The sequence below is a fragment of the Herpetosiphon llansteffanensis genome (genome assembly GCF_003205875.1).
GTDB lineage: Bacteria > Chloroflexota > Chloroflexia > Chloroflexales > Herpetosiphonaceae > Herpetosiphon > Herpetosiphon llansteffanensis.
Map to the genome: position 1 here is coordinate 1 of NZ_PUBZ01000110.1, position 41,120 is coordinate 41,120.

The 41,120-nt window shown below is 50.3% G+C and carries 32 protein-coding genes; 8 read left to right on the top strand and 24 right to left on the bottom strand.

The window, feature by feature from the left end:
• Nucleotides 1-308: 308 nt before the first annotated feature.
• The 3 genes from asnS to C5S61_RS16960 all read right to left on the bottom strand — a co-directional run bounded on the left by asnS (nucleotide 309) and on the right by C5S61_RS16960 (nucleotide 3,717).
• Nucleotides 309-1,652 carry an asparagine--tRNA ligase gene (asnS, locus tag C5S61_RS16950; protein ID WP_110516733.1) on the bottom strand — a complete coding sequence of 448 codons (1,344 nt, stop codon included), beginning with the start codon at nucleotides 1,650-1,652 and terminating at the stop codon, nucleotides 309-311.
• A 101-nt stretch (nucleotides 1,653-1,753) separates the two neighbouring features.
• Nucleotides 1,754-2,485 (bottom strand): hypothetical protein, encoded by a 732-nt coding sequence (locus tag C5S61_RS16955; protein WP_110516735.1) that lies wholly within the window; start codon nucleotides 2,483-2,485, stop codon nucleotides 1,754-1,756.
• A gap of 182 nt (nucleotides 2,486-2,667) precedes the next feature.
• On the bottom strand, nucleotides 2,668-3,717 hold the full coding sequence (locus tag C5S61_RS16960; protein ID WP_110516737.1) for a phosphotransferase enzyme family protein: 1,050 nt from the start codon (nucleotides 3,715-3,717) through the stop codon (nucleotides 2,668-2,670).
• Nucleotides 3,718-3,867: 150 nt separating this feature from the next.
• On the opposite strand from C5S61_RS16960, the gene C5S61_RS16965 reads away from it, so the two are divergent.
• Nucleotides 3,868-4,737 carry an SDR family oxidoreductase gene (locus tag C5S61_RS16965; protein ID WP_110516739.1) on the top strand — a complete coding sequence of 290 codons (870 nt, stop codon included), beginning with the start codon at nucleotides 3,868-3,870 and terminating at the stop codon, nucleotides 4,735-4,737.
• Here the strand turns inward: C5S61_RS16965 and C5S61_RS16970 are convergent.
• Both C5S61_RS16970 and C5S61_RS16975 read right to left on the bottom strand, forming a co-directional pair.
• The gene (locus tag C5S61_RS16970; RefSeq protein WP_110516741.1) at nucleotides 4,734-5,891 is read right to left on the bottom strand and encodes a sigma-54-dependent transcriptional regulator; all 1,158 of its coding nucleotides are present in this window, start codon (nucleotides 5,889-5,891) and stop codon (nucleotides 4,734-4,736) included. The genes C5S61_RS16965 and C5S61_RS16970 overlap by 4 nt on opposite strands.
• Nucleotides 5,888-7,207 (bottom strand): sensor histidine kinase, encoded by a 1,320-nt coding sequence (locus C5S61_RS16975; RefSeq protein WP_164689573.1) that lies wholly within the window; start codon nucleotides 7,205-7,207, stop codon nucleotides 5,888-5,890. The genes C5S61_RS16970 and C5S61_RS16975 overlap by 4 nt, the downstream gene beginning before the upstream one ends.
• 239 nt (nucleotides 7,208-7,446) lie before the next feature.
• Between C5S61_RS16975 and C5S61_RS16980 the strand changes: the two genes are divergently transcribed.
• Nucleotides 7,447-7,992, top strand: coding sequence for a DUF305 domain-containing protein (locus tag C5S61_RS16980; protein ID WP_110516745.1), 546 nt, complete (start codon nucleotides 7,447-7,449; stop codon nucleotides 7,990-7,992).
• 254 nt (nucleotides 7,993-8,246) lie between these two features.
• On the top strand, nucleotides 8,247-9,515 hold the full coding sequence (fabF, locus tag C5S61_RS16985; RefSeq protein WP_110516747.1) for a beta-ketoacyl-ACP synthase II: 1,269 nt from the start codon (nucleotides 8,247-8,249) through the stop codon (nucleotides 9,513-9,515).
• Between the two features lie 551 nt (nucleotides 9,516-10,066).
• Here the strand turns inward: fabF and C5S61_RS16990 are convergent.
• From C5S61_RS16990 to C5S61_RS17025, 8 genes are all read right to left on the bottom strand, one after another.
• Nucleotides 10,067-11,086: an ABC transporter ATP-binding protein gene (locus tag C5S61_RS16990; protein WP_110516749.1), complete on the bottom strand. Its 1,020-nt coding sequence runs from the start codon at nucleotides 11,084-11,086 to the stop codon at nucleotides 10,067-10,069.
• A gap of 17 nt (nucleotides 11,087-11,103) precedes the next feature.
• Nucleotides 11,104-12,177 (bottom strand): ABC transporter ATP-binding protein, encoded by a 1,074-nt coding sequence (locus C5S61_RS16995; RefSeq protein ID WP_110516751.1) that lies wholly within the window; start codon nucleotides 12,175-12,177, stop codon nucleotides 11,104-11,106.
• 36 nt (nucleotides 12,178-12,213) lie between these two features.
• The gene (locus C5S61_RS17000; protein WP_110516753.1) at nucleotides 12,214-13,212 is read right to left on the bottom strand and encodes an ABC transporter permease; all 999 of its coding nucleotides are present in this window, start codon (nucleotides 13,210-13,212) and stop codon (nucleotides 12,214-12,216) included.
• 12 nt (nucleotides 13,213-13,224) lie between these two features.
• Nucleotides 13,225-14,229 (bottom strand): ABC transporter permease, encoded by a 1,005-nt coding sequence (locus tag C5S61_RS17005; RefSeq protein ID WP_110516754.1) that lies wholly within the window; start codon nucleotides 14,227-14,229, stop codon nucleotides 13,225-13,227.
• A gap of 155 nt (nucleotides 14,230-14,384) precedes the next feature.
• Entirely contained in the window at nucleotides 14,385-16,157 is a 1,773-nt protein-coding gene (locus C5S61_RS17010; RefSeq protein ID WP_110516756.1) for a peptide ABC transporter substrate-binding protein, read from the bottom strand.
• A 104-nt stretch (nucleotides 16,158-16,261) separates the two neighbouring features.
• Nucleotides 16,262-16,501: a hypothetical protein gene (locus C5S61_RS17015; protein WP_110516758.1), complete on the bottom strand. Its 240-nt coding sequence runs from the start codon at nucleotides 16,499-16,501 to the stop codon at nucleotides 16,262-16,264.
• Nucleotides 16,502-16,516: 15 nt separating this feature from the next.
• Nucleotides 16,517-17,581 carry an AAA family ATPase gene (locus C5S61_RS17020; protein WP_164689575.1) on the bottom strand — a complete coding sequence of 355 codons (1,065 nt, stop codon included), beginning with the start codon at nucleotides 17,579-17,581 and terminating at the stop codon, nucleotides 16,517-16,519.
• Between the two features lie 24 nt (nucleotides 17,582-17,605).
• A complete protein-coding gene (locus C5S61_RS17025) occupies nucleotides 17,606-18,595 on the bottom strand; it encodes a sugar phosphate nucleotidyltransferase (RefSeq protein ID WP_054533758.1) in 990 nt (329 codons plus the stop codon).
• A gap of 531 nt (nucleotides 18,596-19,126) precedes the next feature.
• Between C5S61_RS17025 and C5S61_RS17030 the strand changes: the two genes are divergently transcribed.
• The gene (locus C5S61_RS17030; protein WP_054533757.1) at nucleotides 19,127-19,519 is read left to right on the top strand and encodes a response regulator; all 393 of its coding nucleotides are present in this window, start codon (nucleotides 19,127-19,129) and stop codon (nucleotides 19,517-19,519) included.
• 78 nt (nucleotides 19,520-19,597) lie between these two features.
• On the opposite strand, the gene C5S61_RS17035 is transcribed toward C5S61_RS17030, so the two are convergent.
• The 6 genes from C5S61_RS17035 to C5S61_RS17060 all read right to left on the bottom strand — a co-directional run bounded on the left by C5S61_RS17035 (nucleotide 19,598) and on the right by C5S61_RS17060 (nucleotide 32,288).
• On the bottom strand, nucleotides 19,598-19,978 hold the full coding sequence (locus tag C5S61_RS17035; protein WP_110516761.1) for a response regulator: 381 nt from the start codon (nucleotides 19,976-19,978) through the stop codon (nucleotides 19,598-19,600).
• Nucleotides 19,975-21,612 (bottom strand): threonine synthase, encoded by a 1,638-nt coding sequence (gene thrC, locus C5S61_RS17040; protein WP_110516763.1) that lies wholly within the window; start codon nucleotides 21,610-21,612, stop codon nucleotides 19,975-19,977. The genes C5S61_RS17035 and thrC overlap by 4 nt, the downstream gene beginning before the upstream one ends.
• 48 nt (nucleotides 21,613-21,660) lie before the next feature.
• The gene (locus C5S61_RS17045) at nucleotides 21,661-27,294 is read right to left on the bottom strand and encodes a PAS domain S-box protein (protein WP_110516765.1); all 5,634 of its coding nucleotides are present in this window, start codon (nucleotides 27,292-27,294) and stop codon (nucleotides 21,661-21,663) included.
• A gap of 188 nt (nucleotides 27,295-27,482) precedes the next feature.
• Nucleotides 27,483-28,349, bottom strand: coding sequence for a GNAT family N-acetyltransferase (locus tag C5S61_RS17050; protein ID WP_110516768.1), 867 nt, complete (start codon nucleotides 28,347-28,349; stop codon nucleotides 27,483-27,485).
• A gap of 26 nt (nucleotides 28,350-28,375) precedes the next feature.
• Complete coding sequence (locus C5S61_RS17055; RefSeq protein ID WP_110516769.1) at nucleotides 28,376-28,738, bottom strand: response regulator; 363 nt, start codon at nucleotides 28,736-28,738, stop codon at nucleotides 28,376-28,378.
• 154 nt (nucleotides 28,739-28,892) lie between these two features.
• Nucleotides 28,893-32,288, bottom strand: a complete 3,396-nt coding sequence (locus C5S61_RS17060; protein ID WP_110516771.1) for an adenylate/guanylate cyclase domain-containing protein — start codon at nucleotides 32,286-32,288, stop codon at nucleotides 28,893-28,895.
• 121 nt (nucleotides 32,289-32,409) lie between these two features.
• Between C5S61_RS17060 and C5S61_RS17065 the strand changes: the two genes are divergently transcribed.
• Nucleotides 32,410-33,204: a carotenoid biosynthesis protein gene (locus tag C5S61_RS17065; RefSeq protein ID WP_110516774.1), complete on the top strand. Its 795-nt coding sequence runs from the start codon at nucleotides 32,410-32,412 to the stop codon at nucleotides 33,202-33,204.
• Between the two features lie 2 nt (nucleotides 33,205-33,206).
• Here the strand turns inward: C5S61_RS17065 and C5S61_RS17070 are convergent, their stop codons facing one another.
• Genes C5S61_RS17070 through C5S61_RS17080 form a run of 3 tightly spaced genes read right to left on the bottom strand, consistent with a single transcriptional unit; the run spans nucleotide 33,207 to nucleotide 36,718 of the window.
• Entirely contained in the window at nucleotides 33,207-34,562 is a 1,356-nt protein-coding gene (locus C5S61_RS17070) for a glycosyltransferase family 4 protein (RefSeq protein ID WP_110516776.1), read from the bottom strand.
• Between the two features lie 24 nt (nucleotides 34,563-34,586).
• Nucleotides 34,587-35,198, bottom strand: coding sequence for a molybdenum cofactor guanylyltransferase (gene mobA / locus C5S61_RS17075; protein WP_110516778.1), 612 nt, complete (start codon nucleotides 35,196-35,198; stop codon nucleotides 34,587-34,589).
• Entirely contained in the window at nucleotides 35,198-36,718 is a 1,521-nt protein-coding gene (locus C5S61_RS17080) for a CHAT domain-containing protein (protein WP_164689576.1), read from the bottom strand. The genes mobA and C5S61_RS17080 overlap by 1 nt, the downstream gene beginning before the upstream one ends.
• A 498-nt stretch (nucleotides 36,719-37,216) precedes the next feature.
• Between C5S61_RS17080 and C5S61_RS17085 the strand changes: the two genes are divergently transcribed.
• The gene (locus tag C5S61_RS17085; protein ID WP_110516782.1) at nucleotides 37,217-38,242 is read left to right on the top strand and encodes a fumarylacetoacetate hydrolase family protein; all 1,026 of its coding nucleotides are present in this window, start codon (nucleotides 37,217-37,219) and stop codon (nucleotides 38,240-38,242) included.
• Nucleotides 38,243-38,292: 50 nt separating this feature from the next.
• Here C5S61_RS17085 and C5S61_RS17090 read toward each other — a convergent pair whose 3' ends face one another.
• Nucleotides 38,293-39,312 (bottom strand): NAD-dependent epimerase/dehydratase family protein, encoded by a 1,020-nt coding sequence (locus tag C5S61_RS17090; protein WP_205701421.1) that lies wholly within the window; start codon nucleotides 39,310-39,312, stop codon nucleotides 38,293-38,295.
• Nucleotides 39,313-39,427: 115 nt separating this feature from the next.
• Nucleotides 39,428-39,847 carry an RrF2 family transcriptional regulator gene (locus tag C5S61_RS17095; protein WP_110516784.1) on the bottom strand — a complete coding sequence of 140 codons (420 nt, stop codon included), beginning with the start codon at nucleotides 39,845-39,847 and terminating at the stop codon, nucleotides 39,428-39,430.
• A gap of 212 nt (nucleotides 39,848-40,059) precedes the next feature.
• Between C5S61_RS17095 and C5S61_RS17100 the strand changes: the two genes are divergently transcribed.
• Nucleotides 40,060-40,461, top strand: a complete 402-nt coding sequence (locus C5S61_RS17100) for a nuclear transport factor 2 family protein (RefSeq protein WP_110516786.1) — start codon at nucleotides 40,060-40,062, stop codon at nucleotides 40,459-40,461.
• Nucleotides 40,443-41,117 (top strand): SDR family oxidoreductase, encoded by a 675-nt coding sequence (locus C5S61_RS17105; protein WP_110516787.1) that lies wholly within the window; start codon nucleotides 40,443-40,445, stop codon nucleotides 41,115-41,117. The genes C5S61_RS17100 and C5S61_RS17105 overlap by 19 nt, the downstream gene beginning before the upstream one ends.
• The last annotated feature ends 3 nt before the right edge of the window (nucleotides 41,118-41,120 follow it).

Here is a 41,120-nt window from a genome sequence, read left to right on the forward strand (position 1 = left end):
CTCCCGTGCGCAGGTGAGGGGCTTTAATCGTGCGGTTCTGTCACGATGTGTGATACACCATGGTCGGCTCCCCCTCGCCCGCGTTCAGTGGGAGCGGGGGTTGGGGGGTGAGGGACCATGATTACCAATCCAATGAACCATTACACCTATAGCCTATAGCCCTCGTTCTCTGCGCCTCTGCGTTAAATCAATTAATCCACAAAGTAAGGCTATCGGCTATGGACTTTTGGCTAGGGAATGATGTGGTTTAGCCCACACTGTTCCGCTAGCCTATAGCCTGTAGCCAATAGCCCTCTGTTTTATGCTCTTTATGGGTAAATACGGTAGAGTTGGCGTGGGAATGGAATCGCTTCGCGGATATGGCGCGTGCCAGCCAGCCAAGCGACACAGCGCTCGATGCCCATGCCAAAGCCAGAGTGCGGCACACTGCCATACCGTCGCAGATCCAAATACCATTGGTAATCGGCGACATCAAGGCCGTGTTCGCGAATACGGGCTTCGAGCAACTCTGCATCGTGGATGCGCTGCGAGCCGCCGATAATTTCGCCATAGCCTTCAGGCGCAATCATGTCGGCGCAGCGCACCACTTCTGGGCGACCATCGGCTGGTTGCATATAGAAGGCTTTAACCTTAGTTGGATAGTTGTAGATAAACAAGGGCTTATCAAACAGGCTTGCCAAGTAGGTTTCGTGCGGTGCGCCAAAATCATCGCCCCATTCTAAGGGCGCTAATGGTGCATTATCGGGAGCGACGGTTGCGCCAGCAGCTACGCCTTCTTTGATCTTTTCGATCGCTTCGTCGTAGCTGATGCGTGGGAATGGTGGCACAATATTCTCAAGCTTCGAGGTATCGCGCTCTAAAATGATGAGATCATCTTCGCAGCGATCAAGCACTCGCTGAACGATATAGGAAACAAAATTTTCTTGTAGTTCCATATTATCGTCTTGGTCGGCGAAGGCAAATTCTGGCTCGATCATCCAAAATTCGGTGAGGTGGCGACGAGTTTTTGATTTTTCAGCCCGAAAGGTTGGGCCAAAACAATAGACCCGCCCAAAGGTTGCCATGCCCGATTCAACATAGAGCTGGCCGGTTTGCGCCAAATAGGCATTGCCCAAATCGAAATATTCGGTTGCAAACAAATCGCTCGTGCCTTCGGCGGCAGTTGCCGTCAAAATTGGCGAATCGTAGCGCACAAAATGCTCGCTGTTCAAATATTCTTGGGCAGCAGCAATTACTTGAGCGCGAATGCGCAGCAAGGCATGTTGTTTGGCCGAGCGCACCCACAAGTGGCGATGCTCCATCAAAAATTGGGTGCCATGCTCTTTGGGCGTAATTGGGTAATTTTGGGTTAGATGCACAATTTCAATATCAGTCACATCTAATTCAAAACCCAAACTTGAGCGTTCATCGGCGCGCAACGTGCCATGGATATAGCACGACGATTCTTGGGTTAATTCCTTGGCGCGGGCAAACACTTCTTCGCTAACGTTCTTTTTAAACACCACACATTGAATGGTGGCGGTACCATCGCGTAATTGAATAAAAACCAACTTGCCTTTTTCGGTTTTGTGATAGACCCAACCAGCAAGTTTTACCGCTTCGCCAACGTGGTCGGCGCTATCGCGGATATACATCGAGGGCAGCAGTGCCATAGATGCTCCTTCCAACAAAACAACACGATGGCGATGCACCAAGGCACCGCCATGTTTCTCGCAATAATACCATGTACTGCCGCAAGCCAATACGTGATGGGTTATGTCGATAGTTCGTCATGATCAAGTATTGCCAACTCTTCGGCGCTGGGGGTTTGCGAAACAACTTTGCCGAAAATTTCGCGCTCTTTGTTATCGCGAATCATAAACGCTCGTTTGCGCGCTTCTTCTTCGCCATACTTGCGCACCGACACCGAAGTTCGATGGATTTCATTTGGGCGCGGACACCAGGTGATTTCATAAACATCACGCAGATAGACCTCGCCTTTGCGATTGCGATCCTTGCGGCGCACTCTGGTCACGCCAATTTTGCCAGTCGCATTGCGGCGACTAACCGTAACCACCGGGCGATCAGTCCGTGGCTTGCCCAACTCGCGTTCGGCCTCGTCACGGAAATCCAAAGCAGCAGCCAAAGCGCCTTCGCGACCATCGTAGAGCATATCACTGAAGAATTTAACTCGTTGTTGGCCTTTGTAGAACACCCGCACATACCAGCCATGTGTCCGTTTGATCTCACGATCAATCCGGCTGATACCTTTGTAATGCACCTCAGGATCAACCGTATCAATGTGGGGTCGCCCTCGTTCGCGCTTAATTGAATCGCGATACTCTAAAGCATTGCGCAGCGCATTACCAGAGCCATTGAACGCATTGTCGCTGAAAAACTTGCTGAACAATTCACCATCGATCCTCACCCGCACCCACCAACCATACGAATTGGCCTCGACGTTCTCAATCCGTCGGATGTTTTTGTACTTTTGTTGTGTTGCCATATGCATCCTTGTCCGTTGGTGTTTAAACCTCCTAAATAAACATCTCTCGCGATTTATGAAGGCTTATATAGCACGATTATAACCCGAAAATCGCTTATTGAATCTATGCACTTGGCCCTATCTACATGGGTAGCTTTTGGATAACCGCAGTTGGTATATGCCTGCCTAGCAACTATGGGCAGTTAGCGGGCGAGTGGGGGATGGAGATAAATTGTTCTAATCCTTGTGGTGAATGTTTCGATCACCTCATGAACATCACTCGCAAAAAGCGGGTCGTAGGTTGCATGGCCTACATACCATTGTAGCACGTTGGTACAGCGCGCTGAGATTATTACGTCAAGCAGCTGTGAAGCTGCTTGATCCCACGTTTGAAGCTGGCGATACCCCTTTAAAAAGTTCTGCCAAACGCCATCCCACTGGGGGGTGATCCGCCAGCGGCCAACCGCAATCGCCAAATCATACAGCCAATAGCCAAAGCCACAATCATCAAAGTCGATCGCACGCGCCGCGCCATCGGCAAATAAAATATTGCCCCAATGTGGATCAGCATGAATCAAGCCATAAACATCGCGACCTTTGCCAAGCATGCGCTCAACTTCGGCAAAATCATCCATGGTTTGTTGCAAAAGTTGATGATGTTCCGCCGGAATCGCCGCCCAAACCGTGGCATGATCAGCACCGTTGCTTACATTGGCCCCAAATTGGCCTTCCCAATCCCAACTGCGGCGCTGAAAATTGCTCGGCAAAACCCAGGCTTGAGCATGCTGATGCAATTGGCCGACGAGCAGCCCAAGTTGTTGGCAATGTGCTGGCGTAGGATTGTTAATCTGCAAGCGGCCATCAAGCCATTCCATCAACGAGCAATTGTAGCGATGAGGAATTTCGTCAATCTGCACGCTTTGCACATAGCGCCCATCTAAGCCAGCAACCGGCAAGGGCACTGGCAATTTGGCTTCTTCAGCCAAGGCTTTGAGCCATTGCAATTCCGAATTAATTTCGGCGGCGCTGTTGTAGTTGATGCCATGCAAGCGCAGCAAATAATAGCCAGTGCGATAAAACCCAGTCTGCGAGCCATCTGCCGCAGCGGTTTTGACGCGATAAGTGGTATTTTCGCCATGATTAATAAACGTTAGTTGTTCGGCTTTGATGCCAAACGCAGCCAGTGCTGCCTCTGCCAAGCGTCGCCGCCGTTGGTGCTGACCACGCTCGGTCAATTGATCAAATGCTTTCATTGCCAAAAGCTCCCGTCTAGCATAACCGAGCAAGTCTAGCCGATTGCCAGGGCGCTGCACTCCATCGCAAGCCTGAAGCTGCTTCAGCAATTGGTATGTTTCTTGCTTCGCTAAGCAGTGAAGTGTGGTTCTGTGTCAAGGAGATATATTATGTCAAATAACAAAGAAAAGAAACAGCAATTTCCACCCCAAACCCAAGATCAACAGCCTGGCATCGAAGCGGAAATGCAGCCCAAGCCAAAAGCCCAAGATCGCCGCTATCAGGGCAGCGATAAACTCAAAGATAAAGTTGCCTTAATTACTGGGGGCGATAGTGGGATTGGGCGGGCAGTTGCGATTGTCTATGCCAAAGAAGGCGCTGATGTTGTAATTAATTATTTGAATGAACATGACGATGCGCAAGAAACCAAGCGCTTAGTTGAAGCAGAAGGCCGTCGCTGCTTGCTCTCAGCGGGCGATATTGGCGATGAAGCCTATTGCCAAAGCCTTGTCGAGCAAACAGTAGCTAAATTCGGCCAGCTTGATATTTTAATCAACAATGCTGCTGAGCAACATCCGCAAGAATCGATTACTGATATTAGCGCCGAGCAATTGGAGCGCACCTTCCGCACCAATATTTTTGCCATGTTCTACCTAACCAAAGCAGCCTTGCCACAGCTCAAAAAAGGCAGCAGCATTATCAACACAACCTCGGTCACAGCCTATCGTGGCAGCCCGCAATTGCTCGATTATTCAGCAACCAAGGGCGCAATCGTGGCCTTTACGCGCTCGCTCTCGCAATCCTTAATCGAAAAAGGCATTCGGGTTAATGGCGTAGCACCAGGCCCAATTTGGACACCGCTGATTCCCGCAACCTTCGATGCAGAAAAAGTGGCGACGTTTGGCAGCGATGTGCCGATGAAACGCGCAGGCCAGCCAGAAGAAGTTGCCAATTGCTATGTATTTTTGGCCAGCGATGATGCCTCGTATATGGCAGGGCAAATCTTACACCCCAATGGCGGCGAAGTGATCAACGGCTAACTGAGTCCATGCTTTTCTAGTCGATAGAGTAATTGATGGCGCGACAAGCCCAACAATTCGGCGGCGCGGGTTTTATTGCCATTGGCTTGCTGCAAGGCTTGCTGCAATAAACTGCGCTCAACCAACTCGATTTGTAGGCCTGCTGCGGGCAACGCGATTGGCTCGGCAGTAGCCAAGGCCAGATCATGCGGCAAATGCTCAGGCTGAATCGTTTGGCCATTTGCTGCCACAGCCGCCCGCTCCAACACATGGCGCAACTCTGGCAGATTGGCGCTCCAATGGCTTTGCTCTAGCTGTTGGAGCGCTGCTGCGCTTAACGATTGCGTCTCAAGCCAAGCCCTGGCAAACAAGCCAATATCGCTGCGGCGTTGATTCAGATTCGGAACCTGAATCGTTGGTACTGGTTGTTCAGGCAAGGCAAGGCTGGTCACGATGATTCTCGCTTGGAATGATTGGGCCAAAAGCCAATCGAGCCAATTGAGGCCATGGCGCAGCACCAGACTGCCTTGACCTGCCTCGTAAAGCGCGGCTTCGAGCATCGGCTCAGTCAATAACGCTCCATCAAGCTCAATCAGAGGAGCGTTGTGGCGTTGGCTCGTTGCATGGCCATAACGGGCCAATTGGGCTTTACCAACGCCTGCTTCGCCAACCAACACCAGCAATGGCAAGCGATCGATCATACGCTCAAGTTGCGCGCGACAGGCCAACCAAGCAGGATGGCTGCCAACCAAACCAGCAATCGTTGCTTGCTGCTGGCTTTGGCGCAAATAGCGAATCTCTTGCTGGAGCGCGGCGCGCTCCAACGCCCGTTGCAATTTAAAACCAATTTCTTCCAAATCAAAGGGCTTGCGCAAATAATCGGCAGCACCGCGTTGCATCGCCTCAACCGCACTTGCAACCGTGCCATACGCAGTCAGCATCAGCACCACCACATCAGGCCAGCGTTCACGCAAGCGAGCCAAGGTTGCCAGCCCATCCATGCCTTTTAATTTCAAATCGAGAATCACCACATCTGCTGGCTGGCGGCTCATCGCTGCTAAACCATCGTTGGCATTGGCCGCGACCTGCACCTCGTAGCCTTGGTCGCTCAAGGCTTCGCTCAGCACCCAACGCAAATTGGCCTCATCGTCAATCACCAAAACCCGCTTGCTCATGATTGTGCTCCTTGCCGCACCAGTGGTAGCCGCAAACGGGCCAAGGTGCCTTGGGTTGGTGCAGCTTCCAGGCTAATTGTGCCGCCATGTTCGGCGACACTGCGCGCAACTAAGGCCAAACCCATGCCCGTGCCATCGTCTCGCGTCGTAAAAAATGGATCAAAAATCCGCTCGCGAATCGCCGCGCCAATGCCCACTCCTTGATCTTGCACCAAAATTTCAAGCTGTTGGCCCGCAACAAGGCTCTTGATAACAATCAGTTGCCCTGCTTGGCTGGCTTGCAGCGCATTCAAACTCAGGTTTAACAACATTTGCCAGATTGCATCGCGATCAGCTTCAATCCATGGTTCATTAGGATCGAGGCTTAGCTGCAAGGCAACGCCATGTTCTGCGGCCAGCGGCTGACAGGTAGCTACAAATTCGGCTACGAGCTGGTTGATGGCCAATGGCTGGCGTTGCAACGCTTGGGGCTGGGCATAGTTTAATAGCGAGCTAATCAAGCGATCCAAACGATCCACCTCGCTATTAATCACGCTTGTATAGTGGGCCAAATGTGGTTGTTGCGCCAATTTATGGCCCAACAGTTGGCTGGTGGCGCGCACAATGCCCAACGGATTACGGGCCTCGTGGGCTAGGCCTCCGGCCAATTGGCCCAAGGCAGCCATGCGTTCAGCTTGGCGAATCCGTTCGGCGATTACTTGCTGCTCGCGAATATCCTCAAACACCAAAACTGCCCCAATTGGCTGGCCCTGTACATTATGTAAGTCTGAGCGGCGCACGGCCAAGGCAAGCTGTTCGATTTGCATTTCGCTGTAGCCATTGGTTTGGGGCAATTGAGCCAAACTAGGGCTTGGCTGCAATAAATGTATCGCCGTTGGATTTTGCAATTTCAACTGCTGCTGCTCAATCGTGGCAACCCCCACCGGCAGGCTCGCCAGCACATCGTGAATGTACACCCGCAAGGCTTCGGCTCGGCTATGCGCCTGTTGTTCGCGCTCGGCTAAGCTACCAAGCAACGCTGCCACCACAATTAGGGTCGCCATTTCCAAGGTATTATCCAACAAGCTATTAGCGGCATGGGCATCGAGCCAATGGGCATGCGGCAAATAAACCAACGCCGTGAAAAGCGCCAGCCCAAGCCCAAATTTACGGCCCCACATCACCGCCGCCACGCCAATCGGCAGATAATATAAACTGCGATAAATTGAATGATAGGGCAAAAGATGGGCACTGGTCAGATAATGCAGCGCCGTAATGATTAACTCGCTGCTGAGCACAAACCACAACCAATGCCGTTGACGAGAAGCTTGAAGCATAGCAGAGCCTCGGAATAGTACACCAATCATTATTAGTATTGTAAATTTATTCTGTTCAGCAAACAATTTTTTATAAAATTATTATTGCAAGGCTATGCAAACTGTGGCATTTGCTACAGAGTGTGGCATTTGCCACAGCCGAATCCTGTTAAAACGCTGCAAATTGCCCAAAACTAGCTGCTGCTGCCAAATTTGGATAGGCTAAGGCTAGGGTTATTTGATTTGAAAGGAATTTAACAATGCGGCGATGGATGAGTTTATTAAGCATTTTGTTGATATTAGTTGGCTGTAGCGCGAGCAACGATGATCATGGCGCTGAGCATCCAACCACCGCTTCAGGCGACCATGGCGCAATGAGTATGGACGATCTCCAATTTCTTGATGGCATGATCGAGCATCATCGGGGCGCAATTGCCATGGCCAAGGATGCCCAAACGCAAGCCAGCGATCCCCGCGTGCAAGAACTGGCTAAGCAAATTATCGCAGCCCAAGAGGCAGAAATTACCCAGCTTGAAGCATGGCGCAAAACCTGGTTTGGCGATGCTCCAGCCAGCGACCTTAGCGCCCTGCACATGGGTTCGATGGATGTTCCTGCTGGCAGCGAAAGCTACGATCGGCGCTTTTTAACCGCGATGATTAGCCATCACGATGGTGCAATCGCCATGGCCCAAAGCATCAAAGCTAGCACCCAACGCAGCGAACTCAAAAGCTTTGCCGAGGCCGTGATCACTGACCAAACTGCCGAAAACCAACAAATGAATAGCTGGTTACAGGAAATCAAATAGCGGCAGGGCCAGAGGTAAGGGCGAGATTTTAACATAACGGCATAGTTTTCTAGGCACTGGGCTTTTGGCAATTGGCTATCGGAGATTGGTCTCAAATACCAATAATTGTTCCGATAGCCTACAGCCTATAGCCTATTCCCCTTCCATGTCCTTCGTGGATCAACAAAACAGCAATCGCCCAAAGCCTAAAAAACTGCGGTATAGTGGTGACTGTGATTGCTCCGCTTCGAAGCAACATCTGTTAAGGAAGCACTATGCGTCGTGTTGTGATTACAGGAATGGGAATCGTTTCGCCGTTGGGTTGCGGAGTTGAGGTTGTTTGGCAGCGCTTATTAGCTGGTCAATCGGGAATTGGCCCCTTGCCTGAGCAGATTAGCGCAGGCTTGGCCAGCACCATTGGCGGTGTCGTGCCAAGTCTGGCCGTTGATCCAGCTGCTGGCTTTGAGCCAAGCGCCGTTGCCAATAGCAAAGAGCTACGCAAAATGGATCGCTTTATTGTCTTGGGTTTGGCGGCAGCCGCTGAGGCCTTGAAGCAAGCGCAATGGCAGCCAGAAACCGAAGCAGCCCAAGAGCGCACAGCAACCTTGATTGCGTCTTGCGTTGGCGGCTTTTCGACCATTACCCAAGCAGTGCGCACTTTAGATAGCAAAGGCCCACAGCGACTCTCACCATTTACCGTCCCAGCCTTTTTGATTAATCTAGCAGCAGGCCATATTTCAATTCGCTATGGCTTTCGCGGCCCAATCGCTGCCCCAGTTACCGCATGCGCTGCCAGTTTGCAGGCAATTGGCGATGGCGCACGCTTAATTCATAGCGGCGAGGCCGATGTTGCGGTGTGTGGTGGCACCGAAGCAGCGCTTGATCCGGTCAGTTTGGGCGGGTTTGCTGCTGCTCGCGCCTTGGCAACCGAATTCAACGCCAATCCAACTAGCGCCTCACGTCCGTTCGATCAAGCCCGCGATGGCTTTGTGATGAGCGAAGGTGCAGGCGTATTGGTCTTGGAAGATTTAGAGCATGCCTTAGCCCGTGGCGCAACGCCGTTGGTCGAAGTGGTTGGCTATGGCACAACCGCCGATGCCTATCACATCACCTCTGGCCCAGAAGATGGCTCAGGCGCAGCGCGAGCGATGCGTTTGGCGTTACGGCAAGCTCAAATCTCGCCCGATCAAATTCAACATCTGAATGCCCATGCCACCTCAACCCAAGTTGGCGATCGCGGCGAGCTGGCAGCAATCAAGCAGGTATTTGGCGAAAACTCAGGTTTAGCCGTAAGCGCCACCAAATCATCAACTGGTCACTTATTGGGTGCTGCTGGCGCGGTCGAAGCAATTTTCACTGCACTGGCGATTCGCGACCAAATTGCTCCCGCCACGCTCAACTTGGAAAATCCCGACCCAGCCAGCGCAGGCATTGATCTGGTTGCAAAAGAGCCACGGCCAATGCCAATCGAATACGCCCTATCCAACGGCTTCGGCTTTGGTGGAGTCAACGCCAGCGTCATCTTCAAACGTTGGCAAGGCTAAAATCAAAGGATGAAGGATGAGGGATGAAGTAAGAACAGAGAGCAGAGAACAAGGATGAAGGATGAGGGATGAAGTAAGAACAGAGAGCAGAGAACATAGAGCATAGGGATTGGGCTATAGGCTGATGGCTAATGGCTATCGGAGATTTGTTGAAATGGCAACAATTGTTCCGATAGCCTCCTGCCTATAGCCATGAGCCTTACTTTGCGCTCTTCGCGTGCTTCGTGGTTTCCGTCCTTCGTAGATCAATTGATTTAACGCAGAGGCGCAGAGAACGATGGCTATGGGCTTTTGGCTTTTGGCACATTCTTCGTGCAATTCGTGGAATTCGTGGCTAAAAAACATTCGCGTTCTTCGCGTTCTTAGTGGTTTAATTTCTTCGTGCTCTTCGTGCTCTTCGTGGATCAATCGATTAGCCAAAAGCCATCAAATAAACCCAAAAGCCCCACTCAGCTAAACCGAGTGGAGCTTCTGAATACGTTAATCGTTGATCAGCAGCAAGCTTAGGCAGCATTGCTGACCCCTGGCAACTGATCCCTGCCCCCTCGTTGCTACTGCAACTTCTTTTCCATTTGCTCTTGCGATTCGGTTGCGCGCCAGCAAGCCACAAAATGGCCGCCACCATAATCTTGGAATGGTGGGTCTTCGACTTTACACTTGTCGATCACAATTGGGCAACGAGTGTGAAAGTGACAGCCAGAAGGTGGATTGAGTGGGCTTGGCACATCGCCTTGCAAAATAATCCGCTGGCGTTGCTTCTCGACCTCAGGATCGGGAATAGGCACTGCTGAGAGCAAGGCTTGGGTATACGGGTGCATTGGGTTGGCATAGAGCTGCTTCGAAGGAGCCAACTCGACCATTTTACCCAAATACATCACCGCCACCCGATCGCTGATGTGCTTAACCACGCTCAAGTTGTGGGCGATAAACAGATAGGTCAAGCCAAATTGGCCTTGCAAATCTTGCAACAGGTTGATAATTTGGGCTTGAATCGACACGTCGAGCGCTGAAACAGGCTCGTCGCAGACAATAAAATCTGGTTCAACCGCCAAAGCGCGTGCAATCCCGATCCGTTGGCGCTGACCGCCAGAGAATTCGTGCGGGTAACGGTTGATAAAGTAAGGGTTGAGACCCACGACGCGCAGCAATTCCTCGACTCGCGTGCGCACCTCTTTGCCAGTACGCAAGTTGTGCACCCGAATTGGCTCACCCACAATATCGCCCACAGTCATCCGTGGATTGAGCGAAGCATACGGGTCTTGGAAAATAATCTGCACTTTGCGCCGCATTTGGCGCATTGCTTCGCCATTGAGTTTGGTCAACTCTTTGCCATCAAAATTGACCGTGCCAGCGGTTGGGCGATGCAATTGCAAAATTGCCCGCCCAGTCGTCGATTTACCACAGCCTGATTCACCCACCAAGCCGAGGGTTTCACCGCGTTTAACTGAAAAGCTCAAGCCATCAACTGCTTTAACTGCCCCAACCGTGCGGCGTAATAAACCGTTGGATTTCACTGGGAAGTGCATTTTTAAGCCGTTAATATCGAGCAGATTCTCATTTTGTACTGCCATGTGGCCTTCCTCTGGTTCTACGATGCTTGTTCGTGGGCTAAAACATCCTCAAGTGCTGCATCCAAGGCCGCTTCTTCTTCGGCAATTTTCTTTTCAGCCATCACTTGGCGCTGATCACGATCAATATCGAATAAGCAGGCCGCCGTGTGATCGGGTGCAACTTGGCGTAAACTTGGGGTTTCGATCCAGCATTGCTCTTGCACAAAATCGCAGCGTGGCGCAAATGGGCAGCGATTGGTCTTTTCCAACAAATCCGGTGGAAGCCCCGGGATTGGCGTGAGCCGCGTTTGAATCCCATCAAGCCGTGGAATTGAATCGAGCAAGCCAATGGTATAGGGCATTCGCGGATTGCGGAACAGCTCATTGGTCGAAGCTTGTTCAACCACACGTCCAGCATACATCACAATCACGCGGTCGGTCATGCCAGCTACAACCCCAAGATCGTGGGTAATGAAAATAATCGCTGTCCCCGTCTCGTTCTTGAGACGGTTAAGTAATTCTAAGATTTGCGCTTGAATAGTTACATCAAGGGCGGTCGTTGGTTCGTCGGCAATCAACAGCTCAGGGTTACAGGCCAAACCCATAGCGATCATCACCCGTTGGCGCATCCCGCCAGAAAATTGATGTGGAAAATCGTCAAGTCGTTTGTCGGGCGCTGGAATCCCAACCATTGAGAGCAAGTCAATGGCTCGGTTGCGTGCCTGTTTGGGAGTCATCCCCATGTGCAATTGCAGCGATTCAGTCATCTGCCTGCCAATCCGTAGCACCGGATTGAGCGAAGTCATGGGGTCTTGGAAGATCATCGAAATCCGATTACCGCGGATTTTACGCATCTCCGACTCGCTAAAATCGACCAGATTATCGCCATCGAACAAAATCTGGCCGCCGGCAATTTTGCCTGGTGGCGAGGGAATCAAGCGCATAATCGAAAGTGATGTAACGCTTTTACCCGAGCCAGATTCGCCGACGATCCCGAGCGTTTCGCCCCGATTGACCGAAAATGAAACATTATTGACAGCATTGACCACGCCATCAGCGGTTTTAAATTGAACTTGTAGGTTTTTGACCTCAAGCAAAGGTGCTTCAGCCATATGTGCTCCTCATGATGTCGAGCAATTTGCCTTGATCTATTGACGGGGATCAAGTGCGTCGCGTAACCCATCGCCCAATGCCACAAAGGCAATCGTAATTGAAGCAATCGCAATCGCCGAGGCGATCAAAATCCATGGTTGTGAATCAATCGCCGACTTACCTTCCAAAATCATCTGGCCCCAGCTGGTAGGAAATGGATTATTTGGGTTGGTATCAGGTTGGATGCCAATCCCCAAAAAGCTGAGGGTTGCTTCGGTGACAATCGCGCTTGGCACAATAAACGCGCCTGCCACAATAATTGGGGCCAGCGTGTTGGGCAAAATGTGGCGGAATAAAATTGAGCCACGGCGGACCCCAACTGCCTCTGCTGCCTCAACAAATTCTTTTTCTTTTAATGAAAGCACTTGGCCACGCACCAAGCGCGAAACGCTGGCCCAGTTAACCGCTGAGAACGATAAGAAAATCAGCAACAAGCCATTAAATGTCTTGCCGAATGCGGTCTGGCTGAAGGCCGTTTGCACAATAATAAAGAACAAGATGTCGGGCAACGAAAAGATAATATCAGTGAAGCGCATCAGCAAACTATCGAGTTTGCCGCCAGCAAAGCCTGAAATCAAGCCAATCGTAATCCCAATACTCAAGGTAAAGATCATGGGAATAAAGCCCACAACCATCGAAACCCGTGTTCCATAAATCAAGCGACTAAGCACATCACCGCCAGCAGAATCGGTGCCGAGCGGAAACTTCCAAATGCCACTGCGTTTCGGATTTTTCTCATCAACAACCCACGCTGCTTGGCGATAAACACCCCGTTCGCGTAATTCGGTTGTGGTTGGGCGGCTAGGTGAATGGGGCGCGATGACTGGTGCGAAAATTGCTACCAACGCCAGCAAAAACAAATAAATAATACTTGCCATTGCTAAACGATTACGCCGCAAGCGCATCCATGCATCGCTCCAAAGACTCCGAACAGGCCGCGTAAATTCTTGGGCTTGGGCAGGATTCGTCCCTGCCACATTCGATGCGGTTGCCATAGTTCGGGTCTCCTAGCTGTTACGAATCCGTGGATCAATCAAGCCATACGAAAGGTCGACCATAATATTGCCCAAAGCAACCAGCAATGAAAAAAAGAGGGTCGAACCCATAATCATTGAATAATCGCGGCTCCCAATTGCCCCAATAAATTCACTGCCGATTCCTGGTACGCGGAAGACCGATTCGATAATAAACGAACCAGTGACCAAGCCAGCAACCGCCGGCCCCAAAATTGTGATCACAGGAATCAGACTGTTGCGCAGGATGTGACGCAAAATCACCACCCGATCACCAAGCCCTTTGGCTTTGGCGGTACGAATATAATCTTGGCGTTTAACTTCGAGCACACTACTACGGGTCAGACGCGTAATATAGGCCATTGTGCCAAGCCCCAAGATAATTGCTGGGGGGAAATACGACATACTAAAGCCTTCCCAGACCGAAGGATCTTTAATCGGAGCAACCCCAAAGACTTTGCTCATGACCAGCAGCAAGACCAAACCAGTTACAAAGGTTGGCACCGAAAAGCCAATTGTCGAGATAATCAAGCTAAAGTAATCGAAGATCGTATTTTGGCGTAAGGCACCGAGAATGCCTAAGGGAAAACCCACCACTAAGGCAAAAGTAAGCGAGATTAAGCCAAGCCGCAATGAAATTGGAAAGGTTTGTTTAATTTTATCTTGAACCGTTTCTGTCCCTTTTGAGGCATAGGTTGGCCCCAAATCACCTTGGACTGCATTCAGCATATAGTTGCCAAATTGGCTATCGAACAAGCCACGAACTGCCGCGAACGGGCCATCAGCACTCATACGATTATTAAATTCAGCAGTATTGAGCCAAGCTGGTTTATCTAAGCCAAATTTACGATTAAGTAGGGCAATCGTTGACGGGGCAACTTCTTTCTCTTGATCGAATGGCCCACCTTTGGCCTGTTTCATCAGAAAAAAAGTGATTAATGCCACGAGAAACAACACCGGAATCATCGCCAAGACGCGACGAATTATAAAGCCAATCATGCCATGCCTCCATTGGCGCGAGAGCGAGCCGGGGTGTTGCCTCGCGAGCCTTGATTGCAATTTAACAGGGTGCTTGCAAAAAATTTAAAGAGTGGGAGCTAGGTTTGGGTGGGGAACAGCGCAGGCCAGCGCTGCTCCCCAGAAGGTTAAATCAATTACTTGATTTCGATGCTGTATGAAGTCCATTGGCCAGGGAATTGATCATCAGCAGCGGTCTTTGAGAAGCCGCTTACGCGTGGGTTGATCACGTATTTATTCACCCGGTTGTACATCATAGCGGTTGGCAAGTCGCCAACGATCAACTTTTGGGCAGCGGTGTAGGCTTCCAAGCGGGTTGCATCGTCGGTGCTGGTGTCGGCCTTGGTCAAGAATTCGTCAACCGCTGGGTTGCCGTAGCCTTGGCGTTGGGCAAAGGTGGCGTTGCTGTTCCAGAACACGCTCAACCAGTTTTGAGCATCGGGATAGTCTTGAATCCAACCACCCAATGACAATTGAGGATAGGTCGAGTTATCTTTCTTAGCAGCGGTCAAATCTTTGCTTGGCAATGGCAACAACTTAACTTCAACACCCAAGACTTCGCGGAAGGTGTTGGCCAAGAACTCGTGGCGAGCTTGGTTGGCGGTGTCGTTGCTGCTGTAGGCCATGGTGATTTCTGGCAATTTTTCAGCTGAGCCATAGCTTGATTCAGCCAAAGCTGCTTTAGCTTTTTCTGGGTCGAACGCAAAGCGATCTTCGGTTGCATCGTAGCCAGGAATCCCTTGCGGAATCCAGGTCAAGGTTGGCAAACAGTCGCCGTTGCGAATCACTTCACAGTAGGTATCGCGATCGATCGCATACGCAAATGCTTCACGCACCTTAAGATCGTTGAATGGTTCCGTGGTGGTGTTGAATTGCAAACCGGTCGTGTTGGCACCTGGGTATGAAATGTACAATGGGCCAAGGTCAGCGTCGCTTTGGACAGCTGGAATTTGGCTTGGATCTGGAGCGAAGATATCAAGTTGGCCGGTGCGATATGCTTCCAAGGCAACTGATGAATCGTCGATGTAGATCATGCTAATGCCATCAAGCTTGGCTTTGTTCCAGTAGTTTTCGTTGCGAACAAAGTCAATTTGTTGGTCTTCAGCAATCCGGCTGAATTGGAAAGGCCCGTTGCCAACTTGCGCAGCAGGATCTTTCCACCAGTTTTCGCCACCTTTTTCGATCAACTCTTGCTTGGCTGGGTACATAACCCACAAGCCAGCAATCGTTGGCAAGTAAGGAGCAGCTTGAACGGTTGAAATAACGATCGTGCTATCGTCTGGGGTGCTAACACCCAAAGCAGCTTTAGCAGCATCGTACTTGGCGGTATCGGTGATGGTGGTACCAGCGAAATCAGCACAACCGGTAATATCAAACAAAATTGATTGATATTCGCCAGCGGTCACTGGGTCACAGGTGCGTTGGATCGAATAAGCGAAGGCTTTCGAGGTCAATGGCGAGCCATCGCTGTATTTGAGGTCAGGGCGCAAGGTGAAGGTAAATACGGTACCATCAGCGTTTGCTTCCCATTTCTCGGCAGCACCAGGTACGGTTTCCAGTTTGTCATTGAGGCGGGTTAGGCCTTCGTAGTTTTGCGACAGCAACACGATTTCGGCGCTGTACGAGCTTTTCTGTGGATCAAAGACATCTGGATAGGCAACTTGGTGAACGCGAAGAATGTTTCCGTCAGTTGCGGCTGGTTCGGTGGTTGCTTCTGCAGTTGCATCTGCGGTGGTTGCGGTTGCTTCAGCAACAGGCGCAGTTGTAGCAGTGGCTTCTGCACCAGTAGCAGTTGTAGCGGTTGCAGCGGCTGGTGCAGTCGTTGGGGTTGCATCACCACCACAAGCGGCCAAGGTTGGTATGGTCAATACCATTAAGGCCAATAAGCGGGTCAAACGACGTTTGAGCATGAAGGCTATCTCCTTAATTCAAAGAGTACGAAAACCAACACAACGCTAATCCCTGATGTGTCACCCATCACCCCCTTTCAATGGTTTTGGTATCCAAGCACAGCCTAGGCTGGCAAAATGCTCCATGATGCACGTGATGAATTCATCACATAAAATAGCAAGTAAAAGCTTGAGCATGGTTGGCCACCAGGCCCACCACCGCGTACGCGACGCTCATAACTTGGGGTTGATTTAAGTCGTTGCAGTAAGCTGACTTTTGGTGCTGCATGGGTTAATTCTTGCTGCAATACATCACGAAACAGCATGTCCACGGTAGTATCATCAAGATCGTTGTGAACTGGCATACGTAGCTTCCTAGCCTAATAGAGCAAAGAGTCGGTTAGGCCTACCAAGGTAGTGCTTGGTAGTTGGGCAAGTTGACGATGCAACAAGGCCTCAATTGCGGCGCTATGTTGCGGTTGCCCCCACAGCCTTAACAACAACTGGCGTGCCATGACAAATGAATAGGCAAACTGGGCGTTGTTAAGCACATCGTATGGAATGAATAATCCGTGTCCCTCTATGGTAAAGCTATTTGCCACAGCCCGCAACATGGTACTCCGCCATGTTTGGGTATAGGTCAGGTTACTTTGCCACAGAATCGCCATCAATTCGCTTGGTGGCTGCAAAATATCATCTAAATGAGGGCCAAGCAGCGCATGTAAACGATCACTTGCCGCCTCATCACTGCGATATTGTTGGTCAAGCAACAAGCGTTGCATGCCCACCGGAGCCATGCGTTGTTGGCGTTTAACTGTGCGAATGTTGCTTTGGAGCCATTGAGGCTGCATATAGACACAGTTAATTTGCGCCAACAACGAGCTTTGATCGCGATCAACGGGATGTTCAGCATCGAGCGTGCCAGTAATAATCACATTACTGGGCAAGGCTGGCCATTTATGCGGCGGATAGCCGCGCATGACCAAACGGGTAATCCCATCAGGATCACGACTAACATTCGCAAAGTAGGTATAAATATCGTGAGGCCGTAGGTTATCGAGACAGAGGAAGAATAAACGGCCAGCGTTGGCTGGTGCAGCAGCATTCTCCAATGTCTCGACAAACTTCATCCACCCAAACCGATCTTGTATTTCGCTTGCTTGCAGGCTGCTGCCAAGATTCACATAGGTATATTGATCATCAAAGGGCAGCACCAAAGCCTGGGCAAACAAGCGCGCCAATTCAGTTTTGCCCTGCCCGCTTGGCCCAAACAACAAGACAAAGGGGCTGGTTTTAATCGCAATCACATAATCAATCACCAACAAGGGCGGAATCGCATATCCGGCGGCATGACAATAGGTCAACACCTGTGCTATCAACCGATGTTCGTCGGCGATAAGATGGTGAAAGCCGGTGCCACGCTGCAAGCTGGTTGGTGGGGACATCCAATCCCCTGATTGATCATGCATTTACTGAATCGTACTACCAAATGTAATCACTGATGAATCGCCGACGTTCAGGTGTTGGAATTCGCCTCTGATATGCGCACCTTCACCGATGAGTGAGCCTTCTAAGGTTGATGATTGAATGCTGGCTCCTTGGTTGATAATCGAATCGCGGACAATCGAATCGACAATCACGCTATGGTCGGCAACCGAGACAAACGGCCCAATAATCGAGTTGCGAATCTCCACATGTTCGCCGATGAACACTGGTGGAACGATAATCGCGCCGTCGCGTTGTTCAACATTGCCTGTTTCATGTTGCAACAAATAGCGATTGGTGCGTAACAAGGCTGGAGCCGTGCCACAATCTTCCCACATGGTCGCAGTTTCAGCGCTGAATTTGGTGCCATTGCTAATCATCAATTGCAAGGCATCGGCCAGATAAAACTCACCTTTGGTTTGAATGTTCTTTTCAATCAAGACATCGATTGCTGCAAACAGGTCTTTTACTTCACGCACATAGTATGCGCCGATCAAAGCCAAGTTGGAGACGGGGGTGCTTGGTTTTTCCACCAGCTTGGTAATCACCCCATCTTCGAGTAATGCCACCCCGAACCGCGAGGGATCATCAACTTCGCTTACATAGATCACGCCGTCTGCATCGGTTTGGTTCAAAACATTCAGGTTTGCTTCAAAAATCGTATCAACAAACAAAATCAAGGTTGGGCCAGAAACCATATCTTGGGCCAAAGCAATGGCATGCGCTTGGCCTTTAAGCTCAGTTTGCTCAACAAAATGGCTCTTGAAGTTATAGTTCTTGCGAACATATTCCTCAATTTGTGTACCCAAATACCCAGTAATAAACACCACATCATCGATTGGTAGAACTTTGAGTTTGTCGAGCAAGTGGCCAATGACGGCCTTGCCTGCCACGGGAACCAACGGCTTTGGACGGGTATGTGTATGTGGTCGCAGGCGGGTTCCAAGACCAGCGGTAGGAATAATTACATTCATACTGCATTTTACGGTGATAAGCAGACGTTAAACGCCGCTAGCCAACCGTACTCCCTTTCATTGATTTGCAGAATTTAGCGTTTGTTTTGGAATGTAAGCACGCAGCTTGTTGCAGCGTGGAGTACAAACCCACGGTACACTGAGGACGCATTGAGTATATCAGGCAGCCTGATGATTGGCAAATATCCCAATCGCGCTAATCGGGCCTAGGCCATAAGCCAACGCCCAGCGCCAACCCCATCAAGGCCTATGTCACCCGCTCGAGTGAGATCGCACGCCGCAAAACTAGCCCTTTCCTTCCACAGCGGCTACGGACTATTGAACCATGGCATGTATGCAAAAAATTGCATATACTTTTACTCATTAAAGGTCTATCACTGATTACTCAACGCAACCGTTGCCAGGATTAAATGCCCAACGAATCATGCAATCGCCCACTAGTCCTATTTGTAAATTACCTAGTAAGGTTGCAGTGCTACAGTACATTTGGATACGAGCAGATCAGAAGGTACAATTTTAGGAGATACCCATATGCCAACCATCTTAGTTGTTGATGATATGCCTGACAACCGTCAGCTTTTAGGAATAATGCTCCAACGGTCTGGTTATACAACCGAGATGGCTCGTGATGGGGTCGAAGCGCTGGAAGCCATTCAAAAGAGCCAACCAGACCTTGTATTGCTTGATTTGAATTTGCCACGCATGGATGGCTGGACGGTCTGCAGGACGGTCAAAGCTAGCCCACACTTGGCCCATATCCCGATTGTAGCGTTAACTGCGAGTTGCAGCCCTGGCGAAGTCAAGCAATTGATGACCCCCGACTGGACTGATTATGTCAGCAAGCCCTTCGACGTTATGTCATTAATGGAGAAGGTCAAGCTCTGGCTCGCCGGTTCCAATCAATCCAAGCCATGGTATAGCTAAACCTCAAGCGTCGATTAAATAGATAGCGGTAGTTGAAGCAATTCAACTACCGCTTTTTTTGTATGAGCGCTGGTTGCTTTAGGCCGACGGCGCTTGAATAAACTGCAACATGGCATTCCACAAATCGCGCAGGTTGATTGGCTTGGAAACATAGCCATCACAGCCAGCAGCCAAAGCTTTTTCAGCGTCGCCCTTGAGCGCGTTGGCGGTTACAGCCACAATCGGAATCGTAGCTGTCAGCGGGTTATCGCGCAAGCGGCGAGCCACCTCATAGCCATCAATATCCGGCAAGTTAATATCCAATAAAATGATGTGGGGCGTGTGTTCCAACGCCAGTTCAATCCCCGTCGAGCCATTGATCGCTTTGACCATCTGGCAGCCACGGGCAATTAACAGACGCTCCACCAACAACATATTATCAGGGTTATCTTCGATATATAAGACAACGGTTGTACTCATTGGTCCTCACTATCACGCTCTTTGTGTTCAATGACACTCACAACCTGTTCGACAAAGGCAACCGGTGAAAGTGAGCCCTTTTGATACACAGCACGGGTATGGGTGGCTAAATGATGGCGTTCATCGGGCGTAATATCCTTAGCGCTCACCACAATAATCGGAATATCACGGGTTTTGGGGTGCTGACGCAAGGTGCTCATCACCTGAAACCCATCCATGTTGGGCATCATTAAATCCATTACGATTGCATCGGGCAAGCGCTCAATTGCTTGGCGCACGCCATCAGCACCATCGTTGGCCCGATAGACCCGATAGGCTTTGCGGCGTTCAAGAATCCGTTGCACAAGCTGCGCATCGTCAGGATTATCATCAATCAACAACACCGTTGTTGCTTTTTCGTTCAATTGCTCAAGCGCCACTTGCAAGCCTTCTTGGGGCGCTGATTGCTGCGTATCGCTTACATGCACATCGATGTGCCATTGATCGTTCAGCACATGCTTATCGACCGGAAAGGTGTGTCCGGTACAATTTACCACAATTAGTTCTTCTGGGTTAACTTGGCCTTGGGCGACCATTTTTTGCAGGCCAGCAAACGCCACCGCCGTAGCAGGCTCGACCGAAATGCCTTCGGTGCGAGCCAACAAGCGCATAGCACTAAACGCTTCTTCATCGGTCACGGCTTCCATTGTACCGCCAGAACTTTGGATGCGATGCCAGAGCCGCGTATAGATCTTGCCAGGGTCGCCAGTCGAAAGAATCGCGATTCTGGTGTTTGGCACAACTTTTTCGGCTACCGATTTGCCAGCATGAAACGCTTGCACCATGGGCGAGCAGCCATCAGCTTGAATGATGGCGGTTTGCGGCACACGCTGGGTCAAGCCCATGGCATGCAATTCTGCAAAGCCATGATACACGCCCAATGGCCCTAAGCCGCCGCTCACTGCCTGAATATACCAATCGGGCGCTTGCCATTCCAGTTGCTCGCAAATTTCATAGCTAATCGTTTTCATGGCTTCGCGCGCAGGAATGCTATTGGCCCCACGGTCGTAGATAATGTTGCGGTTTTGGGCAAAATCAGCGGCAATCTGCTTGGTTTGATCATAATTGCCACTAACTTTGATCACCTCGGCCCCAAACAAGGCCGCCTCGCGCAATTTGGCTTCTGGCACAACGCTGGTCATAAAGACCCACAATTTGATGCCTGCCGCTGCACAGGCCGCTGCATAGGCCACCGCCGCATTGCCAGTCGAGGCAATGACGCATTCACGAATATTGTTGGTAACTAAAGCCGCCACTGCCAGCGCAGCTTGACGATCTTTAAACGAGTTGGTTGGGCTATAGCGCTCATCTTTGATATACAAGCGGGGCAAGCCCAACAAGCCGCCAAAACGTTGGGCGTGCAACAAGGGCGTGCCGCCAACATGGGTTGGCGAGCTTGGCGCAGGCACTGGCAAGACGCTGGCATAGCGCCATAACGTCTGGCCAGTCAATTGTTGATTGCTCACCAACTCGCGAAAATTCGCATAATCGTAATGGGTTTCAAGCCAATCGTTCGCGCATTGGGCACAACTATTCGAGCTACGAAAGGTGTATGGCTGAATATGGCCACAGTTTTGGCAAACTAAATCTGTCATAACGCCCTTACCACCACGCGCTTATGCCTTGGCACATGCGCATAACCATTACTCTACAGACATAGGCTGATTGGCTGGCGCTTCGTTAGGATCAACTTCATCTTCGCTGGCGTTGATTGGCAATTCAATTGTGAAGAGCGAGCCTTCACCAGGATTGCCAGTACTGACCATGGAAAGTTTGCCGCCGTGCATTTCTACCAAGTGGCGACTGATTGGTAAGCCTAAGCCCGTACCACCCGCCTTACGGGTTGTCGAATTGTCAACCTGATGGAATTCCATGAAAATCGTGTCTTGATTATCCAGCGGAATCCCAATGCCTGTATCTTGGATTTTAATCATACGGGTCGTTGGCGTTGTGTCAATGCCTATTATCACCGAACCTTGCTCGGTAAATTTCAAGGCATTGCCTACGATGTTCAATAATACTTGGCGAATGCGGAAACGATCGGCATAGACTGGCAACTTCAGATGCGGTTCAATATCAACCTTAAGTTCCAGATGTTTCTGGGTGGCTAATGGCCCAACTGTGCTGGCAACTTCATGCAACACTTCAACCACATCGAAGGTTTCGCGGAACAAGGTCAGCTTGCCAGATTCGATCTTCGCCATATCCAAGATGTCGTTGATCAGGTTGAGCAAGTGGCGACCGTTACGATGAATAATGCTCAAGTCATTATGAATCAAGTCGTTAATTGGCCCGTTGATACCTTCGAGAATAACCTCGGTAAAGCCAAGGATCGAGTTGAGCGGCGTGCGCAATTCGTGCGACATATTGGCCAAGAAGGCCGATTTCAGTTGGTCAAGCTCTTGCAAGCGCTGCATTGTGGCGGTTTGCTCCACGAACAAGCGCGCATTTTGCAAGGCGATGGCAATTTGGCTAGCCAAGGTTGTTTGAATCTTACGGTCATCATCAGTAAAGATGTGATCTTTATCGGATTGAATATCGAGCACACCCAACAGCATCGAGCCAGCGATCAGCGGCGTAGCCATTTCAGCACGGGTTTCGGGCAAGAGCGGGTGCGGCAAGAAGCTTGGGTTTGAACGCACATCATTTTCAATAATTGAGCGGCGCGCCCGACCAGCTTGGGCCACCAGCGATTGCTCGCGATCTAATGGGATGGTCCGACCTTCCTTGACCATGGTGCGGCCAATTTCACCAGCGCCGAAGGCCAATTCAAGTTGTTGGTCATCAGGGTTATACAAATAGATGTGAGCGTGGTAGAGGCCGAAACGGTGTTTGGTCAGATCAACCACTGTTTGCAGCAATTCTTCCACATTCAACAGACCAGCCGCCGAGGTACTAACCTGGGCCACCGTTTCGAGTTCGAGTGCGCGATATTCCACTTGGGTCAGCAGCTGTTCACGCTCGCGTTGGGCGTTGCGTTGTTCAGTCACATCTTGAATCAGCGAAAGCACGCCGGTCAGTTGTTGGTTCTCGTCGAACATTGGCACTGAGGTTGAATCGACAGAAACTCGACTACCATCAAAGCGCATCACATCAACCAGCTCGTGAGTTACCTTTTTGGAGGTTAGGGCTTTGAATAAGCCAGTTTCATGAACTTCCAATTCCTTATCGGTTGATTCATGCAAGAACTTCGGTCGTGGCAAGTCTGCTTGGTCTAAGACCGCAGCGCCCATCTGACCAGATACGCCCAAGATTTCAATCGTTGAGCGATTGATCAACTGGCTGACACCCTTGTTATTGACCACATACACGCCAATCGGCATGTTGTCGAGAATTGCTTTGAGCAAGCGTTCTTGTTCAATCGTCGCTTGGAGCAAGCGTTCTCGTTCTTGTTCGTTCAGCTTGCGGTCAGTAATATCTTGCAGCAAGGCAATCCCGCTGATCACTTGACCTTCGTTGTTGAATACCGGTGCGCCGCTAGCCAACACTGTGAAGCGACGACCATCAGCGTGCTGAATATCAAATTCGGCTTGGCCACGCTCGCCATGTTGCAAAGCGCGGAATACCGGAATCTTGTTAGGATCGAATGGCGTATCCGTGCCAGGAATAAACAGTTTATAGGTCTCGCCAATCACTTGCAGCTGCTCAGAATCAACGTCGCCCAATGGCTGGCCAACAATTAACTCAGCGCTTTGGTTGCGCAATTGCATTTCAAACTGCGCGTTATAGACCACCACACCCACAGGCAAGGCTTCGAGAATCCCTTGGAGCGTTCGGCGTTGGCGGTCAATTTCGAGCAAGGTGCGCTCGCGTTCTTGTTCGTCGCGTTTGCGGTCGGTGATGTTACGGCCAACGCTCATAATCAATTCTGGGCTGTTGGTTTGATCATCAAGAATTGGCAGCAACTGGAAGTCGAACCATGTTTCTTCGCCATTCAAGGTAAGCATTGATTCGCGAGTGCGGCCTTGGCCGGTCGTGAAAACAGCTTCTGCATCTTCGCGCCGCGTTTCTACCGTTGATGGCAAGAAAATTTGATCATCAAGCAGACCCATTAATTCTTCAGGTTTCTTATCGAAAATTTTCGCTGCAAAATCGTTGATATATTGCAAGCGATTCTCGCGGTCGAAGATGAATACCAAGTCGCGTGACGATTCAGCCAGCGAGCGATACCGAGTTTCACTATCGCGCAAGGCTTGTTGTTGTTGCTTGGCCGCGCTAATGTCATTGGCAATTTTGAGGTAGCCAGTAACTTGGCCTTGGCGGTCACGCAACGCCGTAATTGAAAGCAAAACTGGGAAGCGGCGGCCATCGCGGGCCACATATGTCCATTCAGTATTCGATGGTCGGCCCCGCTGAGCTTCATAAACCAAGGCATCGTGGGTGCTGAGCATCGTGCCCGTTTGCTTGCTCAGGTCGTTGGTAAATTGGGCAATTTCTGCAGGATCATTGGCCAATTCAAACAAGTTTTTGCCAATCACTTCGTGGGCATCGTAGCCAAGCATCTGCTCAGCAGTGCGATTGAATGAGGTGATTTTGCCATCGAGCGTGGTTGCAATAATCATATAGTTGGCGCTATCGAGCATGGTTTGCTGGAAGCCCAACGATTCTTGCAAGGCTTGTTGAGCCTCGACCCGTTCGCTTACGTCTTGTTGAACGCCGATAAAGTTGATCAACTCACCCTTATCATCAAACACTGGGTTGATGTCGAGTTCGTTCCAGAACAAGGTGCCATCTTTGCGATAGTTGCGTAGCAAGACGCGCGTAGCACGTTTTTCACGAATTGCATGGCGTAATTCGCGCAAGCCAGGCTGGTCGCCATCATCGCCTTGCAAGAAGCGACAATTTTTGCCCAGCACATCTTCAGGTGTATAGCCAGTAATCCGCTCGAAGGCTGGGTTGACATACACCACTGGCATATCAAACTGATAGGGATCAACAATGACAATCCCGTCGTTACTGGCGGTGATTGCGCGTTCACGAATCCGCAGCAGTTCTTGGGTACGATTGATTTCTTCAAACGATTGGGCATTTTCCAAACCAACTGCCACTTGGGCAGCAATTGATTGAAGCAAGGTTGCATCATCGTTGGTCAGCGAATTGACTTCAGCATTTTGCACGTCCAACACGCCGAGCACTTCATCGCCCAGCATAATTGGCACAGCAATTTCAGCCTTCGTTTCGGGCAGCAATGGGTTTGCCAACCAGCCTGCTTCTTTGCTCACGTCGGGAATCAACACCACATCTTTGGTGCTGGCGGCGCGACCAACCAAACCACGGCCTTGCGGAATGCGGTGATTGCGGGCCAACAAGGTGCGGCCTGCTTGCCCCGTACCACCCATCATCACAAAATCATTGGTTTGTTGATCAACCAAGTAGATATGAGCGTGATAGTAGTTGAAGGTATTTTTGAGCTGCTCAACCACTTCCAACACCAATTGGTTGGGATTCAAAATCGTTGAGAGTCGACGACTGACCTCGTTGGATGTTTCCAAAGCGATGGTGCGTTGTTGCAAACCTTGCAGCGTTTGGGCCAATTGCTCCGACATACTATTAAAGGTTGTCGTGAGTTGGCCAATTTCGTCTTGCGAGGTTACTGGTGCACGGGTTGATAAGTCGCCAGCGCGGAAGCGCTCCACAAAAGCGGTCAAGCGTTCAATTGGCGTGGTCAGAATGCGCGCTGCAAATACAGCGATCATACTAATCCCAACCAAGAGCACCAACACAATCAAGGTCGTCGAACGCTCAGATTGACGAATTGGTGCTAAGAAGGTTGATTCGCTTTGGTGATAGAGTACCCGCCATTGCACAGTTTTGGTTGCAGTATAGGCATAAATATCATTGCCTTCAGGATCGGGATCGCCTGGTTTTTGATCTTCAGCAACCGAGCTTGGAATGGTGATCACCTGGCCAGTGCTTTGGGGATCGAGCACCACGCCTTTGATTGCATTAATCAGGGCTGGGTATGGCACAAGCAGGTTGGCTGCATTGATATTTTGCAAACGCCGTTCGTCTTGCAAGCGTTTGATTTCATCTGGTTGCAAGTTATCGGCGATTTTATACAAGAGGGTTAATTCGCTGCCTTGGGCAATCCGCATGCCATATTCATCAAGCACCACCCCAAATGAGTTTTGACCAGCGCGGTCGTTACTGCGGGCAACCAACGATTGAATAATGCTAGCGCTGTAGCGAATCCGCAAAACACCGATAATTTCTTGGCTTTGCGGGTTACGCACTGGCGTACTGAAATAAATCGAAGGCAAATTATCATTGCCGAAGGTAACTGGCGAAATAATGCTTTGGCCAGTCCGAATCGCGTTTTGATAATATGAAAGGCCTGAATCGTTGACCCCAACATTGGTTGGAACCGTATCGACCAAGACGATGCCGCGATTATTCAGCAAGGCAACCGAGAGCGTATCATTATTTTCGGTGGTAACGGCGCGGAACAAATTACGCGTATCGCGATCTTGGTCGGGAACCAAGGTGTTTTGTTCGGCAGCCAGCAAATATTCGCTTAGCTCGGGAATCCGTGAAAGTGCACTAACCCGGTTGATATTCCGATTGACAAAATCATCAATTTCGTTGGCAATATTGGTAGCGTTGACCAAAATCAGGCTATTGGCTTGGTTGGTCAGCGAGGTTCTGGTTGAGCGCAAGGTAATAAACGAAATAATCGCAATTGGCAGGGTTGTTACCAGCACAAACGAGATTAGGATTTTATTGCGAATTGAGAGCGTGCCAAATTCACGGAAGACAAAGAAAATCAAGATTAATATGGCTGCGATAGCCATCACAGGCATATAAATTTCTTGATTGCCCGAAACCCGAACCTCTTGAATATTGAGGAAGGTTTTGAGCAAGGTTGCGATCACGCCAAGGCTAATAATCCCCAAGATGACTGGAAAAATATGGCGTTCGGGTAGGGTTTGGATCGAGATGACCAGCACAAAGAAAACATTTAAAATCGAGAGCATAAAGCCGAACTCTGCAATAAAGAGCTGGCTCGGGAAGGTGGCAACGGCAATCGCGATAATTAAACTATAGGCCCCAGCGATCAGCCAACCTTGTTTGGCGGAGATCGTTGCACATAAGCCACCGATTGTTGCCACAACAATGCTGATGAGGCTCATGTAATTTTGCCACGATGGCACGCGCACTGCTTCTAAGCCATAGGGAATTGCCATGATTAAGCCAACAATCATGGTAAAAATACCAAAGCGAAGAATGCGCTTGAGCCGAATGTTATTCAATGTGCTATGCGAGATTCCACTAGCCATAACCCTACCTCGTATACTGTGCCAAATTTGCGCTTGGGAACTATGCTGCCAACAGTTATTGCACGTTAACCTAAAGAGAACAACTGCATTGTGTGATTATACCTATTTCCAACCCAAATTGACTGCTATTGCTGGTTGTCCTTAGTCCCGATTATGGTGCAACTTGGGGGGGATATTTATTGACCCGATCATTGGATAAGGTTTAAAAGCATTTCAATTCGTTGGAAGGCTTCGATATAGCCATGGTTGGTATAGGCGGTCAAATGTGGGTCGTCGCAGCGAATATTTTCTGCTTGCGTATCCAAACGGCTATGGCGTTGATGCACCTGGCTCAGCAAGGCCGCACCAACCGTCTCAGGATCACCAGCTTCAGTATGTAGCCGAATATGCGAAATCACCAATGGTTGGCGACGGAAAATGCACCAACCACGGCCACCATCGGGCAAACTTACGCGGCAACCTTCGACCATAGCCATATGGTCATAGGAATCAGCTTGGTTGGTCCATGGCACACCTTGCGCTTGCTGGCGCACGAGGCGTTGCAATTGCGACCAATCGAGCCATTCGACCGATCCAACTGCAGGAATTTTGACTGGGCCTGGAGGCCGTCGCATCACCAACAGTTGGTTGGTTTCCTCAAAGCCGAGCGCCAAAAAAAGCTTGTGGGCTGGCGTGTTATTCAAAATAACTTCAAGCTGCACATATTTGAGCCAATGCTGACGCGCAGCTTCAACCATTGCGATCATCAAGGCGCGGCCAATGCCACCCTTGCGCCGATTGGGCAACACGCCTAGCCGGGTAACCCAAGCATGGTCGCGGCGCACGCCAAGCATTGCAAGGCCCATAATGTCGCCATCGGCCTTGGCGACAAACGAGGCATCTAAGTTAACATCATATAACCGAATATATTCAGCGAGCCGCTGGCTGTTCATTGGCATTGGCACAATATAATCGATCCGAGTCTGGTTATAAATTGCGACCAATTCATCAATGGTAAAGCTGGCTGCAGGAGTAAGCTCTATGGCCGAACCATCGTGAAAACCATCTGTTGTCATATAGATCCTTGATAGCTAGAACCTATTTAGGCGAGGTAACTGGCAATCGCTTGGGCAAAATCAACAACTGATAGTGGTTTGCGAATAAAGCCATTACATCCATAGGCACGAACCATTTGGCGGGCGGTTTCTTCGGGCCAAGCGGTAAAAACCACAATCGGAATGTTTTGAGTTTCGGGCGTACCGCGCAACACCCCAGCCACCGTTTGACCATCGGCATCAGGCAAACCCAAATCAAGCAAAATCAAGTCGGGATGTTGTTCGAGCGCCATATCCAAGCCACTGGCAGCATCAGCCGCTTCGAGCACCGAATAGCCATAGGCATTCAAAACTCGGCGCGCCAAAGCAGCATTGTCAGGAATATCTTCAATTACTAAAATCGTCGGCATAAATACCTCTATTCTTGATCGTACCGTCGTCTATTGTAACGGGTTTGGTAGATCGTGCCTAGACCATTTGCTGACGGGATCTTAACAATTTGGCCCAAATTGGCATTTGCAGGTGGCAATGATTCATATCGATCAAGCCATTCATAGAACGAGTTTAGCCCTGTTCAGTCGCCAATTCTTGCACAATCGCCGGAATAACTTGCTCGAATGGCGTAGTTGGACGCTGGCTCAAAATTAGCCATTGGGTTTCGCCCAAAATTTGAATCAACTGTGGTTGCAGTTTGTCGATCGCTGCATGAATTTCACTATCAATTGCTTCGTGATGCAGCACGATCTGAATCAAATTGGCGCTTGCTTCAGCTTGATTGGTTGCTAAACGCCATTCTGCCAAAGCAACCAAACTATGTAAACATACTAAGGTCATATGTTTGGTATAGCCCAAGTTTAACGCTTGGTAGAGATAGTGACGTGCTTCGTCCCATGCTTGCTCGACAATTGCCAAGCCACCAAGATTAAGTTGATTGACCGCGATGCCAAAATCGTGGCCTTGCTCGCGCGAGGTTGCCAAGCCTTCACGATAGGCTTCACGCGCAACTTGATAATCGCCGCGCGCAAAGGCCACAACCCCAACATTACTCACGCCGCTAATAATCCCGCTGTGGTAGTTGGCGTGACGCGCTCGATTGACGCTGGCCGAAAAATGTTGTTGCGCGGTGTAGAGGTCGCCTTGCACATAGGCGATGTTGCCAAATTGGCGCAGCACATCGGCCTCGCCCACGCCATCGCCAATGCGTTGAGCAGTTACCAACGCCGAATCCAAATTGGTTAGGGCCATGCTGTGGTCGCCCAAACGCCAGCGGGCTTGGCTCAAATTAAATTGCATGCGCACAATTTGTTGTTGCGCAGCAAAATCATCATCAACCGCCAATAAATGCAAGGCTCGCTCGAAAAATGGAATTGCTTCGCGATAACTACAGCGCAGCAGCGTTTGCTCGCCAGCCCGTTGCAAGGCCTCAATCGCTGGCTGACGGCTTTCTGGCTCATCAGGATCAATCGCATGGCTCCAGTGGTGAGCCAAAAGGCTGCTGCCAGCTTCAGCCAAATGGGGATGTTCGCTGGCGTACCATTCAGCGATGGCCCGATGTAACGCCCGCCGTTGGCCAAAAAGCAACAACGAGTAGGCCACATCGTGAATAATCGCTTGGCTAAATTGATAGCCCTCGCTGGCCTCGTGAATAAAGCCTTGTTGCACGAGCAGCCCAAGGTGGGCCAAAATATGCGCGCGTTCGTGAGCTAATGGATAAATCGCCTCAAGCACCGCCAGCTGAAACTCATGACCAATCACGCTAGCAATTTTGAGGGTTAATTGGGGTTGCGGCGGTAGTTGGTCAATTCTGCTGACCAGCACGCCTTGAATGGTACTTGGCAAATTGAGTTTTTCAAGTTGACTAAATTGATCAAGCTTGCAAATGCCGTTATTAATGCGAATCATACCGGCACTGCGCAAAGCCTGAGCAAGCTCGATGCTCCACAAGGGATGGCCAGCAGCCCGTTGATTAATAAACGCGGCAACGCTTGGTGGAATTGCCTGCACACCTAACGATTGGGCGACGACCGCAATACAAGCCACCGGATCAAGTGCTTGTAAGTGCAAAAACTGCTGGGCTGCAAGGCCTGCTAGTCTGTTGGGAGCAGTTGTCATTAAGATAATCGCAGGCTGCTGTTGCAATAGTTGCTCAAGCGTATTGAGCGCCAGCGAATCGAACCATTGCAAATTGTCGATGCACAACACCAAGGGCTTTTGCTGATGGAGTTGATTGAGCGCATGGCCAATTAATTCATGAATAATTTGCACTTGTTGCGCTTGATCAAGCGTGGCGGTGCTTTCGGCGCGGCCAGGTAATTCCAAAACATCGTGCAACAGTTGCACCGATTTGGCCAATTGGTCGGGCAATTGCAAGCGTTGAATAATTAATTGATAACATTGGCTGGCTTGATTTGGCCATTGCTCAACTGCCAAACAGGCCTCAAGCAACAAGCGCCAGCCTGGATATTGGGCCGATTGACGCAGGCTGCTGCTGGTAATCAGCAAGGCTTGGCGCTCATAGTGCTCGGCAATTTCGACAGCCTCATACAACAAGGCCGATTTGCCCATGCCACTCTCGCCAGTCAGCATCAGATGTTGAATTGTGGGCGCAGTTTGGGTAAAAAGTTGCTCAATCTGGCCGCGCTCACGTCGTCGCCCAATCAAGCGTCGAGGCCGAATTTGGTCGGGGCTATAGTTGGTTTGTTGTGGGCGATAAATCGTAATTGGCTGGCTTTTGCCTTTGATCATAATTGGCGGCAGCACTTGAAAACGCACTTGTTGTTGGCTAGCTTGGGCGGTGGTTTGGTCGCATAAAATCGGCGCAAGATTGGCTTCCATCAAGCGCGCCGCCCGATTGACCACATCGCCAATCATGGTAAATTCGCGCCGCTGGCTATTGCCAATTTCGCCACAAAAAGCTGGGCCAGTTGCAATCCCAATCGTGTGAGTCAGGCTCAATTTGGTGAGCGCGGTTGAGGCTTCGAGCGCAGCCCGCACCGCGCGTTCAGCATCATCGCGATGTGAGAGCGGCGGCAAGCCAAAGGCCGCCAACAAACTTACGCCTTTATCATCAACCGATAATTTATCGATGCTACCTTCGTAGCGAAAAATAACCGTTTGCAAGGCGCTAATCGCTGCTTGCACCTGCTCAAGGGTGGTGAAAAAGCTCAAGGCTGGCACATTAATAAACATCACACTTAGATGGCGCAATTCGGCCAGCCATTCGTGCAAGCCTGCATTAATCCGCGCAATCACGGCGGTTGGCATAAACGGAGTCAATTGTTCAGTTGGATAGTTGGGCAGCTGCTGATTGATTTCAGGCAAGGGCAGGTTTTCAGCCAATCCAGTTAAGCGAAAAGCTTGGGCGCGTAAATCCTCGCCTTGGCCTTGTTGGCGAATGAGCGAGCGCGCTTCTGGCGAGATAACGACTTGGCCAGCGTGGGTTTGCGAGCCAAGCAGATGGACTTGCAGCAAGGCCTCGCCACTAATCAACTGTTCCCAATGATTGTTCACGCCGCCCACGATAAAGTTTGAAATTGAGCCAGCTCCAATTTGCACCCGAATTGCCAAAAGTTCAGCAGCACTTGGTAGCGTGAAGCTTGCTTGAATCGCTAGGCCACATTGGGCTGCAAGTTGCGTCGTCTGGCGCAGTTGCTCAAGATCATCGGCCATCCAAATCGCAATTAATGCATCGCCAGCGAATTTAACCACATCGCCGCCATGGGCAATCACTGTATCAATTAATTGGCTAAATGAATCGTTGAGCACATCGGAAATATATTCGAGAATTGTGGTTTGATCGTAGGCAAATTGCTCACTGAGCCGACTGAAACCAGAAAAATCGGCAAACAAAACCGTAGCCAATTGATCTTCGGCCAAGGGTTGGCGGAGTTGTTGCTCATCAATGAGCCGTTGCAGGACATAGCGTGGCAGAAAACTGCTGATCTGAGGATTGGCGGCCATGCAGGTGCGTCCTTTATCAAACGATCAACGCTGAACGTGGATTAAGCTTAGAATACATCCATCCTAGCGGGACTAGAGTAAGATCGCAAGAGACGATTTTACTATTTCAGGGGTGAACTTTGTGGCTGCTTTGCGCCTTGGACATTGGTTATGGGTAGGATATTTGTTTGTTTGGGCTTGGAGTGTACCCTTATTGGCGTTTGACCTTGTGCCTGCTGGCGGCGAATTTATGGCAACCCTGATGTTGGTTGTGCCTGGCGGCTTAGCAGCTTGGTGGTTAATTCAACGCTATGGCAGCATGGGCTGGCTGAGCACTGGCATTATTGGCATTGGCTCATGGCTGACCGAGCATCTTGGCGTAACCACTGGCTGGCCGTTTGGCGCATATCAATATAACGGCGTGCTGTTGCCAGAAATTGTTGGCGTTGTGCCCTTGGCGATTCCGTTTGCATGGTTGTTGGTCGTGCCAGGTGCGCTTGAATTGAGTCGGGCGCTGATGCCCACGGCTGGGTTTTGGCAACGGGTGCTGGGTGCTGCCAGCTTGGCAATGTTGTTTGATTTGGTGATCGAGCCAGTTGCTGTTTATATCAATCGCTATTGGACATGGCTTGAATCTGGCCCGATCTTTGGCATTCCAACTGCCAATTTTATCGCGTGGTGGGCCTTGGCGTTGATTTTGGCGCTCGCAACCGAAGCACTTTGTCGCAAGTCAATCAAGCAGCCAACAGATCATGCTCGCTTGACGCTGCCAATCGCGATTTATTTGCTGAACTTGGCCTTGTTTACCGTGGTTAATCTGACCCATCAACAGCTGGCCGCTGGCACGTTGGGTTTATTGCTGCTGGCCGGATTTGGCTGGCGCTTGCAGCAACAGCAAACGCGCTGGCATTGGAAATATGATCAATTAACCACTTGAAATTATGGCAACAGATTGCGCAAGCGAGTCGCCAAACGATCAAGCAACGGCGCATCTGCATCAACCAAGCCAAGTTGCGCCGCTTTGTGGCCGATCACTTGGGGAATCGAGGTTTGGATCGTGACCTGATTCAGATCCCATAATGGTTCGCGTTGGATTGCTAAGCGTTGCCAACCCTGCACTTTACTGAGATGGTCGGCATAGCCTCGCGCCGCCAAAGGCAGATTATGCTTTTCGGCTACAAAACGCCGTGCATTGCGCTCCAAGGCTTCGCGCAAAGCCACATCGGCCCATAAACGCTCGGCATAGGCCGCGATCAGATTAACTTCATCGCGGTCAACAGGCACATGGGCGACCACATCGGCGGGCAATTCGCTAAAGGTGGCAATATCGCTGACCAACACGGCCCGCCCAGCGCCCAACAAGCGTAATAAACTGGCCGAAGTCTCGCCAGCAGAAGGGTAGCGCCCATTGAAGCAAATATCGGCGGCAGCAACATAGCGATTAAAATCAGCGTGATCAACATAGCCCGTCACCTGCACGCTATCGCCCAATTGCAAGCGTTGCAGCAACGCCTTGAGATCGTAGCTTGGCGAGACGCTGCCAACTAAAATATACCGCGCATCAGGGTAACTGCGGCGAAATTGGGCAAAGGCGTGTAAGGCCTGTTCAATCCGTTTGTAGGGGTTGATATGGCCAAAACTAGCCCAAATTGGAACCTCGGCGGGCAATTGCAGCACTTGGCGAGCCGCCAAACGATCAGCTGGAGGCAAGAGCGGCACGCCCATTGGCACAAGTGAAGTTGGCAAATCGGGGCGTTGCTGTTGCGCTCGCTCAAGCACATACTGGCTATGGCCAATCAGGCTACTAGCTTGGGCAATGACTGGCTCAGACAGCGGAAAATCAAAGACTGCATCGCCAAGCTGGCCGCGCTCCATACGCTGGGCCAGCTGCGTGCCCTGCTCAGCATAATAGTGCTGCATTTGTTGGCGATAGCTGGGCAGATGTTTCAGGCGATTGGCGGCGTGCCAAAGCATTAAATGGTGTAATACATAATCGTGCAGCACCACAATGCCCGGCAAGCGCTGCAAACTTTGCCAAAAGCGGCTATGAGCTGGGCTATTGCCCATGTGATAGATAATTGCATCGAAGGGTTGGCGTGCATGCTGCTTGGCTAAATCGCTAATTCGAATAACTGGCAGCGTGGCGATTAACTGTTGATTGGTTGGTTGAACCTCATCATCAACGACAACGGTTAAATCAACATACTGCCCCAAATAGGGCAATAATTCCTCGCTATAATCCGAAATGCCCGATTCAACCGGATTGACCGGAGTGCAAAAAGCCACACGCTGCATGACACGCCTCAACTAACATTTTGGCTATAGTACCTTAAATGCCGCTAGTTGCTGCATATCGGCCAAGCGATTAAGATTATGTAAACAGTACTGCCATGGACTATCGCTGGCAATCGGCCAAAGCTGGGGCGGCAATTGTTCAATAATCTTTATTAATTGATGCTGGCCAGCAGCCAATGCTTGTGCAAAGATTGGCAAACAATCGCGCTGATAGAGGGCACACAACGGCTCCCAGCCAGCATGACGTTGATCACCTGGTTGGCGCTGTGGCACGATCGCCAAGCCATGACGTGGCTGAGCCAACAATTCAGCCAAAAACGGCGTTGCCAGCAACGGCAAATCGGCGGCCAGCACCAACGTCCATTCGCTGGCAGAATGCTGCATGCCAGCCACGATTCCGGCCAGTGGGCCTGCATTGGCATAGCGATCTTGCACCAAGGGCACGCCTAATTCGGGCCAAGCAGCAGGATCGTTGAGGCTAACCACGACCTGATCGCAGACCGTTTGCGCAACGGCAAGCGTATGTTCGAGCAAGCTTGGGCCAGCCTCGCCCCACAACCGCAGGCGACGTTTATCGCTCCCAAACCGCCGCGCCTGGCCACCAGCAATAATCACACAGCTTAAATCGATTGGCATTAATGGCTCAATTCGGCAATTTGGCGCTTAAGCTCTGCAATTTCCTTAATCAAGTCATCACGTTGATTTTGCAAATGCAGCGGCACACCAATTCCATATTTCGCAATTTGCATGTTGGTCATCTGTAAATTTTTCTCTTTTAGCGCTAATAGGTCGGCAAGTGCTTGTTTTTTATTATTCACAGCAGTTTGGTTGGTTGGCTGATTCGGCGTATTTGTTTGATTGAGATTGCCATGGACTGTATTGCCAATTGCAACATTGCCCCCATTAAAGGTATTGCCTTGAATAGTATGGCCTGCTTGGATCGTACCAAAATTAACATCGCGATTATAAGTATTACCGCTGCCCGCCAGATTATTAATGCTATTGCCTGTTGCAGCGTCAGTTGGAGTTTGGCCAGCAGCCTGATTCAACAGACCTGACGTACTCGGTGGCGTAAAGAGCAAACCATCCTTGGCGCGCATATAAAGTGTCGATAAGCCCCAATCAACATTATTAATGCCTTCGGCAATTACCATGCGACGGGCGCGCGAAACGCATTCATCAATCGGCTTAAAATCGGCAAATGCGCGATAAAACGCACTAGCAAACACATTGGCGGCACTATCGGCAACCGAAGCCTGCATTGCCACCACCGCAGGCACATTCACCGCCATCAATGCAGGCGCTATGCTCCCCAACAAGCGGGTTACCACCGTTCCCGTTTGGCAGGCATTAAGTACAACCAAACGAATTGGCGAGCCTTCCAAGGCAATTGAAAGTTGACGGGCTGAAAAATCCTTGCGTTTGCCATTTGCATCTTCAAAAATTAACTGCCCAGTGTTGCCATTCATCAGGCCATGACCAATAAAATGCAGCACATGGGGCTGGTGATCTTGAATTGCGAGATTAAGTTTACTGCCAGTGACATGGGCCAATTCAATCAGTTCAAGTTTTTTTGCTTCGATTAAGGGTTGCAGCTGTTGACGAATTGCTTCAACCTCGCCAGCAATATTCAAACTGTAGCCTAATTGTTGGTCAAGCTCACTAGGCGCAGCCCAAGCAAGCAGCATTTTCAATGTTGTATCAGATGCCAAAGTTAATGCTGGCACTGGCTCGTTGCGTGGCAAAAACCGACAAATTGAGTGCTTTGTGACCAAAGGAATCCCAGCATCATCACACGCAAACTCCCACGGGATCGCGGCGACATCAACTTCATTTGGCTCAATTGATAAGCGAATCCGTATATTTTTACTCTCAGCTTTAGCTCGATTACGTTCGCTTATAAATGCTGTGCGCACATCACCAACCAACAAACAGTTATAGAGCAAGGTTCCAAATTCAATCACTTGATCTTCATTTAAGCTTTGGTTGCCATAGCCAAGCAACATATTGAACGTTGTATATATCGGATTATCTTCAGCAGGCAAAGTTAAGTTTGCTCGATACTCTTGGCCATCGGCAGTCGAAATTCGAACTGGATATTGGTCGGATTGTTTGGCATCAACGCTAATTCGCAGATCAAGATACTGGCTCATCATCAACAACTCCATGGCGCTACAGTGCGAAACTAGCAGCATCATACACTGAAATATCTTGTCAGGGCAAGGGTACGCTTTTTGATCCACGAAGGGCACGAAGGGCCACGAAGAACGAGAAACCGCGAAGAGCGCGAAGGGCACGAAGGCCGAGGCTATAGGCTATGGGCTGTTGGTTAGCGGAAAATCATTGGAGTGGGCAAATTGTTTGATTATTTCCCCAGCCCATAGCCATACATTCTCTGCGCCGCTGTGTTAAAACTGACTGTTTGTGGTTTTGACTTCTGATTTTTGCCTTTTGCCTTCATCCCTCATCCTTCATCGTTCTTCCTTTACTCTGCGCCTCTGCGTTAAATGCCCATCCACACAAGAACCACAATACCCCGATAGCCAATAGCCAACAGCCCAATCCCCGACCCCCAGATGCTATGTTCTATGTTCTTTGCTCTATGTTCTTTTTGACTTCATCTATAATTGAAGCACAATTAACGGGGGCTTTTTATGAAATTTGTTTCATTTCGACGGTATGGCGAAGGCTCTGAGGCGCGGGCTGGCGCTTGGCTACCGATGGGCATCATCGATCTGCAAGCGGCAGCAGCCTTGGTTTTCGAGGATCTGCCCCACGATTGGTCGCTGATGAGCATGCTCCAACACGAAGCCGATGGCTTTGGCCTCGATTCAGCTATTCAGATCGTATCAGCTGTCGTCGATTTGCTTGGCGGTGGTGGCGATGGCATCGAGTGGGACGATCCCGATGCGATTAATAGCATGCTTTCGCTGGGCGGCGAAACGGTGATTTACCCGCCAGATAGCGTGCGTTTATTAGCGCCAATCCCCCAACCGCCAACCATTCGCGATTTCTATGCCTTCGAGCAGCATGTGCGTGAAATTCGCGCCCAACATGGTCGCGATGTACCAAACTCTTGGTACGATATGCCAGTTTTTTATTTTGGCAATCCCACGACGGTCGTTGGGCCAGATACTGATGTGGTGATGCCACGCACCAGCCAGCTCGATTACGAACTGGAAATTGCGGCGGTAATTGGCAGGCCATGTCGTGATATTGAGCCAGATGAGGCCGAATATTACATTGCCGGCTTGATGATTATGAACGATTGGTCGGCGCGTGATATTCAGGCCAGCGAGATGAGCGTTGGCTTGGGGCCAGCCAAGGGCAAAGATTTTGCCACCTCGTTTGGGCCAGCGATGATCACGCTCGACGAAATTGAGGATAAAGCGCTAGGCGATGGCCGCTACGATTTGGCAATGGTGGTACGGGTCAATGGCGAAGAACGCGGGCGCGGCTCGTTTGCCGATATTTACTACACCTTGGGCGAGTTGATTGCCCATGCCTCGCGTGATGTGACGCTGCTGCCAGGCGAAATTATTGGCTCTGGCACGGTTGGCACTGGCTGCTTACTCGAAACCACCCACGGCAAAGGCCCCTGGCTCGAAGTTGGCGATGTGGTCGAGTTAGAAATTGAACGAATTGGCATATTGCGCAACACAATCGTCGAACGCGATTAAGTGCAAACAGTGGTGGCAGCCAACCCAACTGCCACCACTGTTTATTCAACTTAGGCTTGACCTACGGCTACTTGTTGCGTTGATTGCTGGGCGAGAATTCCAAAGGTTTTGCGCACGGCCTCGACCGCAGGCAACGGGTTATAGCCCAATTCGCGCTTGGCTTTGGCAATCGATAAGCGCTGTTCAACGCCGCAATATAAGCCAACTTGGCTACGCAAAATCATCGGCTCACGCCCAGTCAGATTCGCAACCAACTCCATCATGCCAGCGGCAACACGTGTAATACCTTTGGAAACGCGCATTGGGATTTTAATTTTAGGGTTGAATTCTTGACCAATTTCAAACAAGCGCCGCAAGGGCAATGATTGATCGTTGGCCAAAATATAGCGTTCGCCGGCCCGACCCAAGCGTTCAGCAGCAATCAAGCCTGCGGCAACATCAGCCACATCAACAAAATTAAAATCCATGTTTATGTCAAGCGGCAGTTTATTGCTCAGTACAAGCTCCAAAATGCCCAGCGATGGCGTGGTGCGGCCATTGGGGTCACCAATAATTGTGCCTGGCAAGCCCGCCACCATATCGAGGCCATATTCCTGCGCCAACTTCCAAGCCAACTGTTCCGAGGCAATTTTCGATTGATAATAGGGATTGCCATAGGTATATTGGTTCCATGTGGTTTCATCAGCAGGGATTTGGCGCTGCGGATTATTTTTATCCACCGCCGCAATCGAGCTGACATAGACCACCCGTTTGACCCCAGCCTGCGCCGCTGCCCGCAGAATATTGCGCGTGCCTTCCACATTGGGCTGAATGATTTCGCTTTTGGGATTGCGCGACCAATGTTTGAATACCGCAGCTACTTGATACAGCGTGTCAATGCCAACCAACGCTTGCTGCAACGAATTCATATCCATCAAATCTGCATAGACTTGTTCGTAACCAAGCTCGGGCTTGATTTGGCTGCGATTGCGCACGCTTGCCCGCACATCAAAGCCGCGTTCAACCAGCATTTGGGCCAGAACCGAGCCTAAATGACCATTCGCCCCAGTAACCAACACTCGCTTGCTCATAGTAGTTCCTTTCAATGAATAAACTAGATAAACAGTTTATCTAGTTTTGAGTAAAAAAAACAGTGCAAACACAATAAACTAGATACAAAATATAGCTAGTTTATACCAAAAAAAATCAATCGATGGAGAGATCAGCCAGCGAAACGGCTTGCAACTCGCGTTTCATAGCATCCTCGGCGCGTTGAAAACTATCGAGCATGCGCTGACGAGCGGCAAGCGCCGATTCTTTTTGCTCTTTGAAGGTGATATTGACCCGAAATAAAGGCTTGGATTGCTCGATTGCATTAAAAATATCCAGCAGCGTAATTGCGGTGCTTGCCCGGGTAAGCCGCACGCCACCTTTGGAACCCTCGCGGGTTTCAATCAGGCCGTTGTTGGTCAAGGCTTGGACAACTTTGACCACGCTTGGCTTGGCAATACCTAAAAAATCGGCAATTTCGTGGGTTGGCACGAAATCGTAGCAATGCTCATCGACTTTATAGGTGATGTAGAGACTGATGGCAATCGCCTGCGAAAACGCCAGTGAATAACTCATAATGCTCAGTAATAATTTATACTAGATATATTGTATATTGAGTTTCCAGTTTGTCAAGCATGAATTTTGGCTCAATGGTTATCAACAATAATCGAATCGCTGGCCAATTGGACAGGTCGCGGCCTGTCTAGTTGCGCTGCCAATTGCCCCACTGCTGGCTGAGTTGCCAAAGACCGCCGATCGCTATACTGCTTGGCAGATGGAGGTTGGCAATGAACAACAACGATTTTCAAGGCTGGTGTGCAAGTTTAGCAACGGTCTGGAACCAAGGCAATCTTGCTGCATTAACACACTTATTTAGCCCAACGATTCGCTATCAAGAACACCCATTTGAGCCTGCGTTACTTGGGCTGGCGGCAGTGGTTGGCTATTGGCGCACAACCTTGGCGCAGCATCAGCATGTCGAATGTGTAATTACGCCAGTGCTGTTTGCTGACGGGCGAGGCGTGGCCGAATGGCATACCAAACTCTATCATCAACAACAGCAACAAACCCAAGATTTAGCCGGAATCTTTATTGTGAATTTTGATGCCCACGGTCAAGCCAGCGAGCTACGCGAATGGTGGTTGGACCAGGCAGTTGAGGAGCAAATATTATGCAACGCATTGGATTAATTACTGGCGCTTCACGTGGTTTAGGCCTCGCCCTCGCCCAAAAATTAGCCTTAGATGGCTGGCATTTGATCATTACTGGTCGCGGCGCAGCAGCGCTTGAGCAAGCCCGTGCCGCCTTGGCAACTCGCACCAGCGTCCAAGCAATCGCAGGCGATATTGCCGACTCAGCCCATCGCCAAGCCTTGGCAATTGCTGCCCAAGAATGGGGTGGCTTGGATCTGCTGGTCAATAACGCCAGCATTTTGGGGCCAAGCCCGTTGCCAAGTTTAGTCGAATATCCGCTCGCTGATTTGGCTCAAGTTTATGCAATTAACGTTTTTGCGCCGCTGGCAGCAATTCAAACCCTCGCGCCAAGCTTCAAGCCCAGCATTCGCATTATCAACATCAGCAGCGATGCGGCAATTCAAGCCTACGAAGGTTGGGGTGGATACGGCTCCAGCAAAGCAGCGCTCGATCAATTAACCGCAATTTTAGCTGCCGAACAGCCAACATGGCGGGTCTATAGCCTCGATCCAGGCGATATGAATACTCAAATGCATCAAGAGGCGTTTCCTGGCGAAGATATTAGCGACCGCCCACCACCAGAAGCCAGCGTGCCAGCAGTGCTACGGCTGATTAACGATGATGTGCCAAGTGGCCGCTATCGCAAGGAATAGGGG

What these genes read in the sequence shown, in the direction of transcription:
- asnS (WP_110516733.1), bottom strand. Translation starts at nt 1,652, where the DNA reads ATGGCACTGCTGCCCTCGATGTATATCCGCGATAGCGCCGACCACGTT.
- C5S61_RS16955 (WP_110516735.1), bottom strand. Translation starts at nt 2,485, where the DNA reads ATGGCAACACAACAAAAGTACAAAAACATCCGACGGATTGAGAACGTC.
- C5S61_RS16960 (WP_110516737.1), bottom strand. Translation starts at nt 3,717, where the DNA reads ATGAAAGCATTTGATCAATTGACCGAGCGTGGTCAGCACCAACGGCGG.
- C5S61_RS16965 (WP_110516739.1), top strand. Translation starts at nt 3,868, where the DNA reads ATGTCAAATAACAAAGAAAAGAAACAGCAATTTCCACCCCAAACCCAA.
- C5S61_RS16970 (WP_110516741.1), bottom strand. Translation starts at nt 5,891, where the DNA reads ATGAGCAAGCGGGTTTTGGTGATTGACGATGAGGCCAATTTGCGTTGG.
- C5S61_RS16975 (WP_164689573.1), bottom strand. Translation starts at nt 7,207, where the DNA reads ATGCTTCAAGCTTCTCGTCAACGGCATTGGTTGTGGTTTGTGCTCAGC.
- C5S61_RS16980 (WP_110516745.1), top strand. Translation starts at nt 7,447, where the DNA reads ATGCGGCGATGGATGAGTTTATTAAGCATTTTGTTGATATTAGTTGGC.
- fabF (WP_110516747.1), top strand. Translation starts at nt 8,247, where the DNA reads ATGCGTCGTGTTGTGATTACAGGAATGGGAATCGTTTCGCCGTTGGGT.
- C5S61_RS16990 (WP_110516749.1), bottom strand. Translation starts at nt 11,086, where the DNA reads ATGGCAGTACAAAATGAGAATCTGCTCGATATTAACGGCTTAAAAATG.
- C5S61_RS16995 (WP_110516751.1), bottom strand. Translation starts at nt 12,177, where the DNA reads ATGGCTGAAGCACCTTTGCTTGAGGTCAAAAACCTACAAGTTCAATTT.
- C5S61_RS17000 (WP_110516753.1), bottom strand. Translation starts at nt 13,212, where the DNA reads ATGGCAACCGCATCGAATGTGGCAGGGACGAATCCTGCCCAAGCCCAA.
- C5S61_RS17005 (WP_110516754.1), bottom strand. Translation starts at nt 14,229, where the DNA reads ATGATTGGCTTTATAATTCGTCGCGTCTTGGCGATGATTCCGGTGTTG.
- C5S61_RS17010 (WP_110516756.1), bottom strand. Translation starts at nt 16,157, where the DNA reads ATGCTCAAACGTCGTTTGACCCGCTTATTGGCCTTAATGGTATTGACC.
- C5S61_RS17015 (WP_110516758.1), bottom strand. Translation starts at nt 16,501, where the DNA reads ATGCCAGTTCACAACGATCTTGATGATACTACCGTGGACATGCTGTTT.
- C5S61_RS17020 (WP_164689575.1), bottom strand. Translation starts at nt 17,581, where the DNA reads ATGTCCCCACCAACCAGCTTGCAGCGTGGCACCGGCTTTCACCATCTT.
- C5S61_RS17025 (WP_054533758.1), bottom strand. Translation starts at nt 18,595, where the DNA reads ATGAATGTAATTATTCCTACCGCTGGTCTTGGAACCCGCCTGCGACCA.
- C5S61_RS17030 (WP_054533757.1), top strand. Translation starts at nt 19,127, where the DNA reads ATGCCAACCATCTTAGTTGTTGATGATATGCCTGACAACCGTCAGCTT.
- C5S61_RS17035 (WP_110516761.1), bottom strand. Translation starts at nt 19,978, where the DNA reads ATGAGTACAACCGTTGTCTTATATATCGAAGATAACCCTGATAATATG.
- thrC (WP_110516763.1), bottom strand. Translation starts at nt 21,612, where the DNA reads ATGACAGATTTAGTTTGCCAAAACTGTGGCCATATTCAGCCATACACC.
- C5S61_RS17045 (WP_110516765.1), bottom strand. Translation starts at nt 27,294, where the DNA reads ATGGCTAGTGGAATCTCGCATAGCACATTGAATAACATTCGGCTCAAG.
- C5S61_RS17050 (WP_110516768.1), bottom strand. Translation starts at nt 28,349, where the DNA reads ATGACAACAGATGGTTTTCACGATGGTTCGGCCATAGAGCTTACTCCT.
- C5S61_RS17055 (WP_110516769.1), bottom strand. Translation starts at nt 28,738, where the DNA reads ATGCCGACGATTTTAGTAATTGAAGATATTCCTGACAATGCTGCTTTG.
- C5S61_RS17060 (WP_110516771.1), bottom strand. Translation starts at nt 32,288, where the DNA reads ATGGCCGCCAATCCTCAGATCAGCAGTTTTCTGCCACGCTATGTCCTG.
- C5S61_RS17070 (WP_110516776.1), bottom strand. Translation starts at nt 34,562, where the DNA reads ATGCAGCGTGTGGCTTTTTGCACTCCGGTCAATCCGGTTGAATCGGGC.
- mobA (WP_110516778.1), bottom strand. Translation starts at nt 35,198, where the DNA reads ATGCCAATCGATTTAAGCTGTGTGATTATTGCTGGTGGCCAGGCGCGG.
- C5S61_RS17080 (WP_164689576.1), bottom strand. Translation starts at nt 36,718, where the DNA reads ATGATGAGCCAGTATCTTGATCTGCGAATTAGCGTTGATGCCAAACAA.
- C5S61_RS17085 (WP_110516782.1), top strand. Translation starts at nt 37,217, where the DNA reads ATGAAATTTGTTTCATTTCGACGGTATGGCGAAGGCTCTGAGGCGCGG.
- C5S61_RS17090 (WP_205701421.1), bottom strand. Translation starts at nt 39,312, where the DNA reads ATGAGCAAGCGAGTGTTGGTTACTGGGGCGAATGGTCATTTAGGCTCG.
- C5S61_RS17095 (WP_110516784.1), bottom strand. Translation starts at nt 39,847, where the DNA reads ATGAGTTATTCACTGGCGTTTTCGCAGGCGATTGCCATCAGTCTCTAC.
- C5S61_RS17100 (WP_110516786.1), top strand. Translation starts at nt 40,060, where the DNA reads ATGAACAACAACGATTTTCAAGGCTGGTGTGCAAGTTTAGCAACGGTC.
- C5S61_RS17105 (WP_110516787.1), top strand. Translation starts at nt 40,443, where the DNA reads ATGCAACGCATTGGATTAATTACTGGCGCTTCACGTGGTTTAGGCCTC.